The 57,671-nt window shown below is 42.5% G+C and carries 58 protein-coding genes and 1 riboswitch (1 of these 59 running past the window's edge); of the genes, 31 read left to right on the top strand and 27 right to left on the bottom strand.

Annotation, left to right across the window (positions count from 1 at the left end):
* The 3 genes from speG to purM all read right to left on the bottom strand — a co-directional run.
* On the bottom strand, positions 1 to 123 hold the 5' end (the start) of the coding sequence (gene speG / locus IQ209_RS02285; protein ID WP_193848608.1) for a spermidine N1-acetyltransferase. Its footprint begins 441 nt before the window's first position; 123 of the gene's 564 nt are visible here — the first part of the coding sequence; it begins with the start codon at positions 121 to 123; the stop codon falls past the left edge of the window.
* Between the two features lie 201 nt (positions 124 to 324).
* A complete protein-coding gene (gene purN, locus IQ209_RS02280; RefSeq protein ID WP_193848606.1) occupies positions 325 to 963 on the bottom strand; it encodes a phosphoribosylglycinamide formyltransferase in 639 nt (212 codons plus the stop codon).
* A gap of 98 nt (positions 964 to 1,061) precedes the next feature.
* On the bottom strand, positions 1,062 to 2,105 hold the full coding sequence (gene purM, locus IQ209_RS02275) for a phosphoribosylformylglycinamidine cyclo-ligase (protein ID WP_193848604.1): 1,044 nt from the start codon (positions 2,103 to 2,105) through the stop codon (positions 1,062 to 1,064).
* 224 nt (positions 2,106 to 2,329) lie between these two features.
* Here purM and upp point away from each other — a divergent pair, with 224 nt between their 5' ends.
* From upp to hda, 3 genes are all read left to right on the top strand, one after another.
* Positions 2,330 to 2,956, top strand: a complete 627-nt coding sequence (gene upp, locus IQ209_RS02270; protein WP_193848602.1) for a uracil phosphoribosyltransferase — start codon at positions 2,330 to 2,332, stop codon at positions 2,954 to 2,956.
* Positions 2,957 to 3,024: 68 nt separating this feature from the next.
* On the top strand, positions 3,025 to 4,335 hold the full coding sequence (uraA, locus tag IQ209_RS02265) for a uracil permease (protein ID WP_193848599.1): 1,311 nt from the start codon (positions 3,025 to 3,027) through the stop codon (positions 4,333 to 4,335).
* A 533-nt stretch (positions 4,336 to 4,868) separates the two neighbouring features.
* Positions 4,869 to 5,576: a DnaA inactivator Hda gene (gene hda, locus IQ209_RS02260; RefSeq protein WP_193848597.1), complete on the top strand. Its 708-nt coding sequence runs from the start codon at positions 4,869 to 4,871 to the stop codon at positions 5,574 to 5,576.
* Positions 5,577 to 5,673: 97 nt separating this feature from the next.
* On the opposite strand, the gene arsC is transcribed toward hda, so the two are convergent.
* Together arsC and IQ209_RS02250 are read right to left on the bottom strand one after the other, a co-directional pair.
* Positions 5,674 to 6,045 (bottom strand): arsenate reductase (glutaredoxin), encoded by a 372-nt coding sequence (gene arsC / locus IQ209_RS02255; protein ID WP_193848594.1) that lies wholly within the window; start codon positions 6,043 to 6,045, stop codon positions 5,674 to 5,676.
* Positions 6,046 to 6,057: 12 nt separating this feature from the next.
* Complete coding sequence (locus IQ209_RS02250; RefSeq protein ID WP_193848592.1) at positions 6,058 to 7,521, bottom strand: M48 family metallopeptidase; 1,464 nt, start codon at positions 7,519 to 7,521, stop codon at positions 6,058 to 6,060.
* Positions 7,522 to 7,668: 147 nt separating this feature from the next.
* On the opposite strand from IQ209_RS02250, the gene IQ209_RS02245 reads away from it, so the two are divergent.
* Positions 7,669 to 8,736, top strand: coding sequence for an AI-2E family transporter (locus tag IQ209_RS02245; RefSeq protein ID WP_193848591.1), 1,068 nt, complete (start codon positions 7,669 to 7,671; stop codon positions 8,734 to 8,736).
* Between the two features lie 63 nt (positions 8,737 to 8,799).
* Here IQ209_RS02245 and bcp read toward each other — a convergent pair whose 3' ends face one another.
* Positions 8,800 to 9,267, bottom strand: a complete 468-nt coding sequence (gene bcp / locus IQ209_RS02240; RefSeq protein ID WP_193848589.1) for a thioredoxin-dependent thiol peroxidase — start codon at positions 9,265 to 9,267, stop codon at positions 8,800 to 8,802.
* Positions 9,268 to 9,281: 14 nt separating this feature from the next.
* On the bottom strand, positions 9,282 to 9,839 hold the full coding sequence (locus IQ209_RS02235) for a glycine cleavage system transcriptional repressor (protein WP_193848587.1): 558 nt from the start codon (positions 9,837 to 9,839) through the stop codon (positions 9,282 to 9,284).
* 244 nt (positions 9,840 to 10,083) lie between these two features.
* Between IQ209_RS02235 and dapA the strand changes: the two genes are divergently transcribed.
* From dapA to purC, 3 genes are all read left to right on the top strand, one after another.
* On the top strand, positions 10,084 to 10,983 hold the full coding sequence (gene dapA / locus IQ209_RS02230) for a 4-hydroxy-tetrahydrodipicolinate synthase (protein ID WP_193848585.1): 900 nt from the start codon (positions 10,084 to 10,086) through the stop codon (positions 10,981 to 10,983).
* A gap of 17 nt (positions 10,984 to 11,000) precedes the next feature.
* The gene (gene bamC, locus IQ209_RS02225; protein WP_193848583.1) at positions 11,001 to 12,047 is read left to right on the top strand and encodes an outer membrane protein assembly factor BamC; all 1,047 of its coding nucleotides are present in this window, start codon (positions 11,001 to 11,003) and stop codon (positions 12,045 to 12,047) included.
* 93 nt (positions 12,048 to 12,140) lie between these two features.
* A complete protein-coding gene (gene purC, locus IQ209_RS02220; protein WP_193848581.1) occupies positions 12,141 to 12,854 on the top strand; it encodes a phosphoribosylaminoimidazolesuccinocarboxamide synthase in 714 nt (237 codons plus the stop codon).
* 96 nt (positions 12,855 to 12,950) lie between these two features.
* Here the strand turns inward: purC and IQ209_RS02215 are convergent, their stop codons facing one another.
* The gene (locus IQ209_RS02215) at positions 12,951 to 13,304 is read right to left on the bottom strand and encodes a hypothetical protein (protein WP_193848579.1); all 354 of its coding nucleotides are present in this window, start codon (positions 13,302 to 13,304) and stop codon (positions 12,951 to 12,953) included.
* Between the two features lie 349 nt (positions 13,305 to 13,653).
* On the opposite strand from IQ209_RS02215, the gene IQ209_RS02210 reads away from it, so the two are divergent.
* On the top strand, positions 13,654 to 14,106 hold the full coding sequence (locus IQ209_RS02210; RefSeq protein ID WP_193848577.1) for a DUF441 domain-containing protein: 453 nt from the start codon (positions 13,654 to 13,656) through the stop codon (positions 14,104 to 14,106).
* A 69-nt stretch (positions 14,107 to 14,175) separates the two neighbouring features.
* The gene (locus IQ209_RS02205; RefSeq protein ID WP_193848575.1) at positions 14,176 to 16,311 is read left to right on the top strand and encodes a tRNA(Met) cytidine acetyltransferase TmcA; all 2,136 of its coding nucleotides are present in this window, start codon (positions 14,176 to 14,178) and stop codon (positions 16,309 to 16,311) included.
* Here IQ209_RS02205 and IQ209_RS02200 read toward each other — a convergent pair.
* The 5 genes from IQ209_RS02200 to IQ209_RS02180 form a co-directional block, all read right to left on the bottom strand.
* Entirely contained in the window at positions 16,256 to 16,450 is a 195-nt protein-coding gene (locus tag IQ209_RS02200; RefSeq protein WP_189759159.1) for a YpfN family protein, read from the bottom strand. The genes IQ209_RS02205 and IQ209_RS02200 overlap by 56 nt on opposite strands.
* Before the next feature lie 224 nt (positions 16,451 to 16,674).
* The gene (locus IQ209_RS02195) at positions 16,675 to 17,343 is read right to left on the bottom strand and encodes a M15 family metallopeptidase (RefSeq protein ID WP_193848573.1); all 669 of its coding nucleotides are present in this window, start codon (positions 17,341 to 17,343) and stop codon (positions 16,675 to 16,677) included.
* Positions 17,340 to 18,467 (bottom strand): succinyl-diaminopimelate desuccinylase, encoded by a 1,128-nt coding sequence (gene dapE / locus IQ209_RS02190; protein WP_193848571.1) that lies wholly within the window; start codon positions 18,465 to 18,467, stop codon positions 17,340 to 17,342. Before dapE ends, IQ209_RS02195 begins: the two co-directional genes overlap by 4 nt.
* Positions 18,468 to 18,481: 14 nt before the next feature.
* Positions 18,482 to 18,904 carry an ArsC family reductase gene (locus IQ209_RS02185; RefSeq protein WP_193848823.1) on the bottom strand — a complete coding sequence of 141 codons (423 nt, stop codon included), beginning with the start codon at positions 18,902 to 18,904 and terminating at the stop codon, positions 18,482 to 18,484.
* Positions 18,905 to 19,221: 317 nt separating this feature from the next.
* Positions 19,222 to 19,857 (bottom strand): response regulator, encoded by a 636-nt coding sequence (locus IQ209_RS02180; RefSeq protein ID WP_189759156.1) that lies wholly within the window; start codon positions 19,855 to 19,857, stop codon positions 19,222 to 19,224.
* Between the two features lie 542 nt (positions 19,858 to 20,399).
* Between IQ209_RS02180 and maeB the strand changes: the two genes are divergently transcribed.
* The 5 genes from maeB to IQ209_RS02155 all read left to right on the top strand — a co-directional run bounded on the left by maeB (position 20,400) and on the right by IQ209_RS02155 (position 29,310).
* Positions 20,400 to 22,679: an NADP-dependent oxaloacetate-decarboxylating malate dehydrogenase gene (gene maeB, locus IQ209_RS02175; protein ID WP_193848569.1), complete on the top strand. Its 2,280-nt coding sequence runs from the start codon at positions 20,400 to 20,402 to the stop codon at positions 22,677 to 22,679.
* 144 nt (positions 22,680 to 22,823) lie between these two features.
* Positions 22,824 to 23,741: a ChaN family lipoprotein gene (locus IQ209_RS02170; protein ID WP_193848567.1), complete on the top strand. Its 918-nt coding sequence runs from the start codon at positions 22,824 to 22,826 to the stop codon at positions 23,739 to 23,741.
* Positions 23,742 to 23,853: 112 nt separating this feature from the next.
* Positions 23,854 to 24,657, top strand: a complete 804-nt coding sequence (locus IQ209_RS02165) for an energy transducer TonB (protein ID WP_193848565.1) — start codon at positions 23,854 to 23,856, stop codon at positions 24,655 to 24,657.
* A 183-nt stretch (positions 24,658 to 24,840) separates the two neighbouring features.
* Entirely contained in the window at positions 24,841 to 26,910 is a 2,070-nt protein-coding gene (locus IQ209_RS02160; protein WP_228005679.1) for a S9 family peptidase, read from the top strand.
* 126 nt (positions 26,911 to 27,036) lie between these two features.
* Positions 27,037 to 29,310: a TonB-dependent receptor domain-containing protein gene (locus IQ209_RS02155; RefSeq protein ID WP_193848563.1), complete on the top strand. Its 2,274-nt coding sequence runs from the start codon at positions 27,037 to 27,039 to the stop codon at positions 29,308 to 29,310.
* A 74-nt stretch (positions 29,311 to 29,384) separates the two neighbouring features.
* Here IQ209_RS02155 and xseA read toward each other — a convergent pair whose 3' ends face one another.
* Positions 29,385 to 30,752 (bottom strand): exodeoxyribonuclease VII large subunit, encoded by a 1,368-nt coding sequence (xseA, locus tag IQ209_RS02150; protein WP_193848561.1) that lies wholly within the window; start codon positions 30,750 to 30,752, stop codon positions 29,385 to 29,387.
* 173 nt (positions 30,753 to 30,925) lie between these two features.
* Between xseA and guaB the strand changes: the two genes are divergently transcribed.
* The 4 genes from guaB (at position 30,926) to IQ209_RS02125 (ending at position 35,101) form a co-directional block, all read left to right on the top strand.
* The gene (guaB, locus tag IQ209_RS02145) at positions 30,926 to 32,392 is read left to right on the top strand and encodes an IMP dehydrogenase (protein ID WP_193848559.1); all 1,467 of its coding nucleotides are present in this window, start codon (positions 30,926 to 30,928) and stop codon (positions 32,390 to 32,392) included.
* 80 nt (positions 32,393 to 32,472) lie between these two features.
* Positions 32,473 to 34,050 (top strand): glutamine-hydrolyzing GMP synthase, encoded by a 1,578-nt coding sequence (gene guaA, locus IQ209_RS02140; protein ID WP_193848557.1) that lies wholly within the window; start codon positions 32,473 to 32,475, stop codon positions 34,048 to 34,050.
* A 227-nt stretch (positions 34,051 to 34,277) separates the two neighbouring features.
* Positions 34,278 to 34,907: a lysis protein gene (locus IQ209_RS18685; protein ID WP_339378872.1), complete on the top strand. Its 630-nt coding sequence runs from the start codon at positions 34,278 to 34,280 to the stop codon at positions 34,905 to 34,907.
* Positions 34,907 to 35,101 carry a Lar family restriction alleviation protein gene (locus tag IQ209_RS02125; protein WP_228005665.1) on the top strand — a complete coding sequence of 65 codons (195 nt, stop codon included), beginning with the start codon at positions 34,907 to 34,909 and terminating at the stop codon, positions 35,099 to 35,101. The genes IQ209_RS18685 and IQ209_RS02125 overlap by 1 nt, the downstream gene beginning before the upstream one ends.
* Positions 35,102 to 35,133: 32 nt before the next feature.
* On the opposite strand, the gene IQ209_RS02120 is transcribed toward IQ209_RS02125, so the two are convergent.
* Positions 35,134 to 35,520, bottom strand: a complete 387-nt coding sequence (locus IQ209_RS02120; RefSeq protein ID WP_193848549.1) for a hypothetical protein — start codon at positions 35,518 to 35,520, stop codon at positions 35,134 to 35,136.
* 355 nt (positions 35,521 to 35,875) lie between these two features.
* Here IQ209_RS02120 and IQ209_RS02115 point away from each other — a divergent pair, with 355 nt between their 5' ends.
* Together IQ209_RS02115 and IQ209_RS02110 are read left to right on the top strand one after the other, a co-directional pair.
* A complete protein-coding gene (locus IQ209_RS02115; RefSeq protein ID WP_193848547.1) occupies positions 35,876 to 36,136 on the top strand; it encodes a BRO family protein in 261 nt (86 codons plus the stop codon).
* A gap of 162 nt (positions 36,137 to 36,298) precedes the next feature.
* Positions 36,299 to 36,931, top strand: coding sequence for a hypothetical protein (locus IQ209_RS02110; RefSeq protein ID WP_193848545.1), 633 nt, complete (start codon positions 36,299 to 36,301; stop codon positions 36,929 to 36,931).
* Positions 36,932 to 36,935: 4 nt separating this feature from the next.
* On the opposite strand, the gene IQ209_RS02105 is transcribed toward IQ209_RS02110, so the two are convergent.
* Positions 36,936 to 37,310 carry a type II toxin-antitoxin system HigA family antitoxin gene (locus tag IQ209_RS02105; RefSeq protein WP_193848543.1) on the bottom strand — a complete coding sequence of 125 codons (375 nt, stop codon included), beginning with the start codon at positions 37,308 to 37,310 and terminating at the stop codon, positions 36,936 to 36,938.
* Between the two features lie 3 nt (positions 37,311 to 37,313).
* Entirely contained in the window at positions 37,314 to 37,616 is a 303-nt protein-coding gene (locus IQ209_RS02100) for a type II toxin-antitoxin system HigB family toxin (protein WP_193848541.1), read from the bottom strand.
* A gap of 69 nt (positions 37,617 to 37,685) precedes the next feature.
* On the opposite strand from IQ209_RS02100, the gene IQ209_RS02095 reads away from it, so the two are divergent.
* The 7 genes from IQ209_RS02095 (at position 37,686) to IQ209_RS02065 (ending at position 45,267) form a co-directional block, all read left to right on the top strand.
* On the top strand, positions 37,686 to 38,036 hold the full coding sequence (locus IQ209_RS02095) for a DNA circularization N-terminal domain-containing protein (RefSeq protein WP_193848842.1): 351 nt from the start codon (positions 37,686 to 37,688) through the stop codon (positions 38,034 to 38,036).
* Positions 37,931 to 38,572: a tail fiber assembly protein gene (locus IQ209_RS18555; RefSeq protein WP_339378871.1), complete on the top strand. Its 642-nt coding sequence runs from the start codon at positions 37,931 to 37,933 to the stop codon at positions 38,570 to 38,572. The genes IQ209_RS02095 and IQ209_RS18555 overlap by 106 nt, the downstream gene beginning before the upstream one ends.
* Before the next feature lie 602 nt (positions 38,573 to 39,174).
* Positions 39,175 to 39,528: a hypothetical protein gene (locus tag IQ209_RS02085; protein ID WP_193848539.1), complete on the top strand. Its 354-nt coding sequence runs from the start codon at positions 39,175 to 39,177 to the stop codon at positions 39,526 to 39,528.
* A gap of 717 nt (positions 39,529 to 40,245) precedes the next feature.
* On the top strand, positions 40,246 to 41,622 hold the full coding sequence (gene uhpT, locus IQ209_RS02080) for a hexose-6-phosphate:phosphate antiporter (protein WP_193848537.1): 1,377 nt from the start codon (positions 40,246 to 40,248) through the stop codon (positions 41,620 to 41,622).
* A 160-nt stretch (positions 41,623 to 41,782) separates the two neighbouring features.
* A complete protein-coding gene (gene uhpA / locus IQ209_RS02075) occupies positions 41,783 to 42,391 on the top strand; it encodes a transcriptional regulator UhpA (protein WP_193848817.1) in 609 nt (202 codons plus the stop codon).
* Positions 42,391 to 43,929, top strand: coding sequence for a signal transduction histidine-protein kinase/phosphatase UhpB (gene uhpB, locus IQ209_RS02070; RefSeq protein ID WP_193848535.1), 1,539 nt, complete (start codon positions 42,391 to 42,393; stop codon positions 43,927 to 43,929). Before uhpA ends, uhpB begins: the two co-directional genes overlap by 1 nt.
* 9 nt (positions 43,930 to 43,938) lie before the next feature.
* Complete coding sequence (locus IQ209_RS02065; protein WP_193848533.1) at positions 43,939 to 45,267, top strand: MFS transporter; 1,329 nt, start codon at positions 43,939 to 43,941, stop codon at positions 45,265 to 45,267.
* An 18-nt stretch (positions 45,268 to 45,285) separates the two neighbouring features.
* On the opposite strand, the gene IQ209_RS02060 is transcribed toward IQ209_RS02065, so the two are convergent.
* Positions 45,286 to 45,840 carry a GNAT family N-acetyltransferase gene (locus tag IQ209_RS02060; RefSeq protein WP_193848531.1) on the bottom strand — a complete coding sequence of 185 codons (555 nt, stop codon included), beginning with the start codon at positions 45,838 to 45,840 and terminating at the stop codon, positions 45,286 to 45,288.
* A 198-nt stretch (positions 45,841 to 46,038) separates the two neighbouring features.
* On the opposite strand from IQ209_RS02060, the gene rlmA reads away from it, so the two are divergent.
* Entirely contained in the window at positions 46,039 to 46,854 is an 816-nt protein-coding gene (gene rlmA, locus IQ209_RS02055) for a 23S rRNA (guanine(745)-N(1))-methyltransferase (RefSeq protein ID WP_193848528.1), read from the top strand.
* 232 nt (positions 46,855 to 47,086) lie between these two features.
* Here rlmA and mntP read toward each other — a convergent pair whose 3' ends face one another.
* From mntP to pabB, 8 genes are all read right to left on the bottom strand, one after another.
* Complete coding sequence (gene mntP, locus IQ209_RS02050; protein WP_193848526.1) at positions 47,087 to 47,671, bottom strand: manganese efflux pump MntP; 585 nt, start codon at positions 47,669 to 47,671, stop codon at positions 47,087 to 47,089.
* Positions 47,672 to 47,826: 155 nt separating this feature from the next.
* A riboswitch (yybP-ykoY riboswitch) is annotated at positions 47,827 to 47,943 on the bottom strand.
* 153 nt (positions 47,944 to 48,096) lie between these two features.
* Positions 48,097 to 48,555, bottom strand: coding sequence for a DUF986 family protein (locus IQ209_RS02045; RefSeq protein ID WP_193848525.1), 459 nt, complete (start codon positions 48,553 to 48,555; stop codon positions 48,097 to 48,099).
* Between the two features lie 78 nt (positions 48,556 to 48,633).
* The gene (locus IQ209_RS02040) at positions 48,634 to 49,479 is read right to left on the bottom strand and encodes a PTS mannose transporter subunit IID (RefSeq protein WP_370588380.1); all 846 of its coding nucleotides are present in this window, start codon (positions 49,477 to 49,479) and stop codon (positions 48,634 to 48,636) included.
* A 13-nt stretch (positions 49,480 to 49,492) separates the two neighbouring features.
* Positions 49,493 to 50,293, bottom strand: coding sequence for a PTS mannose/fructose/sorbose transporter subunit IIC (locus IQ209_RS02035; RefSeq protein ID WP_193848521.1), 801 nt, complete (start codon positions 50,291 to 50,293; stop codon positions 49,493 to 49,495).
* 83 nt (positions 50,294 to 50,376) lie between these two features.
* The gene (gene manX, locus IQ209_RS02030; RefSeq protein WP_193848519.1) at positions 50,377 to 51,345 is read right to left on the bottom strand and encodes a PTS mannose transporter subunit IIAB; all 969 of its coding nucleotides are present in this window, start codon (positions 51,343 to 51,345) and stop codon (positions 50,377 to 50,379) included.
* Between the two features lie 510 nt (positions 51,346 to 51,855).
* Positions 51,856 to 53,220 (bottom strand): L-serine ammonia-lyase, encoded by a 1,365-nt coding sequence (locus IQ209_RS02025; protein ID WP_193848517.1) that lies wholly within the window; start codon positions 53,218 to 53,220, stop codon positions 51,856 to 51,858.
* Positions 53,221 to 53,389: 169 nt separating this feature from the next.
* Complete coding sequence (locus IQ209_RS02020; RefSeq protein ID WP_193848515.1) at positions 53,390 to 53,959, bottom strand: CoA pyrophosphatase; 570 nt, start codon at positions 53,957 to 53,959, stop codon at positions 53,390 to 53,392.
* A complete protein-coding gene (gene pabB / locus IQ209_RS02015) occupies positions 53,956 to 55,326 on the bottom strand; it encodes an aminodeoxychorismate synthase component 1 (RefSeq protein WP_193848513.1) in 1,371 nt (456 codons plus the stop codon). The genes IQ209_RS02020 and pabB overlap by 4 nt, the downstream gene beginning before the upstream one ends.
* A 149-nt stretch (positions 55,327 to 55,475) precedes the next feature.
* Here pabB and IQ209_RS02010 point away from each other — a divergent pair, with 149 nt between their 5' ends.
* The 3 genes from IQ209_RS02010 (at position 55,476) to pip (ending at position 57,171) form a co-directional block, all read left to right on the top strand.
* Positions 55,476 to 55,658, top strand: coding sequence for a YoaH family protein (locus tag IQ209_RS02010; RefSeq protein ID WP_193848511.1), 183 nt, complete (start codon positions 55,476 to 55,478; stop codon positions 55,656 to 55,658).
* Positions 55,659 to 55,761: 103 nt separating this feature from the next.
* Positions 55,762 to 56,133, top strand: coding sequence for a protein YebF (yebF, locus tag IQ209_RS02005; RefSeq protein ID WP_193848509.1), 372 nt, complete (start codon positions 55,762 to 55,764; stop codon positions 56,131 to 56,133).
* A gap of 84 nt (positions 56,134 to 56,217) precedes the next feature.
* A complete protein-coding gene (gene pip, locus IQ209_RS02000; protein WP_193848507.1) occupies positions 56,218 to 57,171 on the top strand; it encodes a prolyl aminopeptidase in 954 nt (317 codons plus the stop codon).
* 60 nt (positions 57,172 to 57,231) lie between these two features.
* Here pip and IQ209_RS01995 read toward each other — a convergent pair whose 3' ends face one another.
* Positions 57,232 to 57,462, bottom strand: coding sequence for a DNA polymerase III subunit theta (locus IQ209_RS01995; protein ID WP_193848505.1), 231 nt, complete (start codon positions 57,460 to 57,462; stop codon positions 57,232 to 57,234).
* Positions 57,463 to 57,671 lie beyond the last annotated feature (209 nt).

Below are 57,671 nucleotides of genomic sequence, written 5' to 3'. Positions count from 1 at the left end.
ATAAGGCTCTTCAAACCAGTAGCGCATGACACTGGCGTTATTATCGATTTGATGAACAAAAGGAAGATCTTCCCGTTCAAGAGGACGTAAATTTACCGATGGATTTTCTGAACCACTGGACATGGGATACCTCAGTGTTTTGTAGTGAAATCTATAGGGTATAAATATATTTGATATTGAATAATGTTCGAATAAATAATAATTGCCAGATAAATCAATCCAAAATAGTAACTTACAGCAAGGTGTTACTGGAATATAGCAGTTAAAAAAGATTATAACAAAATCTGCTAACACAGAGCTGTAAGTTGAAGTCAGCGGGTTAACTTATTCTGATGCGTAACCTTGTGGCGGCAGAACCTTGCCATCCATAATGGCGTTATTGCCTTCCATAACCAAACGTTGATCTAAAAACCAGCTGATGACCAAAGGATAAATATGGTGTTCCTGAGTTTGTACACGCCCGATGACTTCTGTTTCTTTATCCCCCACAAAAATGGGCACTTTCGCTTGTAAAATAATCGGGCCGCCATCTAATTCTTCAGTAACAAAATGGACGGACGTGCCATGTTCTTTATCACCATTTTCAATGGCCTTTCGATGGGTATGCAAGCCGGGATATTTGGGCAAGAGAGAAGGGTGAATATTGAGCAAGCGCCCATAATAGTGCTGGACAAATTCAGGCGATAATATCCTCATGTAACCGGCTAAGACCACTAAATCGGGAGCGTATTGATCAATGGCTTTGAGTAGGGCGATATCATAATTTGTACGATCCGCATAATCTTTCGGGTTGATAAAATGGGCAGGGATATCTGCTTGTTCAGCACGTTGCAGGCCATAGGCATCGGCATTATTACTGAAAACCGCAGCAACATATCCATTAATTCGGTTTTGCTGGCTGGCGTCAATGATGGATTGAAGATTGCTGCCATTGCCGGAGACTAAAACGACAATTTTTTTCATAACGGGTTTTCACTGAAGAAATTCATTGATTAATATGCGCTTCATTTTTCAAGCTACAGCTTTATTGGCTGTAGCTTGAAATCAATCAGACAAAATATTTATTTTGTAATAACGACAGGTTGCTCATCGGCATGCAGTTCAGCAATTGTTCCGATTTGCCATGCATTTTCGCCTGACGCGGTCAGATACGAAATGGCTTGTTCTGCCTGAGACTGAGGAAGTGCGATTATCATACCGACTCCGCAGTTAAATGTGCGGTACATTTCATGCTCGCTGACATTGCCGGCTTGCTGTAACCAGGTAAAAATCGCTGGCCATTGCCAACTATCAGCATTGATTCTGGCCTGCCTATTTTCTGGCAGAACACGCGGAATATTTTCCCAGAAGCCACCGCCAGTCAGATGTGCAATCGCATGAACATCAACTTTTTCAATCAGCTCCAGGATAGATTTGACGTAAATTTGGGTAGGTGCAAGTAAGTGATCGGCGAGTGGTTTTCCTTCAAGTTCGGTAGTCTCTGGATCTGCCTGACTGACCTCAAGAATTTTACGGATCAAAGAGTAACCATTGGAATGCGGTCCGCTGGATGCAAGTGCAATCAGGGCATCACCGGTTTGAACCTGACTGCCGTCAATAATTTCTGATTTTTCAACAACACCAACGCAAAAACCCGCGACATCATAATCTTCACCGTGATACATGCCGGGCATTTCTGCCGTTTCACCACCGACTAATGCACAGCCTGCTTGTTTGCAGCCTTCTGCGATGCCCGTGATGACACTGGCGGCGGTATCGACATCCAGTTTGCCGGTAGCATAGTAATCAAGGAAGAAAAGAGGTTCGGCGCCTTGTACAACCAGATCATTGACACACATAGCAACCAAATCAATGCCGATAGTGTCATGGCGCTTCAAGTCCATGGCCAGACGCAGTTTGGTTCCAACGCCATCTGTACCGGAAACCAATACCGGTTCACGATATTTCTGTGGCAGGGCACATAATGCACCGAAACCACCTAATCCTCCCATCACTTCGGGGCGACGGGTCTGTTTTACGACACCTTTGATACGATTGACTAAGGTATTACCGGCATCAATATCGACACCAGCATCTTTATAGCTAAGAGAGGTTTTGTTGGTCACTGCGTAGCTCCCAGGTGGTTGCATTTTTATAAATAAAACAGAACGGCGACAATTCTAACAGTCTAAGCAAACGTTTGCGATAGCTTTATATCGGTTTCCTGTTAGATCGGGATCGAAGAAAATAACTCGTTAGTGATAAAAATTGATAGATTGGTGGTGGTTTGATGCGGAAAAGGCGTTATAATCCCGCGATTTTTTTATCTACCGGCTATTAGGAGAAACCCATGAAGATCGTTGAGGTTAAACACCCGCTAGTTAAACATAAACTTGGCCTGATGCGAGATCATGATATAAGCACCAAACGCTTCCGTGAACTGGCCTCAGAGGTGGGTAGTCTTCTGACATATGAAGCAACTGCTGATTTGGAAGTCGAGAAAGTCATTATTGACGGATGGTGTGGTCCGGTAGAGATAGATCAGATTAAAGGGAAAAAGATTACGGTAGTACCTATTCTGCGTGCGGGCTTGGGCATGATGGATGGTGTACTGGAAAATATCCCTAGTGCACGAATCAGTGTTGTTGGTGTCTATCGTGATGAAGAAACACTTGAGCCAGTGCCTTATTTTCAGAAATTAGTCTCCGATATTAATGAACGCATGGCATTGGTTGTCGATCCCATGTTGGCAACCGGTGGCTCCATGATCGCCACCATTGATTTGCTGAAAAAAGCGGGATGCCCTGTCATTAAGGTATTAGTTTTGGTTGCCGCGCCGGAAGGGATTGCTGCACTGGAGAAAGCTCACCCTGATGTTGAACTGTATACCGCTTCGATTGATAACTATCTCAATGAGCACGGGTATATCGTTCCTGGTTTAGGGGATGCAGGTGATAAAATATTTGGCACTAAATAACATTGATAGCCGGCTGGAAAGCCGGTTTTTTTTGGTTTCTAGCAAGATGATATAAGAGGATATCAATAATGACTCGTCGAACAATTGGAGTCGAAGAAAGACCTCCTTTGGCACAAACTATTCCTTTAAGTTTGCAACATCTATTTGCCATGTTTGGTGCAACCGTTTTGGTTCCCATTTTATTTAAAGTGAATCCGGCGACAATTTTGTTGTTCAATGGCATTGGTACATTACTGTATTTGGTGATTTGTAAAGGAAGAATCCCCGCTTACTTAGGTTCCAGCTTTGCTTTTATTTCGCCTGTATTGTTGTTACTGCCTTTGGGATATGAATTGGCATTAGGTGGATTTATTGTCTGCGGTTTGTTGTTTTGTTTAGTTGGCTTGCTTGTAAAAGTTGCAGGAAGGGGATGGATTAATGTGATGTTTCCTCCGGCAGCGATGGGCGCGATTGTTGCCGTGATCGGCCTGGAGTTGGCAGGTGTTGCTGCTGATATGGCAGGATTGCGTCCAGCGGCAGGTACTGAAATTAATATGACTAACCTGACCATATCCATGGTTACGCTGGGTGTGACTATTTTGGGATCGGTGATATTCCGTGGCTTTATGGCGATTATTCCGATTCTGATTGGTGTTTTGGCAGGATATGCGCTGTCATTTTTTATGGGAGTTGTAGATTTAACCCCAGTACGCGAAGCGCCGTGGTTTGCATTGCCGACATTTTATACTCCGCGTTTTGAATGGTTTGCCATTATGACAATTTTACCCGTGGCGCTGGTGGTGGTTGCAGAGCATGTAGGTCACTTGGTGGTAACGGCAAATATCGTACAGAAAGATTTATTGAAAAATCCAGGTTTGCATCGTTCAATGTTTGCCAATGGTTTTTCAACGATGATTTCGGGTTTCTTTGGTTCAACACCTAATACGACTTATGGTGAAAATATTGGTGTTATGGCGCTTACGCGTGTGTACAGCACATGGGTGATTGGTGGTGCTGCGGTAATGGCAATATTGCTGTCCTGCGTTGGTAAATTGGCGGCAGCGATCCAAATGATCCCAATTCCAGTGATGGGCGGTGTTTCCCTGCTACTGTATGGTGTGATTGGTGCATCAGGTATTCGAGTTTTGATTGATTCGAAAGTTGATTATAGTAAGGCACAGAACTTGATCCTGACTTCCATTATTTTGATTATTGGTGTCAGCGGAGCAAAAATTCAGATTGGTGCAGTAGAGTTGAAGGGGATGGCGCTTGCAACTGTGGTGGGGATTGGTTTAAGCCTGTTTTTTAAATTTATCAGTTTTATCCGATCAGAAGAGCCGTATATCAACTCCTCTGTGGAATCAATCAGAAATGATAAGAAGAGTGAAGTGGTAGAGTAAAAAATATTAATGAAATTTACTGGAAAGGGTTTTTCTAAAGCCCTTGCCATTTTAAAAAATTATTTTCTCTATCATTTTACTTTGTCATTTATAACGATAATTTTTTCCTTTACAAATAATATTTGTTGTTAGACTTCATTGAAAATAAGTTAAGATGGATAAATTAACATCTTTAGTAATCCAGTAATTTTTACTATTGGCAATATTGGCTATTAATAGTATGGAATTGTCAAATATAATAATTTTTACGCTAAATAACGTTTCAAAATGATAGGTGTATTCCTTACCCGCGCGGCGCTTACGGGGTAAGGAACGCCAACATCTGATACTCTCAGTATTATGAAAGCCATTTAGGTTAGGTTATTTCTGGCTTGCGAAAGAAATGGATATGGTTTTGTTACTGGTCGTAATCTATCCATTTTATGGGGAAATATGCTTTGATGATAATCTCCTACTTTAAACAAAGCATTCGTTTCATTTATAGCGGCTTTTTGTGGTAAACTTGGCACTGTTCGTTATCCATTCTGTTTGAGGTGCTTCTGAATACACCGTCGCAGCTTTCACTACCATTATATTTGCCCGATGATGAAACTTTTGCCAGTTTCTTTGCAGGTGAGAATATTTCCTTATTAGCTGCAATAAAATTGGCTATAAGTCAGTCACACGGCAGTTATATCTATTTCTGGTCCCGCGATGGCGGGGGTAAGAGCCATTTGCTTCACGCAGCCTGTGCCGAATTGTCCCAACAGGGAGAAGCTGTAGGGTATGTACCACTGGATAAGCGCGCCTATTTTGTCCCTGAAGTCCTTGATGGTATGGAACATTTATCATTAGTGTGCATTGATAATATTGAGTGTATTGCTGGTGATCAGGAATGGGAGATGGCTATTTTCAATCTTTACAACCGTATTGTAGAAATTGGCCGAACTTGTCTTTTAATCACAGGTGATCGTCCTCCACGGCAAATTAACCTGACGTTACCGGATTTGGCATCTCGTCTGGATTGGGGGCAAATTTACAAATTACAACCTCTGTCAGATGATGAGAAGATCCAGGCATTGCAACTACGGGCAAAATTACGGGGTTTTGAATTGCCTGAGGATGTGGGGCGTTTTGTGTTAAAGCGGCTCGATAGGGAAATGCAAACATTGTTCAGGACGTTGGATGAGCTTGATCGGGCTTCCATTGTGGCACAACGCAAACTAACGATCCCGTTTGTTAAGGATATCCTTGAGCTTTGAGTGAATAAAGCAGTAAGGAAATGAGATCAGAATAAAAAAGTGACAGGAATATATTTCCTATCACTTTTTTATTGAAAACATTTTTATTAAAAAATAGTTACAGCAGAATTTCTTTAACCTGTTCAGGGGGACGTCCCAAACGAGCCTTATCATCGACAACAACAATTGGGCGCTCTATCAATTTGGGATTCTCAACCATCGCCTGGAGCAATGCATCTTGGGATAATGTGGCATCGTCCAGGTTCAATGCCTTGTAGAGATCTTCTTTAGTACGCATTAATTGGCGGGCATCTTTGAAACCGAGTTGTTGCAATAGTATGGCAAGCTGTTCTGCTGTAGGGGGAGTATCAAGATAGTGAACGATTTCCGGTGTAATACCGAGCTCTTCAATCAGCTTAAGAGTTTCACGGCTCTTTGAGCAGCGGGGATTGTGGTAAAAAGTCACTTTTCGTGTGTCAAGATGTTGCATGTAAAAAATCCTTCATTTTTTATATTGGTTATAACTTTGTTGCAGTTGGCGCAATTGATCAATACGGGCATCATATCGCTCTTGTTCATAGCTACCCAATTTGGTCAACGCACTGGCTTTGCTAAGTTGTTCTATAGCGGAATCAAAATCACCTTGCAATGCCATGATTTCCGCATAGGCGGCGAGTTCATCATTGTGTTTTCCCTGTGCTCCGGCCGCTTTTCTTAACAGTATCCAGCCATTAAGATCGTCAGGGTGATTGAAAGTATAACGAAACAGAAGTTGTGATGCCTGAGAATACTTTTTATCCATAAAATAGGCATTTGCGAGGTTAATTTGCAATATCGGATTATTTTTCAGTCTCTTGAGTGCATCCTGCAAGCGAGCGATGGCGTTGGTAGGCTGTTTTTGCCCGATGTCAATATCAGTCATTGTATCAATAAACCAAATGTTATCCGGTTGTTTATCTAGCAATGGAGAGAGTATTGCCCTGGCCTCGGCATACTTCTTATCTTCAGAAAGCAAAATAGCGCGTCCATAGGCAGCAGCCCGCTGTTCTTTGGTGGTTCCCTGGCTATATTTCTTTAGCCATTGATCAATGTAAGGACGTTGATCAGTTGAATACAGGGTTAGAATACGGACACGGGCGAACAGAAAATCCTGGGATTCTGAAATGGCTTTCGTTGGATATTGATTGGCCCGATTACGGGCGTCAGCCAGACGGCTGGCAGGTAATGGGTGAGTATATAGCATTTCAGGTAGCTTGGAACTATAGCGAGATTGATCTACCAATATTTGCATAAAATCAGGCATACCATGTGGATCAAATCCCGCTCGACTGAGCGTTTGCATTCCAATACGATCAGCTTCTTGCTCATTCGATTGGGTAAAACTGATCATGCCTTGTTGGACGCCTGCCAGTGTGCCGCTGAGTGCGGCCATGCCGGCTTGTGGATTAGCTATCATAAGCAAAATAGAACCCAATGTGCTGGTCCATGCTAGCGGGCTGGTACGTTTTTGTTCTTCTATCCATCGTGCTAAATGTCGCTGCGTAACATGGGAAATCTCATGAGCCATGACAGATGCCAGTTCACTTTCATTGTTGCTATAGCGAAACAGGCCCGAGTGAAGAACAACATTACCACCGAAAAATGCGAGGGCATTAATGTTGGGGTTATCTACCAGATAAAAATGGAAAGGCGTTTTAACTGAATCGGCATGAGTGACTAATTTTTGGCCTAATTGGTTAATGTATTGAGTTAGCAGTGGATCATAAATCAGAGGAGCCTGGGCCCTTATCGAGCGCATATATAAATCGCCCATAGCCATTTCCTGATTGATGCTGAGGGTTGCTCCCGCTGTGGTGCCGATATCAGGTAGTGAATCTTCAGCTGATGCAGGGAGTACAGGAGGATTCCCCAATAACAACAGGCTGATAAAAATAGTTATCAAAGATTTTCTGGGTGTTTTTCTCATAAAGCGATTCTCATAAAATAGTGTGCTCCGATTTAGCTATCAATTTCATGAATACTTTTATGAACAAAAGAGTACCTTAAAACCATTAATCATAATAAATTTTAGTGAAAAATACTTATTAAGTATTATTACAAAGGAGTTGTATTTATGTTGGATATGATCATGCAATGGTATCGTCGACGTTTCGCTGATCCACAAGTTGTTGCATTATCAGTCATTTTATTGGTTGGTTTTGGGATCATCTACTTTTTTAATGGAATTCTGGCACCTGTCCTTGCAGCTATTGTGTTGGCTTATTTGTTGGAGTGGCCTACGACACAATTAGGCAAGTTGGGATGTAGCCGTACATTCTCTGTTGCCATTGTATTAACCCTATTTATGGGAATCAGTGCATTGATGATCTTGATTGTAGCTCCAACCGTCTGGCAGCAAGGTTTAAACTTATTCTCCGATCTTCCCAATATGATTAATCGGTTTAATGAGTACGCGCTTACTTTTCCCTCCCGTTATCCTGCGCTGGTTGATGCCGGCATTATCGATATGGTTGCTGATAATCTGCGTAGCAAACTCTCTTTGGCGGGAGAATCCGTTTTTAAGTTTTCGGTGGCATCTCTGATTGGATTATTGACGCTGGCGATTTATCTGATCCTTGTTCCTTTAATGGTGTTCTTTCTATTGAAAGACAAAGACCAAATAGTGGCGGCATTGCGGCGAGTATTGCCACGTAATCGTAGTTTGGCGGGGAAAGTGTGGCGTGAAATGAACCAGCAGATTACCAATTATATCCGCGGTAAAGTGACCGAAATGGTTATACTGACTATCTGCACGTATGTTGTATTTGCCTTCTTTGGATTGCATTATGCGCTATTGCTTGCTGTTTTGGTCGGTTTGTCTGTGCTTGCTCCTTATATCGGCACCGTACTTGTTACCATTCCAGTTATTGTTGTGGCGCTGTTTCAATGGGGGATTGGGGCTGATTTCTGGGGGCTGTTTGTCGCATATCTGGTAGTACAGGGATTAGATGGTAACCTGCTTGTGCCGATCTTATTTTCGGAAGCTGTCAATCTTCATCCGCTTGCTATTATCCTTTCTGTCATTATTTTTGGTGGATTATGGGGGTTCTGGGGTGTTTTCTTTGCTATTCCACTTGCCACATTAATCAAAGCTGTTATTCATGCCTGGCCGGAAGACAAATTGGAAGATACGACGCAATAAAATACAAGTAAAACTAAATAAGTTGCCGCTTTATTGATTGAACGGCAACTTAGAAACTTACGATTAATGTTGTTTCAGGTAATCCAGCACAACTTGATGATGATCACTGGTTTTGAATTTATTAAAAACGTGTTCAATCTCACCTTGTGGGTTAATTAAAAAACTGATGCGGTGAATACCGTCATAGATTTTTCCCATGAACTGCTTTTCTCCCCAAACACCAAACTGTTCGGCAATTTGGTGGTCAATATCAGAAAGCAGCGTGAAATTCAGCATTTCTTTTTCTACAAAGCGGGATAGCTTTTCAGGTGCATCTGGGCTGATACCCAAGACTTCAACATTGGCGTTTTTTAGCTCATCCATAGCATCACGTAAGCCACATGCTTGGGTTGTGCAGCCTGGTGTCATGGCCTTGGGGTAAAAATAGACTAAAACACGTTGACCTTTGAAGTCAGATAAATTAATGGGTTCGCCATCTTGGTCAGGAAGGCTGAATTGTGGGGCCTTGTCTCCGGCTTTCAATGGACTCATCACTTACTCTCCGTTTAATCGTTTTGATTTAAATGATCTTGTACGCTAATACTGCCTTGTGCATTTAATTCTGTACATAGATGATGAAAATTTTCTTTAAATATCGTGCCATTATCATCAACTGGGTTGTGACCAATGATTTGGATTTGCAGACGGGCAGGGTGATTTCCTTCGGCTGGGTGAGTTTTTGATACCAGTTCCGCGATATTAAGATCTTGGGCTGTGAACAAACTGGTAAAACGCTCAACAATTCCCGGCGAATCAATTACGTCCACCTTAACGGTGATGGTAGAAGGAAATTTTTTCTGAACACCGCAACGGGTACGTTTCATCACTATGAGTAATTCAAGTTCTGCGCCTTTTTGTGGCAAGGTGGATTCGATCAAAGTAATGGCGTTCCAGCTACCAGATAGCAACATGATAAAAGTAAATTCTTCGCCAAACATCGCTAAACGGCTGTCTTCAATATTACAGCCACATGTGCTGACAAGGCGGGTAATGGTATTGACGATGCCGGGACGATCGGTACCTAGGGCAGTGATCACTAAAAAATGCTGTTCTGATGTTGGCAAAGCGATTTTCCTTTAATTTTAGTTGGTGTTTGCTGTGTATATTGTGTTTTAACATAAAAAATGATCAGGAGAAGGTCAATCGCCTTTGTTAAGGGAGCAAAATTATAATTTATGTTTAATCAGCTACACTTGATATTAACAAAATTCATTGAAATCGCGTGGTTAAAGAGTTTTCTTCTGCATAGCAAGAAAGTACCATGAACCTCTCATTTGCAGTTTTAGGTTTAACTAAGGGGAAATGGCAATGGTAAGCAATCATTCTGGTTTTACAGGCAGTATAGTTGCATTGATAACTCCGATGAACTCAGCTGGTCAGATTGATAAGGCCAGTTTGAAAAAATTGGTTAATTATCATATCGCCAGTGGCACATCTGCGATTGTGTCTGTTGGAACAACAGGCGAGTGTGCAACACTTAACCACGACGAACACGTTGATGTTGTGCTGACAACACTGGAAATGGCTGATGGACGTATTCCGGTGATTGCCGGAACAGGAGCAAATGCCACAGCAGAAGCTATCTCTCTGACCAACCGTTTCGAAAACACGGGGGTTGTGGGTTGCCTGTCAGTCACACCTTATTATAATAGACCCTCACAGGAAGGTTTATATTTGCACTATAAGGCAATCGCTGAGAATACTGACTTACCACAAATTCTGTATAATGTGCCATCTCGTACCGGATGTGATTTATTGCCACCGACTGTTGCTCGCTTAGCGAAATTGAAAAATATTGTTGCGCTTAAGGAAGCGACAGGGAACTTAAGTCGTGTTAGTCAGATCCAAGAATTGGTTAGTGATGAAGATTTCATTCTTCTGAGTGGTGATGATGCAAATTTTGTCGATTTCATGCAGCTTGGTGGTAAAGGGGTTATTTCTGTTACGGCAAATGTTGCGGCAGCGGAAATGGCGCAGGTGTGTGAATTGGTTGAGCAAGGTGAATTTTTGCAAGCTCGTAAACTGAACAGCCAACTGATGGAATTGCATCATCAATTATTTGTTGAACCTAGCCCGACACCAGTTAAGTGGGCTTGCCGTCAATTGGGGTTGATTGCCGATGATACATTGCGTTTGCCAATGGTTCCGCTAACGCAGGAAGGGCAAATTCCAGTTGGTAGTGCCTTGAAAATAGCTGGATTACTGTAAAATTTTAGGGAATTTTAATGGCAACATTATTGCAAAAATCGAAGGTCATGAAGATTGCTGGACTGTCATTGGTCGTTTTTTTAGCTGCCTGCTCCAGCGATCAGCACTATAAACGTCAGATAAGCGGGGATCAATCCTATCTAGAAACGCCTCCATTGAAATTATTGAACGTCCCTGCGGGAATGACATTACCGCTACAAAATGGTGAGTATAATCTTCCGACAACCACTACAACGGGGGCTGTGGGTAAAGATTTGGATATACGTCCTCCATTGCAAACTCTTGCATTGTTGACGGGTTCCCGCGTTGAAAATAGTGCTAACAGCAGTAAGTTGTTGCTTGAAAATACTCCTGAATACAGTGAATTATGGTCTCAGGTAAACAATCTGTTGGCGGAAAAAGGATATAAGATCAGCCAGAAAGATGATGCTGCACAAACCTTGACGACAGATTGGGTTACATGGCAACGGGCGGATGAAAATGTTCCTTATCAGGGGCGTTACCGTATTTCAGTGACCAAACAGGATTACCAAATAGCATTATCTGTTGCGAACGAAGGTTTGAAACAGGGAGCAAAGGAAATTACCGATCCGATACAAATCCAGCGTTACAACATCGTGATGCTCAATAAATTGGCGAGTGACTTAAGCCAGCAACAAGAAGCAGCGAGCCTGAGCAGTGCTAAAAATTCAGGTCCACTATCGGTACAAAGCGGTAGTGATAATACTGGATTGCCGCAAATTATCGTGCGTGCACCATACAACATAGTCTGGAACAGATTGCCATACGCGTTGGAAAGCATCGGTATGAAAGTCACGGATCGTACTCGTTCTACCGGAGCGATAGCGGTGACTTATGAAGAACGTAGTTCTTCTGACTGGAAAGCGCTGGGAGTAGAAGCACCTTCCATCCACGGAGGAAATTATAAGTTACAGGTAGGTGATTTGGATAACCGAAGCAGCCTGCAATTTATCAGCGACAAAGGTAAGCCGCTGACTCAATTTGAAAATGATCAAATGGTGGCTGCGCTGGAAGTCGCGTTTAGCCAATCCAAGGATAAGTAATAGATAAAAGGGGCCGGTGGCCCCTTTTATCTTTTGGATGCGTTTTTTGTTTAATTAGTTACGTTTAAAGACGTTATATTTCTGGAGTGTAAGATGCAGAAAAAAGCTGAGTTGTATCGTGGAAAAGCAAAAACAGTGTATACCACTGATAATCCTGATTTACTTGTGCTGGAATTCCGTAATGATACATCAGCATTGGATGGTGAACGCATTGAACAGTTCGATCGTAAGGGAATGGTGAATAATAAATTCAATCATTTCATTATGAGTAAACTGGAAGAAGCGGGCATTCCGACGCAAATGGAACAACTGTTGTCAGATAATGAATCCTTGGTAAAAAAACTTGATATGGTGCCTGTTGAGTGTGTTATTCGTAACCGTGCCGCAGGTTCCCTTGTTAAGCGTTTGGGGGTGGAAGAGGGAATGGTGCTTAATCCGCCACTGTTTGACCTGTTTCTGAAAGATGATGCCAAACATGATCCTATGGTTAATGAATCCTACTGTGAGACATTCGGTTGGGTGAGCAAAGCGCACTTAGCTGAGATGAAACGTCTGAGCTACAAGGCCAATGAAGTATTAAGCAAACTGTTTGATGATGCGGGCTTGATTCTGGTGGATTTTAAGTTGGAATTTGGTTTGTTCAAGGGCAAGGTCATATTGGGAGATGAATTTTCACCGGATGGCAGCCGCTTATGGGATAAGCAGACGATGGATAAAATGGATAAAGATCGTTTTCGCCAAAGCCTTGGTGGCTTGATCGAAGCGTATGAGGAAGTTGCACGCCGTATTGGCGTTATTTTGGACTAATTACGCAAACGATTACTTAAAAAATATAATGTAAAATAGGCAGGATGCTCTGATAATCAAAAGGGCATCCTGTCCCTGTCTTGCACGTTGAATAAATTAAAGTAGGGATTTGGTTATTTGCTTCCAGCCCTTTTGGTGCATACAGTCGTAATAAAATTCACTTCTGGAACCCTCGTTAACATCCGTCACATAGCTTTCGATCATGGGGACATTTTGACTGTAGTAACCGTTTTTTCCACATTGCTCTTTATCGAAACAAGGTTGCTGCACCATTTTCAGTGTTGATCTTTGGGCGACTTCATTTCTGATAGGAAATTGTTGTAATGCTGATAATCTGCATTCAACTTTTGCTTCACTGAAAGGAACAGGATTACTTGTTGCAGGGACCCATTGAGTGGTGCAACCCGCTAAAGAGAGACAGATTATCATGGAAGACGTTAATTTTTTCATATTCATACCACTTATACGAACGCATATTCGCTGCAAGGCACTTCTTACAACTTTTCTGCATTTGCCTTGGCAAAAAGGCGTTGGTGTTTAAAAGGTTAACTATCAAGAAACAGGGGTTATATCTTGGTTTATATGGCTAATTATTTATCAATGTGATTGTTTAAAGTAAGAATGTTAACAAACTACCCGTTGTTGCGCTATTACCCAATTTTGGGATGGCTCTTTGTGAATATTTTTGCTTAAGTGCAAAAATTTTAAGTTATCATCTTTTCCCTGCCAGAATTTATGTTGCCTGGTTTAAAAATAGTCAAACAGTGTTTTATCGGAGTTTATAGGAAATAAAAAACTCATGAGTCATATCGATCCTACTCTACTTATTTTACTCGTGCTTGCGGGGCTTGGCATCATCAGCCATAACATGACAGTGACACTTGCCATGTTATTTCTATTGGTAGTTCGTATCACGCCATTGAATCAGTTTTTCCCTTGGGTGGAAAAGTACGGCTTGACGATAGGTATCCTGATTCTGACTGTAGGAGTCATGGCTCCTATCGCAAGCGGGAAAATCTCCGCACAGGAAATTTTTAGCTCTTTCTTAAATTGGAAATCACTGTTGGCTATTGTTGTTGGTGTCCTTGTGTCATGGTTGGGAAGCCGTGGCGTGACTTTAATGTCTGGTCAGCCTTCTACCGTGGCTGGATTATTGGTCGGCACTGTATTGGGCGTGGCTCTATTTAAGGGTGTTCCGGTAGGCCCTTTGATTGCCGCTGGCATTTTATCACTTATGATTGGTAAATCATGACCATGCGAGTAGTTTTAACCATCAGATATTTCACCTGTTATACAGTTCACTTTATGGATAGTTCTTACTATGTATAGCGTATGGACCATGTTACAGGCACAGATGCAACAACAGGGACAGCGCCGTTTAGTTGTTTTGAGTGGTGATCCGCAATGGAGTGAATGGATTATCAATCAGCTAACGAAACAGTTTCAAGGGGACTGGTTAACGGTTTCAGCCCATGTGTCGGGTGCTATTGAACCAACAAAAGCTGTCAGCTTACTTGGCCGTGAATTCTTGCATGGTGTTTTTGATGCGACTCAAGGCGTTAATGCAGAAGCATTGGCGATATTGGCTGGCACACTAAAAGCGGGAAGCTGGTTGGTTATGCGCGTACCAGCCTGGTCACAATGGCCCGAACAGCCCGATGAAGATAGTTTGCGCTGGAATGAATCGTCAGGCGTTATTTCGACGCCTAATTTTATTCGTCATATTCAGCAGCAAATCCTCGCCTTTCCTGAAGTATTATTATGGCGTCAGGAAATACCTTTGCAGCTATCTCAGATATCACCATTGCCTGCAACCGGAGCGTGGCAGATGCCTGATGGCAAGCCTACGGTAAGCCAGCAATCTATTCTTACGGAATTGTTACAGGCCATACGAGGCGTTTGGGTGATTACCGCACCACGGGGACGGGGAAAATCGGCTCTGGCAGGAATGTTAGTGCGATATTGGCAGGGAAAATGCTGGTTATGTGCTCCTGCCAAAATAACCACAGAAGTTATTCGACGTTACTCCGCTATCTCAGATTCTGCTGAACAGAAGTCTTTGGAACAAGAAACGCCTTTTTGGTCAGTAGACAATGTGTTGAAATATTGCCGAGCGAAAAAAGGTCAACCGAAAAATAAAAGCGATGCTGATTGGTTATTGATTGACGAAGCAGCCGCGATCCCAACGCCACAATTAGCAGAATTAATCCGCCATTTTCCACGAGTATTGTTGACTTCAACAGTCCAGGGTTATGAGGGAACAGGACGCGGTTTTTTATTGAAACTTTGTGCTGAATTGCCTGATTGCCATATTCGTGAGTTGAAAACCCCTATGCGTTGGGCTGAAAATGATCCATTGGAAGCGTGGCTGGATAGCGCTCTGTTATTCGATGATAAACCGCTCGTTTATGACACACCATTAACCGCAGAAGAATTGCATTTTCACCCGATATGTCAGCTTGAATGGTTACAACACTCCACATTATTACGCCAATTTTATGGCTTATTAACCAGTGCACATTACCGTACATCTCCCCTTGATCTGCGGCGATTAATGGATGGTAGCGGAATGACATTCTTGGCTGCCCTTTCTGATTCTCCAGAACATAAGCAGCAATTGATTGGCGCATTGTGGATGGTGAACGAAGGTGGTTTGTCACAGACATTAGCGCATGAGATCTGGGCAGGGCGTCGGCGGCCAAGAGGCAATTTAGTGGCTCAATCCTTGGCAGCACATAGCGGTTTTCCGCAGGCTGCAACTTTGCGATCACAGCGAATCAGCCGTATTGCCGTACAAGCTCAATATCGCCGCCGTGGTATCGCACAACATTTGATAATTCAACAATGTCAGGAAGCCAGTAAACAAAAGCTGGATTTCATCTCTGTTAGTTTTGGTTATACCGCTGAACTGTGGGCTCTTTGGCAAAAATGTGGTTTTCGCTTGGTGAGAATGGGAACTCACCGAGAAGCGAGTAGTGGTTGTTATACCGCGATGGCTGTTTTGCCTTTGAGTGAGCAGGGAGAACGATTTGCCCAATCTGCACAACAACGATTAGCCAGAGATGCCAGAGGATTGGGAGCGTTACTCGGCTTTGCCTTGCCAGTTGAGCATGATAGTGATGAATGGCTCAATGACAGTGATTGGCAGGAATTGGCAGGGTTTGCATTTGCTCATCGTCCTCTGTCAGCGTCTTATTTTGCATTACAGAGATTACTGTTGAAGAGCAATTTGCCCTTGCCTGCGTTGAGAAAACATCTGCAACAGCGGCTAAGTATCGAACAATGTGTTAGTGATTCATCGCTGAGTGGCCGTAAAGCCCTATTAAGACACTGGCGTGAAGAGACTGCCGATGCATTGGCAAGCATCGATAAAATACTTGCCAAGCACTGGAAAGACCGGGTTATTTCTTGCGATCCCGCTGCGGCCAATCATCCTCATCATCCCATTGAGCATTAAGATCTCGGTGCGGGGGCAATTCGGGTTTGTTATCTAAGAAAGATTTCTTATCGACGCGGCTTAGTGCTTTTACTGCATTAACAATAATGCCGACGAGCACTAACAGAACAATCCACCAATAATCTATCAACCATTGCATGGTATTTTCCTCAGAATGTTTAGAGCCTCTTCCATAAGGCTCAGGAGCCTAATGAATTATTTTTATACCAATCCAACTTTAAGTCGCAGCTTACAAATCAATGTGATTGCTTATATCTCCCCGCTGTGCGGGGAGATATAAGACGCATCTTGAAAGGTGATTGGTATATCTGCTAATTATTTTCATAACCAGCTGTTCTGCTATTTTCCTGATTTATCGTTTTCTTAATCTATTATCCTGATGTATTTTTCAAATATATAGGATAGGTTGGTTTTTAACCAGTTTATGCCAGCAATATCACGATCTTCCCAAGCATTTAATAGAACTTGTTCATCGAATAAATTTTCGGCTCCATGGGATAATGGCCAATAGCTGATATGCCACGGTTCATAAGCTACACCTGCATCATGGCGCGTAAAGGGACGGTAGAAATCATACTGAGCCATGTTTTCTGTCAGCCAGTGGGTTAATGGCTCAAAGTATCCGCCATTTTCATACTCCCACGGTTCTAGCTGCAATTTTTTACCTTCTGGGAGCAGAAAGGGATCGTAAATATCCAGTTCCGTACCCCAATGATGGCGGCTGGCTCCTGGCAAGGCTGACCAACGAAGAATGGCTTTACAGCGTTCTCCTTCATCCATTTTCGAGACATCAAGGGGTTGGCTATTCTCATCTAATACTGGACGCTGACCACGGAATTTTTCATTCCAGATAGTTTGTTGGCGTGTGAAATCGCGGAACGAACTGGCAGGTTGTAGCTTAAAACCTGCTTTGGTAGCTTCTTTTTGCATGGCAAGAAACGCTTTGGTGGCATTAAACTGCAAACGGTGATTGCCGGTCAGAGTGACCAGGTGATCAGTGGAGAGGCCGGTCAAAGCTTCAGGGGTCATCATTGGATTAATTGCTCCATGATACGTTGATAAATCAGGCTCAAATTTTGTAAATCAGTTACTTTGACACATTCATTGGTTTTATGGATGGTGGCATTGATTGGCCCCAATTCCACGACCTGAGCTCCCATCCTGGCAATAAAACGTCCATCTGATGTACCGCCACCGGTTGATAGCTCGGGTTTATAGCCACAATAGTACTCAATGGATCCCACTACAGTGTCAACAAGAGCTCCCTTGCAGGTGAGGAAAGGCTGGCCTGATAACCACCAGTCAATCTCATATGTTAGATGATGCTTTTTCAGCATATCTTCAACCTGTTGGCGGATCTCGTTATCTGTCAGTTCAGTGCTGAAACGGAAATTAAATTGCACCCACAGTTTACCAGGAATAATGTTATTACTGCCGGTTCCAGCCTGAATATTGGCGACTTGCATACTTGTGGCAGGGAAAAATGCATTGCCGTTGTCCCATTGAGTATTGACGAGTTCTTGCAGAAAAGGCATTGAACGATGGATAGGATTATCTGCTAACTGTGGATAAGCAACATGCCCTTGGGTGCCAAAGATAGTTAAGCTGGCAGTTAGCGATCCCCGTCGTCCGTTTTTAATCGTATCCCCAAGGCATTTCTGGCTAGATGGTTCACCCACCAGGCAATAATCTAAACGTTCATGGCGGGACATTAATGTTTCAACAACCTTAATTGTACCATTGGTGGCTTTGGCCTCTTCGTCGGAGGTGATCAAAAAAGCCAGACGACCTTTATGCGCAGGATTTTTTGCGACAAAACGTTCAGCGGCAACCACCATTGCCGCCAGAGAGCCTTTCATATCTGCGGCGCCACGGCCATACAGCATTCCATCACGGATAGAAGGTTCGAAGGGCGGGGTTTGCCATTGTGAGATATCGCCAGCAGGGACAACATCGGTGTGTCCAGCAAGAGCAAAAGTCACTCCGGTGCCACGATAAGCCCAAAAGTTTTGGGTATCGCCAAAAGGCATTCGTTCTATTGTGAAACCGATGTCTTGCAGGCGCTGGATAAGCAGTTCCTGACAACCTTGATCATCTGGGCTGACAGAAGAACGCTTGATTAACTGCTGAGCAAGGTCAATTACCGGACAAGTCATGATGCTCTCCTCATCTAGTCATGCGAGAAAAATTGTTGATATTGTTCTGCCTTGAAACCGAGTAAGTACTTTTCTGTTCCTGCGCTTTTTGAATTTTCTGAGCCTGAAACCAATAAAGGGCGTTTTATGATTGAAGGGTGTTCCAGCATGAGTGCCTTGGCAGCGTCAGCATTGTTAATCGTGGCTTTTTGCTCATCGGGCAATTTGCGCCATGTTGTGCCACGGGTATTCAGGAGCGATTCCCAGCCAACTTGCTCAATAAATGATTGAAGTAATTCAGGGGATAGACCATCAACCCGATAATCATGGAATTGATAAGGTATTTTTTGATCGTCTAACCAACGACGCGCTTTTTTTATGGTATCGCAGTTTTTGATACCGTAGAGAATGGCTATTTTGTGAGAAAGGGTATCTGGATGAAAAGGGGTATTTGACATGATGAGAGCCTTGATTTTGTCTTGTTCAACATATCCGACATAATGCGGGAAATTGGCTATTTTATCCAGATAACGCGTTTTTACGCATACTTTCTGTCTGCTTTTTCCTGGCATTGACGTCACGTATGTTTAAATTATCGACAAAAACAGATTGCCTTCATTTCAAGTAATAAACCTATATATAATATCATTATTTATTATATGCAACATTAATTTGTTCCTAATTAATTTATAATTCTTGATAACTCACAATTTCCCCATTGGTAAAAATGAGGGAAATTGTGTTTCGTCTTCGGGCGTTAAGCAACAAGCCAATGTTAAATGAACTCTGTTTTTCTGTGTTTTAGATAGATGATAGTGGCTTCGAGACGGGAACGTGATTTAAGTTTTTTCAATAAGTTACGGGTGTGGACTTTCACCGTTTCTTCTGAAATAAAAAGGAAATCAGCAATTTCTTTATTTGTCATCCCTTCTGCAATTTCTTTTAAAACATCTAATTCACGTTTGGTTAATTTTGATAACGGATCAACATAAAGATGGCGAGTGGATAAATATTGATGGACTTTTTCACTGAACACCGCATGACCATCTATAGCTTTTTTTATGTTGTTCAATAGAGAGGTAAGCTCGATATCTTTTAATAAATAACCATTCGCACCGGCATCAACGGCATCGTAAATATCACTTCTGTGATCTGAATCGGAAAGTACCAGGATATAGGAATCCAGCCCTTTGCGGCGGAGAGATTTAATCGTATCAATCCCTGAAAGACCATTGATTTTTAAATCTATCAGAATAATGTCAGGCTTTATTTGGCAAGCGATATTAATTGCGTCTTCGCCATTGCCAGTTTCGGCAGTCACAATGAGTTCTCGTTCTAATTCAATCAACCCTTTTAAGCCGTGACGAATGATAGGATGATCATCAACTATCATGACTGAATGATTATGCATATTCTTTCTCCCATATAGAAATGCAGATTTATGTTTAATAAAACATAAAAGACAGGTTTCTGCTTTATGTTAAATCGCTGTGTGATTTTTATGGAATATATTGAATCATCGTTAATGAGATTCTGGGAATATATCCTGATATAAAAATAGAAATGGCGCAAACAGGTTTAACCACTCAGATGAAATGAAATTCACTTTCATAAGAAAATGTGTTTCCTTAATTGCTAGTAATTTTCCAAATAAATTTGGATGAATATTTTATAGATTAAGTTTTGTTTTTGTAAACTTATTTTAAATGTTAATTTAAAAATCCATCTTTAATTAATTTATCAGGTTATTAATTTGAGATGAAATACCCCTATGTGGGTATCATTAAGATAATATCTATATAATATTGATTAACGTAAAGTCATCATTTGTTTGTTTTTGCACCTTGATTTTAAAGATTATGAACAAAATGCTGCTGACATCATGATTTAACCTTCCGTAACTATTATACTGAAACGGTTTTCACTAAGACATGACGCGTAAAGGATCTGATGATGGATGAAAAATTAAAACAAAGCGCTCTTGATTTTCATGAGTTCCCACAACCTGGAAAAATTACGGTGACACCAACCAAGCCACTGGCAACGCAACGTGATTTGGCATTGGCATACTCACCGGGTGTTGCTGCACCTTGTCTTGAAATAGCAGAAGATCCTTTGGCGGCTTATAAATATACTGCACGTGGCAATCTTGTTGCGGTTATCTCTAACGGCAGCGCTGTTTTAGGGCTGGGTAATATCGGTGCATTAGCCGGTAAACCTGTTATGGAAGGGAAGGGTGTTTTATTTAAAAAATTCTCGGGTATTGATGTTTTTGACATCGAAGTGGATGAATCCAACCCTGATAAATTGATTGATATTATCGCAGCGCTGGAACCCACTTTTGGTGGAATCAACCTCGAAGATATTAAAGCACCGGAGTGTTTCTACATTGAGCAGAAACTCCGTGAGCGCATGAAAATTCCTGTATTCCACGATGATCAACATGGTACAGCCATTATCTGTACCGCAGCTGTGCTGAATGGATTGCGGGTAGTTAATAAAGACATTGGCAAAGTGCGCATGGTGGTATCGGGGGCTGGAGCTGCTTCAATTGCTTGTATGAACCTGCTGGTAGCATTGGGTTTAAAACGTGAAAATATTGTCGTCTGTGACTCAAAAGGGGTTATTTATCGTGGCCGCGAAGAGAACATGGAAAAGACCAAGGCGGATTATGCTATTGAAGATAATGGCAGCCGTACATTGGCAGATGTGATCCCTGATGCTGATATTTTCCTGGGTTGTTCCGGGCCAGGCGTATTGACACAAGACATGGTGAAAACCATGGCAAAAAATCCGCTCATTATGGCATTAGCCAATCCAGAGCCAGAAATTTTGCCACCATTGGCAAAAGCAGTACGTCCTGATGCCATTATTTGTACTGGCCGTTCTGATTTCCCTAATCAGGTGAATAACGTTCTTTGCTTCCCGTTCATTTTCCGTGGCGCATTGGATGTTGGGGCCACAACCATTAATGAAGAAATGAAACTTGCCTGTGTGCATGCCATTGCTGATCTTGCACTGGCAGAGCAAAGTCAGGAAGTTGCTTCTGCCTATGGCGATCAAGACCTGTTCTTTGGCCCCGATTACATCATTCCAAAACCGTTTGATCCTCGCTTGATTGTAAAAATTGCACCGGCGGTAGCGAAAGCGGCGATGGAATCTGGTGTGGCAACCCGACCTATTACCGATTTCGGGGCATATATTGAGAAACTCAATGAGTTTGTCTATAAGACCAACTTATTTATGAAACCCATTTTTTCCCAGGCCAAAAAAGAGAAGAAACGAATTGTATTGGCAGAAGGGGAAGATGTTCGTGTACTGCATGCGACTCAAGAACTTGTCTCCCTTGGGCTGGCATTCCCTGTCCTGATTGGCCGCCCTGGCGTTATTGAAATGCGGATTAAAAAGCAGGGGCTGCATATTGAAGCGGGTAAAGATTTTGAAGTGGTGAACAATGAAAATGATCCACGTTTCAAAGAATATTGGCAAGAATATTATCAAATGATGAAACGCCGTGGTGTTTCGCAAGAGCAAGCACGTCGGGCAGTGATTGGTAATCCAACGCTGATAGGCGCAATCATGGTACACCGTGGTGAAGCAGATGGCCTGATTTGTGGCACTGTTGGCAGTTACAGTGAACATTATCAGGTCGTGAAAGATGTCTTTGGTTTCCGCCAGGGAGTGCATACCGCAGGTGCCATGAACGCCTTGATGTTACCGATGGGGAATACGTTCATTGCCGATACTTATGTTAATGAAAATCCAAGCCCAGAAGAGTTGGCAGAAATCACGCTGATGGCGGCTGAAACTGTTCGCCGTTTTGGTATTGAACCTAAAGTAGCCTTGCTATCACGCTCAAGTTTTGGCTCTTCTGATTGTGATTCTGCGCAAAAAATGCGTAAGACACTGGCATTGGTTCAGCAAATGGCACCATCGCTTGAAATTGATGGTGAAATGCATGGTGATGCTGCGCTGGTGGAAAGTATCCGCCGCGATATCATGCCGGACAGCCCGTTGAAAGGCTCAGCAAACCTGTTAATTATGCCGAATATGGAAGCGGCTCGTATCAGCTATAACTTGCTGCGTGTGACTAGTTCAGAAGGGGTAACTGTTGGCCCAGTTTTGATGGGGGTTGCGAAGCCTGTTCATATCCTGACACCGATTGCTTCTGTACGTCGTATCGTGAATATGGTGGCGTTGGCGGCTGTTGAAGCACAAACAGACCCACTATAAAAATAACGCCCCATTCTCACCGTGAATTTGGGATAAATCGGTGAACTACCCTGTTAGGATTATGCCTGGCAGGGTTTTTTAATTTGTAAATAATTCTCATTATCTATAATATGCGGGCAATTTTTCTTCTAATGACTAACAGTTATGCAAATTTCTACCCGTATAAAATCGACTTTTTTAACCGCTTCTCTCCTGCTTGGCGGTTGTTTTCTTACAGGTTGTACTGCAACGCTAAACAGCGCGCAAAATAGCTCTCAGGCAGCGCTGCAAACTCTCCCTGGCGAGTTGATGCGAGTTGGTGTGGTGCTTGATATGACAACAGGCAAAGCGATCACGCCAGATCAACTGCTGGAGCAATTGGCAAATTACCCTCGTGTCATTGTTGGTGAAAAACATGACAATCCTTACCATCACCAAATCGAGTTATGGTTAGTTCAACAACTTGGGCAACAGCGTCCCCAAGGTTCCGTATTACTGGAAATGATTAACCCAAACCAGCAAGAAAAAGTGAATAAGGTGAAAAGCTGGTTGCAAGGTAATCCGATTGTCAGGGAAGAGCGGGTCCAGAATCTATTGGCATGGCAACAGGGCTGGCCGTGGAAATGGTATGGTGATTTAGTTATGGAACTGATGAGAGCACCTTATCCTCTGTTGGCCGCAAATTTGGATCGCAGCGAAATTGAACAAGCGTATAAAAATCATAATGCAGAAGATAAAAATTCCTTGGTTTCTGATGAAGTTAAAAAGCTGATTGAGGCCACAATTAAAAATTCCCACGGCGGAAATATAGCGCCACAACTTCTTTCTGGTATGACCAAGATTCAGCAAATGCGGGATCAACGGATGGCAGAACAATTGATGAAGGCTCCATCACCTGCCTTACTGGTTGCCGGAGGATATCATGCGGTAAAAGCTATGGGGATCCCTCAACATGTCAAAAAAATAGCGCCAAATGAAAAAATAGCTGTTTTTGTCATCGCGGAAGAAGGGATTTCCTTAGACAGTGAATATGCTGATTTTGTCTGGTTTACCCCCAAAGTCAGTGAAAATATAACCAAATAAGAGTAAGTATCACAAGGAAGTGACTCATTAACAAATAAAAATAGTTTTCATTTATATATTGAATTGATTATCATTCATCTTCATTTATTATTGACATAATGTGCTATAAGAGATGTTGACGTACACCACGTATCAAAATGCTCACTCTGGTCATGTGACAAAATCCTTTCTCGCTGCGATCACACTTCATGCCTTGTTCGTAGGATGGCTGGTCTACAAACCAAAGGATGTGGATCTTGAGGAGCTTTTTCCTCCGCCGGCGGTGATGGTGGAACTGTCAATGCAGACAGAAGCGCTACAAAAAATACAAAAACAGCCCATTGGCATTGAGCAGCAGCTCTCTGTTGCCAGTAAGCAGCAGGAGAGCAAAGTTGACGAAATTAACATGCCAAAATTGGATGTAAATGAAAACGCCCTGCTTTTGGTGGATAAGCAGAAGAAGAAAAAGAAAGAACAAGATGCACCGAAGAAAACTCAGCCTGTTAAGCGAGTGAAAGCAAAAGAGCAAGAAAGTGAAAAATCCCAAAGTAGTGCTGCGCCAACAACCAGTAATGCGACGGCCGATAATGTGACTGCACGTACTGCTGCATCCTATGAAAGCAATTCTGATGCTATTGCCGATGCCAAAGCCGTTTGGCAGGCAGAGGTCGCCGGACACTTAAACCGTTATAAAAAATATCCAGAAGATGCCCAGAGAAGAAGACGAACAGGGCGGCCGATGGTGAAATTTACGGTTAACCCATTGGGTGTCGTAATTAACAGTGAACTCACTCGACGCTCAGGAACTAACTCACTGGACAGGGAAGCAAGGATGGTGTTGGAAAGGGCACAGCCTTTACCTAAGCCACCGGGGATCGTTTTAACTAATGGCAGTGTTACGGTTGAACTGCCGATAGATTTTTATTTATCTCAATAAAAATACAGGGTTGATGGCATGTCACAACATAAGGCGGCGTTTTTACCAGATACGAAAAGGTCGAATAAAAAAAAGAGAGTTTGCAGTAATACGATGTGCAGTAGGGTTGTGCGCGGTAAAAGAGTCATGCTTGGCTTGTTACTCAGTGGTAGTTTATTGAGTCACAGTTTTGCTACTACTGCAATGGAGGAAAATATGGTGCCACCTATGGCCGCAAAACAGCCGCATAAAATGGATCTCCACGGGGATATGCGTGTTGATAACTATTATTGGTTGCGTGATGACAACCGTCAGGATAAAAACGTCATTGAGTACTTAACGGCTGAGAACCAATATGCCGAAGAGAGGCTGAAATCAGGCCAGGAATTGCGCGAAACCCTCTATAAAGAAATGGCTGATAGAATGAGCAAAGAGGATCAGTCCGTTCCTTATACCTATAATGGGTATATTTATCGTACTGTTTATGAGGCAGGAAAAGATTTTCCAATCTATCAGCGCAAGCCAGTTGATAATTCAACTGATTGGCAGGTCATGGTTGATGGTAATGAGCGGGCAAAAGACCATAAGTTTTATCAACTTGGTGGCTTTGCAGTTTCATTGGATAATAAGCGTATCGCGGTGGCAGAGGATACCCAAGGGCGCCGTAACTACAAGATCTCATTTAAAAATTTCAGTGATACCGATTGGCAGAATAACGTCGTAGAAAATACTTCTGGCAACATTGTATGGGCAAATGATGGCGAGACGCTGTTTTATGTGCGCAGGGATCCACAAACGTTGCTGCCTTATCAGTTATTCCGTCACCAATATGGCACGGATAGCCAACAAGATAAAAAGATCTATCAAGAGGAAGATGAACGCTTCTATCTGTCGATTGTAGAAAGTACTTCACTTGATTATATTTTGATTTCGAGTACCAGTTACACGAGTTCAGAATATCGACTGATTGATGCTAACCACCCACAATCAGAGCCGCAGGTTTTTTCTGCTCGTCAAGCTGAACGTGAATATGATCTAGACCATTTTCGTGGGCAGTTCTATATCCGCTCTAATCACGAAAACCCATTATTTGGCTTGTATCGGGCAGATAGCATTAATTCCCCTTGGGAAACCGTGATTGCCCCACAGGAAAATACCGATCTGGAAAATTTTGCCCTGTTCAACGATTGGTTGGTTGTGCAGGAACGCACTAAAGGATTGTCGTCGATCCGCCAGATTGACTGGAAAACCCAACAGGAAAAACGGGTTCAATTCGATGATCCGGCCTATATGGCATCATTGGGTTATAACCCAGAACCCGATACCCATGTTTTACGCTATAGCTATTCATCGATGACAACACCAAGTTCAGTATTCCAATGGAATATGCAAACGGGTGAGCGTGAATTGTTGAAGCAACAGACAGTAAAAGGATTCAACAAAGAAAACTATCAAAGCCAGCGCATCTGGGTGAAAGCTCGTGATGGCGTGGAAGTTCCTGTTTCTCTGGTATACCGCAAATCTTTGTTTAAAAAAGGTGAGAATCCGATCCTGATTTATGGTTATGGTTCTTACGGTATCAGCATGGATCCTTATTTTAGTTCTGCCTTGCTGAGTTTGCTGGATCGAGGCTTTGTCTATGCCTTGGTGCATGTCCGCGGCGGTGGTGATTTGGGCAAAAATTGGTACTTGCAGGGGAAACTCAAAAATAAGCTAAACAGTTTTCACGATTTTATAGATGCGACCAAAACCTTGATTGCTGATGGATATGGTAATAGCAAGCGCGTTTATGCTGAAGGTGGCAGCGCGGGGGGATTATTAATGGGGACGGTCATTAATCAGGCGCCAGAATTATACCGTGGTGTGATTGCAAAAGTGCCTTTTGTGGATGTTTTGACAACCATGCTTGATCCCTCTATTCCATTAACAACGGGTGAATATGAAGAGTGGGGTAATCCAAATAATAAAGAAGATTATTTCCGTATGAAATCCTATAGCCCTTATGACAATATTCAATATCAACGCTATCCTCATTTATTAATTACGACAGGTTTGCATGATTCCCAAGTGCAATATTGGGAGCCGGCAAAATGGGTAGCGAAATTAAGGGAAATGAAACAAGGCGACAGTTTGTTATTATTAGAGACTAATATGGATACGGGGCATGGTGGAAAACCAGGACGTTTTAATCGTCTGAATGATATTGCCTTTGATTATAGTTTCTTATTAATGTTAGATAACGCTAAAACCTATTTCCCAGAATTAAACGATTAATAGAAAATAGCTAATTATTACTCAGGATGCTGATAATTTTATCAGCGTCTTGAGTGTTTTATTACACAAATTTGTGAAGCAATGTGAGCGGTAATAAATATTCTTCAATATTAGGATAATATATTAATGAAAACTGTGGCAAAAATAGCGGGAGCCAGCGCAATGCTGATTGGGCTTCAGGGTATCGCTTATGCTGAAAATGGCAATGATGATAAAAAAGAGAAGGTCATACGATTCAGTAGCCTGAAAGTTTCAGGCTCTCAGGATAATCATAATTCTCCTCAGATTGAGGCCATGGAAAAACCAGGGGCTTATAGCTCTGTGGGGGAAGATAATAAATTAGAATCCGTAGATAGCCTATTGCGTAGTTTGCCAGGCACTTATACTCAGATGGATGCAAGCCAAGGGCAAGGGGTTGTGAGTGTTAATATCCGTGGCTTAAGTGGCTTTGGCCGCGTTAATATGATGGTGGATGGTGTTAGTCAGACCTTTTATGGTTCTTCCCCCAGTGAATTTTCGCATGGTGGACAACCTTATAGTCAGTTTGGGGCATTAGTTGATCCCAATTTTATTGTTCGTGTCGACGTTTCTCGTGGACAAGCTGATGACGCTGACTCCATTAATGCCTTGGTTGGAAGTGCTAATTTCCGTACCATTGGTGTTGATGATGTTATATTCGAAGGTAATAATCTGGGTGTTCGTACTAAATGGTCATATGGTAATAATGGTATCGGTCGAAGTGGTATGATGGCTGTTGCAGGAAAAACACAGGCGTTCAGCCCAGAAGGTTCTTTAGGCGTGCTATTCGCTGTCAGTGGGCATAATATTGAAGCTCATTATCGAAATGCGGATGGTATCAGTAGTGAAGAGTTTGGTACAAACAAAACATTTAAACAAAAGCCAAATTCTCAATTGATGAAACTCAATATTAAACCCAATGATTTTCATGATCTGGAATTAAGCAGTCGTCTTTACCATAATAAATTTAACAGCCGTCATATTGATAATAATGATTATTATTTGAAGTATCACTATACGCCATTTACTGAATTGGTTGATACCAAAGTTATGCTGAGTACCAGCAATGGCCAACAAAATTTTCAAAATCATTCAGTGGGGGTATTGGGTAAGAGTGAAGCAAAAAGTCAATCCGATGCTATCAATATCAGCAATACCAGCCGACTCAATTATGGTGGCACTGATTTTGCGTTCACGCTGGGTAGCAAATGGATGAGAACTGAATATCGTAAAAAAATAGATACAAGTTCGGAGGATGAAAAAACAGATGGAGAGATACAAGAACACAATACCTTTGCGCCAAGTGGTAAACAAGATATTACCAGTATTTACAGTAGATTAAAAATTGAACGGGGCATTTATACCGCTAATCTGGGGTTAAATTATTTGGATTATAGTATTAAAGGATTCAAACCAGCCTGCGATCAACGTGTAAATTGTTTCCCACAATGGGAGGCACAATTAAACTTAAAAGAGCGTGGATTTAATCCAAGTATTTTATTATCAGCAGAAATCATCCCTGAATTTGAGCCATTTGTAAGCTATACTCACTCAATGAGAGCACCAAATATTCAGGAAATTTTTTATACTAATGAAAGTGGCGGTTCTATTAATCCATTCTTGAAAGGAGAAAAAGCGGATACTTATCAAATTGGATTTAATAGCTATCGCCCGAATTTAATTGTGGAAGGGGATTCGTTCCGTTTCAAGGCTACAATGTTTCATACTAAAATAAAAAATTACATCCTCAGTGAATCTTATTTACTTTGTGTGGGAGGTAGAATTTGTAAAAATGATGAGTCGTTGACAGATGAAGATTGGGCTGGTATCAACCCTAACTTTAATTTTTATATTCATAGTAATAGCCTGACACCAGTAACCATGCGTGGTTATGAACTTTCGATGAATTATGATGCTGGCATATTCTACAGCTCATTAGCATATAGTCAGCAAAAAACAGAGCAACCAACTTCAATTTCATCGGTCATTTTTGGTGCAAGTCCTGCATCTCAATTGCCGGAGCGCTATGCTACTCTGGATATGGGAGTGCGTTTGTTTGATGAAAAAATGCGTATTGGCGCTATTGCAAAATATACAGGGAAATCTTATCGTCAGGAGTCTTCAATGGAATTGAATGAGGACGGTGTGATGCTAGCACACATGAAAAAAGATGATAAAATACCGACTATTATTGATTTATATACCGATTATCAAATTAATAAAAATATTTTAGTTAAATTTTCCGTTCAGAATTTAACTAACCGAAACTATTCTGACGCATTGAACCGTATGAATTCATCAGCGTTTATAGCGGAGCAAGACACAAAAACTCAAACCGCCCGCGGCAGAACCTACGTCATGGGTGCAGAAATTCGCTTCTAATTTCTCTAATGGAAAATAGCATTTAAATAGCCATATAAAGATAGCGGTAAAAATTCACCGCTATCTTATTAAATCTATTTTAATTTCTTTCTCTTACTAACTTTTGTAACCTGTGTTACCTGACTCTCAACCCAGCCATCCTGCAACCGCGTTTTCAGCATATCCCCTGCTTTTACTTGCTTAACCTGCCTTAGCAACTTTCCATCAGGAGCTTCGCTAATACTATAACCACGACTTAACGTTGCCAGTGGGCTAACAGCCTCCATGCGCGAACAGGAAATGGCAAATCTTTCCCGATAACGCCCTAACTGGCGTTCAATAGCCTGTTTTAAACGAAAATCAACTTGTTGAATGGATTGACTGTAGCGCTGAATTTCCCACTCAGGATGGATTTGTAACAATCGCTGATTCAGTTTCTCATATGAAACTGAGCGCTGTTTTAGGCAACGTAAAAAACTATCAATCAACTTTTGCCGTAACTCAGCTAAATAATTCTGCTGACGCACCAATTGCAAATCAGGACGTTGCTGCTGGAGGCGATGCTGCAATACATTAACTCTCTGTTGTTTTTGAGCAAAGAAATAATCCATTGCCATTTCTAGACGTTGTTGCAGGGATTGTATTTGTCGCAATAACTCTATTTGATTGCGGCTAACTAACTCTGCTGCCGCAGAAGGCGTCGGTGCGCGTAAATCAGCGACAAAATCCGCAATAGTGACATCGGTTTCATGACCGACAGCACTAACAATGGGAATATGGCTTTGGAATATTGCCCGTGCTACTTGTTCATCATTGAAACACCACAAGTCTTCCAAAGATCCGCCGCCGCGGCCGACAATCAAAACATCACACTCTTGTCGTGCATTTGCCAGTTCGATTGCCCGAATAATCTGTAATGGCGCTTCGGCTCCCTGGACAGCTGTAGGATAAATGACGATTGGCAAGGAAGGATCACGGCGTTTCAGGATATGCAGAATATCATGCAGTGCTGCGCCACTACTGGAAGTGATGACACCGAGTCGTTTGGCTGGAGAGGGCAATGATTTTTTGTGAATTTGATCGAAAAAGCCTTCGGTGAAAAGCTTTTGCTTAAGCATTTCAAACTGTTGTTGCAGCAAACCCTCTCCGGCAGGTTGGATACTTTCTACAATCAGTTGATAGTCACCCCTGGGTTCATACAATGTGATTTGTGCCCGAACCAATACTTGCTGACCATTTTGTGGATGAAATGTTGCCCTCAAATTGTGACTGCGAAACATAGCAGCACGAACTTGTGCCCGTTCATCTTTTAATGTGAAGTACCAATGCCCTGACGATGGCTGGGAAAAATTGGATATTTCGGCGGATAACCAAATTCTGCCCATTTCCAGCTCAAGTAACTGACGAACAGTCTGATTTAAACGGCTAACGGAAAAAATTCCGGTATTGATTGGTAGTGACATGTGAGCTAGATCAAATTTTAAAACAATGACTTAATTGGCTGATATTAATCCCATCATATTACTAATCAAGAATTTTTTTCAAAAAATGCTGGAGGCAACCGATTTCGGCCTGTATAATGCCGCGGCAATATTTTATCCCTCTTATTGCTCCATAGCCTGGTGAGATATTGCCCATGTTACGAATTAAAAAAGAAGCATTAACTTTCGACGATGTATTGTTGGTTCCTGCCCACTCAACAGTCTTGCCTAACACAGCAGATTTGTCCACTCAATTAACTTCCACTATTCGCCTGAACATACCGATGCTTTCTGCCGCTATGGATACTGTGACGGAATCTTCACTGGCAATCGCACTGGCACAAGAAGGGGGCATCGGCTTCATTCATAAAAATATGTCAATTGAACGCCAAGCGGAAGAAGTCAGCCGCGTGAAGAAACATGAAAGCGGTGTGGTAACTGATCCTGTCACTGTCACGCCACAGACGACTCTGCGCGAAGTTCATGAACTGGCCAACCGTAATGGTTTTGCAGGTTACCCAGTGGTAACAGGAAAAAACGAACTAGTAGGTATCATTACTGGTCGTGATGTGCGCTTTGTGACTGATCTGGATCAGCCTGTAACTGCGGTGATGACGCCTAAAGAACGTTTGGTGACGGTAAAAGAAGGCGAAGCCCGTGAAGTGGTTTTGCAGAAAATGCACGAACAACGTGTTGAAAAAGCGCTGGTTGTTGATGATCACTTCCACTTGCTTGGCATGATTACGGTGAAAGATTTCCAGAAAGCAGAACGTAAACCAAACGCATGTAAAGACGAACAAGGTCGCCTGCGTGTTGGTGCTGCGGTTGGTGCAGGTCCTGGCAACGAAGAACGCGTTGATGCATTGGTTGCTGCGGGAGTCGATGTACTGCTTATTGACTCTTCCCACGGTCATTCGGAAGGCGTATTGCAGCGTATTCGTGAAACTCGCGCTAAGTATCCGGATTTGCAAATCATCGGCGGTAACGTTGCGACAGGTGAAGGTGCTAAGGCACTGGTAGAAGCAGGTGTAAACGCAGTTAAGGTGGGTATCGGTCCTGGTTCTATTTGTACAACCCGTATCGTGACGGGTGTTGGTGTTCCTCAAATCACGGCTATCGCAGATGCAGTTGAAGCACTGAATAGCACTGGCATTCCGGTTATTGCTGACGGTGGTATCCGTTTCTCTGGTGACATTGCTAAAGCAATTGCAGCGGGGGCATCATGTGTGATGGTTGGCTCCATGCTGGCAGGAACAGAAGAATCTCCGGGTGAAATCGAACTTTACCAAGGCCGTTCGTTCAAATCTTATCGCGGCATGGGTTCTTTGGGCGCGATGTCCAAAGGTTCTTCTGATCGTTACTTCCAATCTGATAATGCGGCTGACAAACTGGTTCCTGAAGGCATCGAAGGTCGCGTATCTTACAAGGGCCTGCTGAAAACCATCGTTCACCAGCAAATGGGCGGTTTGCGTTCCTGTATGGGACTGACCGGTTGCGCAACTATTGATGAACTAAGAACTAAAGCCGAATTCGTTCGTATCAGTGGTGCAGGTATTCAGGAAAGCCACGTTCATGACGTGACGATCACCAAAGAATCACCAAACTATCGTTTAGGTCTGTAATTTTATTTAGAGTGGCCCATCTTTGGGCCACTGACTTTTTTATTTTTTTAATTGCCACCTGTTTTGGGAATTCACCTCAAATGACGACTAATATCCATCAGCATCGCATTCTGATCCTTGATTTTGGCTCGCAGTATACCCAGCTTATTGCTCGCCGCATTCGTGAAATTGGTGTTTATTGTGAACTTTGGACATGGAATGTCACTGAAGAACAAATCCGTGAATTTAATCCGAATGGTATTATCCTTTCTGGTGGGCCAGAAAGTACGACTGAGAACAATAGCCCGCGTGCACCGGAGTATGTTTTCAATGCAGGCGTACCTGTACTGGGTATCTGCTACGGTATGCAAACCATGTCTATGCAATTGGGCGGTCAAGTTTCTAACTCTGATGAGCGCGAATTTGGTTATGCACAGGTTGAAATCAAGAATAATTGCGAACTATTCCGCGATATTCAAGATGCCCTGAATGAAACGGGCAAACCTCTGCTGGATGTATGGATGAGTCATGGTGATAAAGTGACGGCGATCCCTGCTGACTTTACAACCATTGCCAGCACAGATACTTGCCCGTTTGCTATCATGGCCAACGATGAAAAACGCTTTTATGGCGTGCAGTTCCACCCGGAAGTCACCCATACTCACCAAGGTCTGAATATCCTGAAACGCTTTGTTTTGGATATTTGTCAATGTGAAGTTTTGTGGACTCCGGCTTCTATCATCGGTGATATCGTAGAACGTCTGCGTACACAGATTGGTGATGACCATGTTATCCTGGCATTGTCTGGCGGCGTGGATTCTTCTGTGACTGCACTGCTGTTAAACCGTGCGATTGGTAAGCGTCTGACTTGCGTTTTCGTCGATAATGGCTTGCTGCGTTTGAACGAAGCGGATCAAGTGATGGAGATGTTTGCAGGTAAATTTGACCTGAACATCGTACATGTTAAAGCGGAAGAGCGCTTCCTGTCTGCACTGGCAGGCATTGATGAGCCAGAAGCTAAACGCAAAACCATCGGTCACGTATTTATTGATGTGTTTGATGAAGAAGCATCGAAACAAATTCAGGTTAAGTGGTTGGCACAGGGCACGATTTACCCAGATGTTATCGAGTCAGCCGCATCTGCAACTGGCAACGCCCATGTAATTAAATCTCACCACAATGTTGGTGGCTTACCAGAAGATATGAAGCTGGGTCTGGTTGAACCGCTGAAAGAGTTGTTCAAAGACGAAGTACGCCGTATCGGTCTGGAATTGGGCCTGCCATATGACATGCTGTATCGTCATCCATTCCCAGGTCCAGGCCTTGGTGTTCGCGTATTGGGCGAAGTGAAGAAAGAATATTGTGACTTGCTACGCCGTGCTGATGCTATCTTTATTGAAGAACTGCATAAAGCGGATCTGTACCATAAAGTCAGCCAGGCATTTACCGTATTCCTGCCAGTTCGTTCTGTTGGTGTTATGGGAGATGGCCGTAAATACGACTGGGTTGTTTCTCTGCGTGCGGTAGAAACTATTGACTTTATGACCGCTCATTGGGCGCATCTGCCATATGACTTCTTGGGTCGTGTCTCGAACAGAATCATTAATGAAGTTGATGGTATTTCGCGGGTAGTCTATGACATTAGCGGTAAACCACCAGCGACGATTGAATGGGAATGATTTAAAGCTTCCCCAGGCCTCACCAAATCATCATGATTTTCTAATTACAGCCCTGATTTCAGGGCTTTTTTGTCTAAAAAGTTCATTTCATCTCCTTCTGAATCAACCGCACATAGTGCACCAGCACTGATTTAGTGCTGAATTTCATGTGGTTGAGTGGTTTAAATTGGGGTACGTATTTATCGAGGATTGCGGTAACTGCGGTATCATCGTATTTGGGTAGATGTTTGAGTTCGGACAGGCATTCCCTCGCCACCGTCCTCCTTGCGTTCTCGAATTCGCTAGTCATCGGTGATGAACACGTCAATATCAGCTTCTGGGAAGCTCATTTCTTGCAAGGCTGTAATTATTTTATCTGTCACAAAATCAGCCAGCATTTCACCTGGGACGGTGTAGAATGGAATTGTAAATTCTTCCGCTGCGGCTCTGGTTATTTCAATGGTTACTTTTGGTATCCAATATGGTTGGTGACACAATACCATAACAAGGCCGAAGAATACCCTAACTTAAAGTTAGGGTATGACGAACAGGTCGCCATTAACACTACCCAGCAAGAGAGAATCCAGCATCTCGCAGAATGGGATACCAAGCAATTACAGGAACTCGCCAATGCTAAATCTAAACTTGATGAGCTTAGCGATACTCTCCGCGCTAACACTAAGCGCGTGTACATCAAAGCCGAGTGTTCCGTGTCTGAAACAGCTTTCCCCTCCGGCGTGGATGGTTCAAGACCCGCCAGACTGGCGAAAGACGCTGAACAGGATTATGTACGTCTCCTCGGAGAACTCGAAACCCTTGAAGCCCAGTTTCTCGGATTGAGAGAGTGGGCGAAGACTGAATGTGGGAGAAAGCAGTAATGGCAGGCAAACTCAAACCGTGCCCATTTTGCGGTAGTGGGGATACGGAAATAAACTCATATTTGGATGACACGTGGTTTTTTGTGCAATGTATTGACTGTAATGCTGCTGGGCCAGAATCAGATACTACAGAGGAAGCTGTGATTGCGTGGAACCAGAGAGCAGAGAACACCTCGCCACCTCAGAGCAAATGATCTAGGGTGGCGTGCATATTAGGTAACTGAAGTCATAAAGGGCTGGATGGGAAGTAGCGAAAATAGTCTAGATAAGCATCAATTTGGTCATGAACATTACGAGTTCTTTGAACGATAGAGGCAAAATTCAATCTTCCACTAGTATCAGTAGATAAAGGACCAATTACATTCCGTTGATAATAATTCATATCTATATCAAATGGGTGCGGTAATAGACTGATTCGGTCATTAGATAGAGTGAATCCTAGATCAGTTAATATTTGCTGAGTATTTTGAATCCCTAGACGGTTAGCTGCTGTCATGAAAACAAGTAGCACTGCAGCCCCTTGTATTTCCAGTGACATAATTCCGTTTTCTTGCTGATATGGATGAATTAAAGGTCTAATAATATCAAAATAATCGCGATGTACTTGGGACATAGAGTAGCCTCCGTAAAAATAAAGACCTTAGTAATACTTAAACCCATTTCCATCCAACAACAAGCGAATAATGCTTAACAATTAGTTACCATCTGAAACTAAAGCAAATATCCTTATACCCATTCCTTGAATGGCTACAGAAATAACCCATGCTGCCACCCGTTCCCATCGTGTACCCAACGCACACGGGCTGGTGGCATTTTATTTTCAACTGCGCATTCACAGCGCCATTCTTTCAACGTCGAATCCAATCACTTTGATATGAGCCTTCGAGGAAGTCAGCTATAGCTGGCGAGCTTCGACGGGCTGATTTCCTATGTGAACGAGGGTTCATTTCAAATGTAGGTAATACGCGATGAGTACAGCATTAACTTTCAAAGAACATGAAATCATTTCATTTGACAATAAGGATGGGAAGATTTGGTTTACGGGTGAGCATCTGGCCGAATTGCTGGGCTATAAAGACAGTAAGAAAGTGGCAAACCTTTACAGCAGGCACAAAGATGAGTTCACCGAGAGTATGAGCACCACTGCCAAAGTGAGGACCACGGATAAATCAACAGGTTACGACAATTTTTTGCATGATATCAGATTGTACTCTCTTCGTGGTGCATAACGTAGGGCTGGTATCAAGTAAGCAAAACCACGTTATTATAAGGTGTTTTATTATCCTTTATGGGTTGTTAGTTACTTTGTTCTACAGCAAAAAGTGATGTTAAGGAAATTTTGAAGTTATTGGCTTCTTTATTTTCATTTTCGTAAAAAGAGAGGTTAGGAGATGCTAAAGAAAATTGTCATCGCTTTTTTTCTGTTCTCTGCAACCGCCAATGCTGCAAGTTTTGATTGCGCCAAGGCAGCGAGCAAGGTTGAAAAGCTAAGGCAGTTGATACCCAACTCTAAAGAATCGTTAGCTATCGTTACTATTGAAGAAAAGAACCCACGATCACCCAAGCCCAAGAGCAGTGGCAGGATAATTTATGTAACTCAAAATGGTTTTCGTGGAAAAGAAGATATTATACGGCAAAGATACACTAAAGATCCCAAAACGACTCTTTCTAACATGAAAATCGTAGGTTACAACCACGAGAAAGGGATTGTTTACTTCTCTGTTCCGGCTTGGGCCGTCAGTCATGCTATACATGCTTTCACAATTCCTTTTGATAATCAGTACATGAATATAAAGGAAAAATTCATTACAGACGGTGATTTAACATTTGTTAACATGTCTAACTTAGTAGGTAAGCCAGAAAATAATAAATACATAGGTAGTTTAGTTGTTGAACAAAGCGAAATAAGAGAAGGTGAGGGGCGTGTATACAACGAGTATCTAATATCGCCAGCAGGTAAAAGGATCTGTGAGTTGAACACTGACGTTGAAGATTGGAAGCTATACCTGCCATGTAAAAAATAGCCCCTTAGGGGGCTATTTTGGTTGGTTTTATCAAAACATCTGCGGGAATACCGAACATGCAATTCAGGTTGCGGATCATGGGTAATGTCAGGTTACGCTTACGGTTCAAAACCTCATAAACGCGGTTCGATTTGCCGATAGCAGGCTCTAAATCTTTAACCGTCAGACCGGATTGCTCCATTCTGAACTTGATAGCCTCAATGGGGTCTGGCGGGTCTATTGGATAATGCTCGGATTCATAGGATTCAATCAGCAACACCATAACCTCCATAAAATCAAATTCAGGTGTGCCAATTTCTGGCTGATTATCAAACATAGGAGCGATGGCTGCTAATGCTGCTTGATAGTCTTGTTCGGTTCTAATGGGTTTAATGTTCATTATTTACTCCGGCTCTACAGTGTTGGCATCTATGGCATCGTACTGTTTGTGCGTACCGATAAATTTAACGTATACCCATCCAGCGGGGTAAAAGATGGAGACGATTAATCGATAATCATTTCCCTTAATGTTAAATACCACTCGATTATTTTTCAGAATGCTTGCATTGCGGTATTGAGCCTTGATGTCAGCAGGCGTCTTCCACGAGGCTTTTTTGGCCTCATCAAACCAAGCTTTTAATGGCTGTTCCGTATCTGGGTGCTTTTCCCAGAACGCTTTCAGTGATGCAACGGATATTATTTTCATAATTCAATGGTAGTCCCACTATGGGACTTTTGCAAGTAACAGTAAGAGTTTTACCAAAAGAGGGTTTATATGGCTTTTATTAAAGATGCCATCTCTTCCCTGCTGGGAACCGGCAGCGGTTCGTCCTGGAAATGGGCGGAACATTTGCGTCCGGCATCGTTCCGGGGTGTACCGTTTGCCGTCATATCCGGTGAGAGCGTATTTGGTCGTCGTCAGGCGGTGCATGAATACCCGTACCGTGATACAGCATGGATTGAGGATCTAGGACGCGCAACCCGCCGAATTACCCTGCGGGGTTTATCATTCAGGATAGCGTGGTTTATAACGCGCCAGATGTCATTACCCAGCGTAAAAATTTGGTTGCTGCCTGTGAAATGGGGTCAACAGGCACGCTGGTACATCCGACGCTGGGTGAACTGACGGTCAGTGTGACAGAAAGCGGGCTGCGCATGACGGAGAGTGCAGAATCCGGTCGGGTGTTTGAATTCACATTAACGGTGATTGAATCTGGCCTGAAATTTTTTGCGGTCACCAACAGCACCAAATCTGCGACCGCGGTCGGTCAGAATTGGCTGCGAACCTACACCACGATGTTAGCAAAATACGTCTCAATGGTGCGGGGTGAAATTCGCTCCGTGGTGCAGGGAATACGAATACGAATTATTAGACAGACTGCGGATCAATGGATAGGCATGGTGACCCGTTCGGTGGATGATGTCCCGCCGCCGCCCCCTCCGACACCTGAGGAGCTACAGCAACAGGCTGAGTATGAAAAACGGCAATTGTTGGATACAGCCAGAGTCAAAATTGATATTTATCAGGACGCCGTCGATTTAGACATGGCCACCGATGCCGAAAAATCCGCATTAACCGCCTGGCGCAAATACCGGGTGCTGCTCAATCGGGTGGATTGCGCTACCGCACCCGATATCCAGTGGCCGGAACAACCGAAATGAGTACAGGGGGCTGCGAGCTCCTCATGCTGAACCCTGTGACATCCCCGAAGGCTGTCGCTTAGATGTCCGTGTCCAGATGCCGGAAGATTCGGTGTGGAATGTGGGGCAGGGGGGACTGGTGACTGAACGGGCTGTTTTGGTATAAAATAATTATCGACTATAGATTTCGTCCTACAAAGGCACTTCTTTCTGGTGACGGTATATGAAGTTTATTATTTATATATTTCTTTTAAAATCAAGTAAATAAACATCAAGTAAATAATTGAATGGGAATGATTTAAAGCTTCCCCAAGCCTCACCAAATCATCATGATTTTCTAATTACAGCCCTGATTTCAGGGCTTTTTTGTCTTTATATCTCACTAAATCACATCATATACTCTAGTGTTTTTCCAATCGCGTTGGGCACTTTCTTGAAGACACAAGAGAAGACAATAAAACTGATCCGCCAACAAAGTGGTTTATATCTGAAACTGATTACGGTGTTCAATTAAAGGTGGTTTTTATTTATTATCCGGAAAAAGGGGTAGCCATAAGAACGGCCTATGCACCTAACGAAGATGAATTGAGAATTTACAGAAAATACGGTCTAGGAACAGAGAAATGAGCAAATATACTGATAAGCGAACAAACCTGATAGCTTCTACTGATGAAGCATGGGATAACGGTGAGCTTGGTCGCAGTGAAGCTCACGTCAAAGTGTCTGATGATATAACAGATGAACTGATTAATGAGGCATTGGATTTGCCACCAATTTCAATCAGGTTGAATAAATCTCTGATTGAAGACCTGAAAATGATAGCTGACCTTAATGGTTTGGGCTATCAGCCGTTAATCAGGCAAGTTTTAAATCGTTTTGCCAATAGTGAGAAAAAACGGATACTAACAGAAGCTCACAACAAGATGATGAAAAGTGAAAAAAGAAAATCAGCAAATAAGCGCCACAAGGCAGCTTGACTGAAGCAATAACTAATCTAACCCGCTTCGGCGGGTTTTTCTATTTTAATGCCGTTTAACTGCGTTTTTTACATCTAAAAACGAGGTGCTCTATGTTTGGAATGCCGGAACTACCCAAAAAGATGCGCTGTGGCGCTATGCGTTGATCACACGGCTGAGCCCTCGATATCGTGGCCTGTGCATTGGCTAATAAACTCGCCCGGATAGTTTGGGCTATCACGACACAACACACGGTATTTGAAGCCTGAATCTGGCATGTTGTGAACAAATTTAAAACGTTACTCAACAGGTTTTGCGAAGACTGCTAATTGATGACATGAACGGGCCTATCGGCCTGATGATAAACCTAAAAAGGAAAATGGTTCTTTGAAGCCGAGTGCATTTTAAGGTTCATCAGGCGCAGGCATTCTTGCCTACATTGACGCCAGATAGATTTAAGCAAGTCAATCATTCACTCTTCATTGAGCAAAGAGTGTGATTTCTTTCACGCTTTATGCTCGAATAGGATAAAACTAGGAAATATTCTTGGTTCAACTAAGACCATAGCTCAAGCCAATCTTCCTTTAGTTTTCTAAACTGGCCAGATAATAACTATATCTGCGAAACTATATTTACGAAAACTATAACTACGAAAACTTTTGCTTTCTTGCGATTTGCCTTTTTTATTTTCACCTGCTTCAAAAAGGCTCTTTTCTCGTGGTTATCTAAGGATTTCAAATGCTTAAGATTCTAGAACAAATTCGTAAGCCAACACTGGATCTGCCAGTGGAAGTACGACGTAAAATGTGGTTCAAACCCTTTATGCAGTCGTATTTGGTGGTTTTTATTGGCTATATGGCTATGTATTTGGTACGTAAAAACTTTAACATAGCCCAAAACGATATGATCTCGACTTATGGTCTGTCGATGACGCAGCTTGGGTTGATAGGATTAGGTTTTTCTATTACTTATGGGATTGGTAAAACCGCTGTTGCTTATTATGCCGATGGCAAAAATACCAAACAATTCCTGCCATTTATGCTGATCCTGTCTGGTATTGCCATGTTAGGGTTTAGCATGAGTATGGGAAATTCCGGCATCAGCATTTTCCTGATGGTGGCATTTTATGCATTGAGTGGCTTTTTCCAAAGTATTGGTGGACCTGCCAGTTATTCCACTATTACGAAATGGACTCCCCGTAACAAACGTGGAACCTACCTGGGTTTGTGGAATATGTCACATAATGTAGGGGGTGCTGGTGCTGCTGGGGTTGCACTCTTTGGTGCCAATTATTTCTTTGATGGTCATGTAATAGGGATGTTTGTTTTCCCTTCGATTATCGCCCTGATCATTGGTTTTATTGGATTGCGTTATGGTAGCGATTCTCCAGAAAGTTATGGTTTGGGTAAGGTAGAAGAGTTATTTGATGAACCTGTCAGCGAAGAAGATATCGCGGCAGAAGAAAATCAGATGACTAAACGTGAGATCTTTGTTGAATATGTATTAAAAAACAAAGTCATTTGGCTGCTTTGTTTTGCCAATATCTTCCTTTATATCGTGCGTATTGGTATTGACCAATGGTCAACCGTGTATGCCTATCAGGAATTGGGACAATCAAAAGAAACCGCCATCACGGGTTTTACCATGTTCGAAATAGGAGCGCTGGTTGGCACATTAATGTGGGGGTATTTGTCAGATTTGGCGAATGGACGTCGTGCCCTGGTTGCCTGTGTCTCGTTAGGGTTGATTATTGTCTGCCTTGAATTCTATCAACATGCAACCAGTGAATACATGTACTTGGGCTCCCTGTTTGTGCTTGGTTTTCTGGTATTTGGTCCACAGTTGTTGATTGGTGTGGCTGCTGTTGGCTTTGTACCGAAAAAAGCGATCAGTGTGGCTGATGGTGTTAAAGGAACATTTGCTTATTTAATCGGTGACAGCTTTGCCAAGCTTGGGTTGGGGATGATTGCTGATGGCGTGCCTGTCTTTGGTTTAACGGGTTGGAAAGGGACATTTGTTGCTCTGGATACCTCAGCATTTGTATGCCTTACCTTGCTTGCTTTTGTGGCTATTGCGGAAGAGAGAAAGATTCGAAAAGCGAAGAAAGCACATTAAGCCAAATTAAAAATTTACTGATGCTGCTGTATATCCGCAGTAGCATCTTTCCATCACTTTTTGCCTTAATATCCCCCTATTTTCTATCTATGACGTACTATTGCGAAGCAATATTAATAAGGGTAGTTTAGTCCGATGCTTAATTCGATAATAAATGATGATGATTAAAGTAGCATTAGTTGATGATCATGTTGTTGTACGTTCAGGATTCGCTCAGTTGCTGAACTTAGAGCCTGATATTGAAGTCGTGGGGGAGTTCAGTTCATGTGCTGAAGCCAGACAAGGATTACCGGGATTGGGTGCAACGGTTTGTATTCTTGATATTTCAATGAAAGATGAAAGCGGGCTTTCACTGCTGAAAGATCTCCCCTCAGGCATTACCTGTATTATGCTGAGTGTTCATGATTCTGCCACAATGGTAGAAAATGCCTTGAAAGCAGGTGCGCGTGGTTATCTCAGTAAACGTTGCAGCCCAGATGAACTGATTCAAGCGGTGCGAACTACCGCCAATAATGGTTGTTATCTTACACCGGATATTGTACTTAATTTAACGTCATCAAAGAGCAATCCGTCTTCATTGGAATACCTGACCAGACGAGAACGACAAGTTGGAGAGATGTTGGCGAGTGGTATGGATGTTAAAGCCATCGCGGCTGAATTAGGTTTAAGCCATAAAACCGTACATGTCCATCGTGCCAATGCGATGAGTAAATTAGGGGTAACGAATAACGTTGGTTTGGCGAATTATTTTGCCACTAGTGATCTTTAATGCGTCAATATCTGATTAATTCATTTTGCGGCGGGTTACTGTTTTCTTGTTGGTGGTTCTGCTTATGGGTCATCGCCTACTATTTTGTCAATGACTCTGAACTGGCGATCCTATTTTTTCCTTTTGCTTTGCGCCTTGGCATTACTCTCCATACTCCCAAGCGTTATTGGACGACTATTTACGGCGCAGAGTGGGGGCTTACCCTCTGTTTGACGCTCCTAATGGGGCAGCTACAATGGCTGACCGTATTAACTGCCAGCATGACCAGTTTTCCTCTTGTTTGGTTTGCCAGTCGCTACTATTGTGGCAGTCAATGGCAGCGATTTGCAGTTATGGCCGGTATCATTCTGACAACATCCATGATTAATGTGGCGGCGATCAGTAATCATAATTCTGCTTTGAGTATTGCCTTTTTGGTGAGTTTAACCGGTGGTGTCATGTTAGTTCCTTTGTGCTATTTAGTATGGCACTACCTGTTCCAAAATATTTGGTTTCCCCTGACTGCTAATCTTGTATCACATCGTATTCAGTTTCATTTGAAACACATTATTCTTTATAGTTCATTGTTTATAATGAATATTTTCCTTCAAGTTGGTTTGCCGAATGAGTTACGTTATTTTGCCCCATTTTGTTTGGCCATTCCTATTATCTTGCTGGCTTTTCGCTACGGCTGGCAAGGCGCTGTGGTTGGCACTTTGCTAAACAGTATTGCTTTGATTGCCGCACGCAATGGTGTCTCGAATAATAGTGTTTCGAATATCGAGATAACGGATCTTTTGTTATCATTGCTGGCTCAAACGTTAACGGGGATCATGCTGGGGATGGCGGTGCAGCGTCAGCGTGACCTTAATGCACAGTTAAAGCGCCAACTTCATTGTAATCACAGCTTGTCTCGTCAATTGGTGAAAGCAGAAGAGTCGGTAAGGCGGGAAATTGCCCGTGAACTGCATGATGAAATTGGTCAGAACATTACCGCTATTCGTACGCAGGCCAATATTATCCAGCGGGTAGAAGTGGCACCGATTAGCGCTAATTGCGCGAAAACGATCGAATCGTTATCCCTCAATGTCTATGATACAACTAAAGGCTTACTTAGTCGGCTACGGCCTAAAATTCTTGATGACCTCGGTTTGAAAGAGGCTATTGAGCAATTATTGCGGGATATGGAATTTGAGTCCTATGGCATATTGGTAGAAGTTTATTGGGAAACGGGTTTAGCTATGGCAATTGAGCAGCTAAGTGACACCACCCAAATTACGTTATATCGTCTTTGCCAGGAAGCGCTGAACAATGCCATGAAATATTCTCAAGCGGATCGTATTGAATTACATTTTTCCATCAACGGGATGATCCATTTATTGGTCAGGGATAATGGTATTGGTTGTAAATCTGAGGATCATATGAAAGGGTTTGGCTTACGTGGTATGCGGGAGCGTGTGCAGGCACTGGGTGGAACATTCTCGATTCACAGTGAAAAACGACAAGGTGATTCGACATCTTCGGGGACGGATTTGTCTATCATCTTGCCTAAACTTTAAGATACGGTCATGACAGCGTCTTCCCAATCCAGGCAGATACATGACGAGCCGCTATCTGCTGAAGAGATCCGGCAACAGTATCGCTACTGGCGGTTGCATATCATGCTGAGTCTCTATGTGGGATATGCGCTATTTTACTTTACCCGTAAAAGTTTCAATTATGCGATGCCTGCCATGATAACCGATCTTGGCCTTGATAAAGGAGACATTGGCCTGATTGGAACTCTGTTTTATATCACTTATGGTTGTTCCAAATTTCTTTCCGGTATTATCTCTGATCGTTCCAATCCGCGTTATTTCATGGGAATCGGGTTAATTGCGACAGGGATCATTAATATCTTTTTTGGTCTGTCCAGCTCGATTGTGATGTTTACCTTTTTGTGGATATTAAATGCGTGGTTTCAGGGCTGGGGTTCGCCGCCCTGTGCCAAATTGCTCACCAGTTGGTATTCTCGCTCAGAGCGTGGTTTTTGGTGGTCTCTATGGAATACATCACACCATATAGGCAGTGCTTTGGTTGCGTTGTTTATCGGTTTCTTAACATTACATTTTAGCTGGCGAGAAGGGTTTATTGTGCCGGGCTGTTTAGGTATTTTGGCTGGGATATTTTTATGTTGGCGGTTACGTGACAAGCCTGCAACAATGGGGTTACCGACCATTGGCCAATTTCGTAATGATTATTTAGAAAAGGTACAAGAAAATCAAGGGCAAGGGCTAACCACCAAAGAAATACTGAGAACCTATGTTTTTGGCAATAAATATATTTGGTTGCTTTCACTGAGTTACGTTTTGGTCTATCTCGTCCGTACGGTTATTAACGATTGGGGAAACCTCTATCTGACAGAATATCATCATTATGATTTAGTGAGTGCGAATGCTGTATTATCACTTTTTGAAGTGGGGGGATTCATGGGTTCGCTGGTGGCGGGCTGGGGATCGGATCGCGTGTTTGGCGGTAATCGTGGGCCGATGAATTTGATATTTGCGATGGGTATTTTCTTATCGGTGGCTGCCTTATGGTTGATGCCTATGACTGATTTGATTTTTCAATCCATTGGCTTTTTCGCCATCGGTTTTTTTGTTTTTGGTCCACAATTGTTGATTGGTATGGCTGCGGCGGAATGTTCCCATAAAGATTCAGCGGGGGCGGCGACGGGGTTTGTCGGCCTTTTTGCTTATACTGGTGCTGCATTGGCTGGCTATCCTTTTGCCATTATTTTAAAATATTATCATTGGAAGGGGTTATTTATTACTATTTCTGTTTGTGCAGTAATGATAGGTTTATTATTACTGCCATTCCTGCAAGCCCAGTTTCCCAGGCAGAAAATGCAGGATTAATGGGTGGGTTATAACTTATTAAGAAGGTGCATGTCGATTACACCATTCTTCCCTGGTTATTTCCCAGAACTCACAAGCATATTTTCCTGAAACATACTCTTTTTCTTCCACTTTTATCAGCCTTTCACCTTGTGCTAATGAGATTTTTTTCGAACCGTGGTTAATACTGGCTTTTTGTGTTCTAAGAACGGATTTCCCCAGTACGTGAAACCAATAATCAGTCACTTTCTCACAGGCTTCGCGCATCAATCCTTGGCCTTGATGCTCCAGGGAAAGCCAGAATCCTCGGTTATTATCTTGCCGGTCATGTAACCCGATCACTCCGATGAGTTCATCGGGATGTTTTTTTATCCGAATAGACCATAGCCAGGCTTTTTCTGATTGTATGGCGGGAAAAGCCACCTTTTTAACAAAGTATTCTGCACCATCATTAGGATAAGGCCAGGGGACTGCGCTACTATCTAAATATTTGACAACATCCCAATGAGGAAATTTTTGCTGAATTTGAATAGCGTCGTCATAAGCGAGTTTTTTTAATAGAAGCCGTTTGGTCTCTAGATTATCGTATGGCATATCACCCCTCCTACTTGTAATAAAAATGTTATTCAATGGTAAAAATAAATAGGGTATTGAGAGTAGTCAATATAATTTCTTTAATGCAGTCAGATAGTGGAGTGTCACGTTTAAATTTCAAAAGCATGGAGTTCAAAAACGTATATATCAAAAATATGGTATATTACACCCCTGATTTTCCCTATCCGTCGGAATGTTATGTCTTATCAATGTCCTTTATGTCACACACCTTTACTGTTTGCTAACCATCAATGGCGTTGCGAAAACAATCACCAGTTTGATTGTGCAAAAGAAGGGTACGTTAATTTACTGCCCGTTCAGCATAAACGCTCAAAAGAGCCTGGGGATAGTGTGGAGATGATGCAAGCGAGAAGGGCATTTTTGCACTCAGGCCATTATCAGGCCCTGCAACAAAAAACGGTTGAGTTGCTTGATGAATATTTACCAGAAGACGCTGAAACGTTGCTGGATATTGGTTGTGGTGAAGGTTATTACACCGCTGCGGTTCAAGAACAGCTGAATCTTCAGCGGAAATTTGCAGTGTTTGGATTGGATGTGGCTAAAGTCGCAATTCGTTATGGTGCCAGGCGTTATCCCGATGTTAATTTCTGTGTAGCGTCCAGCCATCGGCTACCATTTGCGAACAGTTCATTGGATAGTATTTTACGGATCTATGCCCCTTGCAAGGCAACAGAATTGGCTCGAGTGGTGAAAATAGGGGGTATTGTCCTGACGGTAACGCCAGGGCCTCGTCACTTGTATCAATTGAAAGAACTTATTTATCAGGAAGTGCATTTACATTCTGAAAATCAGGAACAATGGGAAGAATTTGAATTAATTTCAACCGAAACGCTGGCCTATACCATGTCATTAAAGGGTGAACAAGCGCATAATTTATTGCAGATGACCCCTTTTGCCTGGCGGGCATCAGAAGAAGTTAAAACGCATTTGATATCGAGAGAACAGTTTGCTTGTGAAGCAGATTTTACGTTAAAAATATATCGACGTATTTGATAATAAAATAATTGCTGTCATCTTATAAACCCTATAAGTATGATGACAAGGGAACAAATCTCAGGAATATAACGTACTATACCAATCTAACTTCAAGATACGTGTGATTTCTCCCCGCTTTGCGGGGAGAAATAAGATTTCATATCGTGTTGTAAATTGCAACTTGAAGTTTAATGCGTATATATATCCGGAGTAAATTGAGTTAATAAAATGACAACGTTAAATAATAACCTTATTCCGCATACCAGAATAATTTAAGGTGCTCGAATAATATATTGAAGCCAATGGAAATTAAGACCAATCCTCCAACCAACTCGGCTCTTTTACCCAATAACGGACCAATATAATGACCAATTAACATGCCTAATGTGGCCATAATCATGGTCATCAGGCCAATTGTCATGGCTGTGTGGAGAATATCAACTTGTAAGAAGGCAAGGCCGACACCTATTGCCATAGCATCCAGACTGGTTGCAATTGCAGTGAGAACCAATGCCGCTGAACTATGGCGTTGAGGAGTAGTTTGATAAGAAGTTTCAGGTTCACGTTTGAAGCTATCAATTATCATGCGGCAGCCAAGGATCAGGAGCAAGAAAAAGGCAATCCAATGATCCCATTCCATAATATATTGGCTGGCATACAGGCCCAATGACCAACCGATTAAAGGCGTACAGGCTTCAACCAAACCAAAGATGATACCTGTACGGATGGCCTCACGAAAATGAGGTCGGTGAAGAGCGGCCCCTTTTCCTACAGCAGCGGCAAAAGCATCCATGGAAAGAGCAAGCGCGAGAATAAGTGTTGCATAGAGATTCATTAAAATAGCCTCGGTTGGGTGATTCCATACACACACAACACACCCCCAACCAACGGCGCTGTTATGTGTCTATGGTCTTGCCAACCGATTTATTCCCGTATCTTTCAAGCTGCGGCTTTGTCAATTGTCACTTGAAATATACCGGGAATATAAGAACCTGAATATTATTAGGTTCTTTAGGTATTCGTACCACGTTTTATTTTAAACGAGTATGTTGATACGAATTTTCCAGAGATTTTCTGGAACAGGCTACTCCCCAATGACTGCGACGGACAATATCATATTAAGAATAAAAGGCAAAAAATATTTTGCCATAATTTTAAATTTTAAAATGATAATGATTATCGTTATCTATATCTGTTTTAGGAGGGAAATAAGACCAATATGAATTATTGATCTTATTTAGTCGAATCTGCCAAGTGTAATCATCTGTTGTTAACCAGAAATTGATAAATTTTTTCTAAGTCATCCAGCTTTGTGACAGATACATATATTTTGTTTTTCCCTAAATCCATCATCAGAATGCCGTCTTCAGATAAATTCATTGCGTTAATGCTTTCATAAGAAAAGAAACGGTTGGCATAATAAAAACCCTGTTTTTTGAATATTAGTTTTGGTGAGCGAATATAACCTAAATATAATGTCACCAGGATGATAAATGTTAATAAATAGGTCGTGAACTGACTGCCATGTGATGTGACATTATTGTAAATAATAATAGCAATCAAAATGATAAATATCAGCGCATCAAGCCGCTGTTTTCTTTTGAGTTTGATATTTAACAGCGTTTTTCCTTTGAGCTGATTGATAATAAATTCATCATAAATCGCAAAAGCGAGCATTAATACAATTAAAACGATTAGAATAATATCATTCAAACTCATTTTTAATCCCTATTTTCTCACAAAGAAAGGGGAGGCAAAACCTCCCCCGAATATTCAAGTCATGCAGGAATATCAGTTTTAACCGAGGAAACCAAAACGGAAACCGACGATCCCCAGCACGAAAAAGCCGATGATAATCCATAACGGATTGACTTTCTTCCGCAGTAGCCACATACAGCCAAATGTTAACAACAATGGCATGAGGCCAGGCATTAACTGGTCAAGGATGGTTTGAACTGTCGTCACTTTCATCTCACCCGTGATTGGATCAGGCACTTCAGAAACCACGAGCGGAATATTCACTTTGGTCCATTTGTTGACGAGGGCACCCATGACAAATAAGCCGAGAATTGACGCGCCTTCCGTCATTTTCTGCAAGAAGCCACCCCCCATATCTTTAACGATATCCAATCCTTTTTTGTAGCCATAAGCGACACCCAAATAACGGGTAAGTAATCGCACAAAATTAAACAGGATGAAAAACAGAACAGGACCTAACAGACTGCCACTCATGGCAATACCTGCCCCCAGAGCGGCAAATACCGGACGAACAGTGCCCCAGAAAATAGGATCACCTACCCCCGCTAAAGGTCCCATCAAACCCACTTTGATACCGTTGATAGCCCCGTCATCAATGTCAGCGCCATTGGCCCGCTGCTCCTCCATTGCCATGGTGACACCAAGAATAGGCGCTGCAACATAAGGATGGGTATTAAAAAATTCCATATGCCGTTTGAGAGCTTGCTTCCTTTCTTCGGTATTCTCCGGGTACAGACGACGAATGGCAGGTATCATTGAGAAGCAGAAACCGAGCGCCTGCATACGTTCAAAGTTCCACGACCCTTGAAATAGGTTAGAACGGAGGAATACACCACGAATATCGCTTTGTGTCAGCTTTTTCTGACCCATATTTGTTTCTGACATGTTGTTCATCCTCTTAATCTAATTCGTTATCAAGGTCGTTTGGGGTATTGCCAGCAGGGGTGGCTGCCTGTGATTGATTGTATTTTGGGCTAAGCTGGATATACAGGATTGCCATAACAATACCAATCACACCTAATGCCACAAGGTTGAAGTTAGTGAAGGCCGCTGTGACGAAACCAAGGTAGAAAAACGGCATCAGATAACCTGCGCGCATCATGTTAATCACCATTGCATAACCGACAACCACGATCATACCACCGGCGATATTCAGACCGCTGGTGACCACTTGTGGAATGGAATTCAACATATACTGAACTTCAGAAGTTCCTACAGATACCGCAACAATCAGGGCAGGGATGGCAATTCGCATAGCCTGGAGTAGCAAAGCTGAAACGTGAATGACACTAATTGCGCGAAGATTGCCGTTTTCTGCTGCTTTGTCGGCTGCGTGTTGGAAACCCACAGTCAAGGTGCGAACAATGATAGTCAGAACCTGGCCCGCTGCTGCCAGTGGAATAGCCAGTGCGATACCGGCACCGACATCTTGTCCACCGGCGATAACCAGGATGGTTGAAATGATGGAAGCCAATGCTGCATCGGGGGCGACTGCTGCACCGATATTCATCCAGCCAAGGGCAATCATTTCCAGTGTACCGCCGATGATAATGCCGGTTTTCATATCGCCAAGCACTAAACCGACTAATGTACAAGCAACTAATGGACGGTGGAATTGAAATTCATCAAGAATTGACTCCATACCTGCGATACAGGCAACGATGAATATCAACACAAGTTGAACAACGGTAATTTCCATTGTTTTTCTCCTGTAACCAAATGTAATTTGGTAAGAATTTTGTTATTAAGTAATGGTTAATAAAATGACATCTGTTCTTATGGTTAAACTTTTTTCAGCAGATCCATCATGTTCAAACGAGTATCACTGGCAACTTTACGGGCTTCAAGTTCTATGCCACGCGAGTTCAGTTTTTCAAAGGCTTCAATGTCAGTCTTATCAACGGAAATTGCGTTGTTGATCTGGGTTTTTCCTTGACGGAAAGCCATGCCACCGATGTTGATGGATTCGATAGCGACGCCACCTTCGACAATACGCAGAACATCTGTTGGATTGGTGAAGAGCAACATAACGCGTTCGTTAGCATATTTGGGGTTGTTATAAACCCGAACGCACTTGGCAACGTCTATGACATGTGCGCTAACACCGGGAGGTGCAACTTGTTTCAACAGGGTAGAGCGAACCGTATCTTGGGCAACTTCATCACTGACGACAATGATACGCTTGACGTTAGTTTCCTTAGTCCAACGGGTAGCAACTTGGCCGTGGATAAGGCGATCATCAATACGCGCGAGGGCAATCTTCATATGGCCGCCCGCAGAGGTTGATGAGGCTGAAATGGCTGAAACAGGCGCAGCGGGTTTCACGGGTTCAGGTTTGGCAGGCTCTTCATCTTGTTTTGCTTTAAGGGCTCGAATGCCTTCTTTGCCGGTTTCCAATGCAACAGCAACCAGCTCTTCCATGGTTGGATCATCGTCACGACACATGAAAGCTTCAACCAGCATCGGAACATTGACACCGGTAACGATCTCATAGTTGTCTTTATCAATCACAATACGGTTTGCGGCATTGAATGGACTGCCGCCCCAGGTATCGACGAAAAACAGTACGCCTTGTTCTGTATCAAGCGATTCCAGCTTTTGGTTGTATTTCTCGAATAACGTATCAGCATTTTCACCGGGCACAAAGTCGATATAAGAAACATTTTCTTGTTCCCCAATCAACATCTCTGTGGTACGAAGCAGCTGTTCCGCCGCAGCCCCGTGTGTGCCAATCATAATGGCTATACTCACTTGTTTTCCCCTTTCTATAACAATTGAACTCAGACTACTGCAAGCTCACACTCAATATTTCTAATGTATTTAACTTCCTATCAATCAACAGGATGGTCGTGAACATAAAACTGTCATGGTTTTATATTTTGTTACATAAGTAAATATATAGTTAGAATATCATTTGCAGCCTTCAAGAAAATTGCTATCAGTCAGAAAAATTAAGATAGGCTATTTTGATAGGTTAAAACGGAATTTTATTCTGTAAAAAAGTATAAATTTATTTTAAAATTCCATAAATTGCATATAATATAGTGTTTATTTTTGTTTCCGGTAACATTTTCTTAATTTTCTTATAAAAAAATTGTGATGTTTTTACCGTAAAATGGAAAATAATGTACTTTAGTAACTCGTTTCAGCCAAAAAAATATCCCTACCGAATGGCAGGGATACTATTTCAGCTAAAATCTAAATGTAGAAAAAACAGGCAATAACATTGCTCGCTGTGTAATAAATGAGCAATATTTTATATTAGTCACATTGAACTTTTATCGCCAAACCACCGCGTGAAGTTTCACGGTATTTTGCGTTCATATCTTTGCCCGTTTCATACATGGTCTCAATAACTTTATCGAGAGAAACACGAGGTTCACTGGTACGGCGAAGTGCCATACGGGCAGCATTGATCGCTTTAACGGAAGCAATAGCATTACGTTCAATGCAAGGAACTTGCACCTGGCCTGCAACGGGGTCACAAGTCAGACCAAGGTTATGCTCCATGCCAATCTCTGCTGCAATGCAAACCTGTTCAGGGCTTGCGCCAAATAATTCGGCAATGCCAGCTGCTGCCATAGAACAAGCAACCCCAACCTCACCCTGGCAGCCAACTTCCGCACCAGAAATAGAGGCATTCATCTTATATAAGATACCAATTGCACCTGAAGCTAGGAAATAGCGGGTGTATAGTTCCGCTGTCACAGGCTCAATGCAATGGTTGTAATAGGCCAAAACAGCAGGGACAATACCACATGCCCCATTGGTTGGAGCGGTAACAACACGGCCACCCGCTGCATTTTCTTCATTGACGGCCAATGCAAACATATTGATTAAATCAACAACATTCATCGGGTCATTAGACAATTTGTTTGATGATGTCAGCATACGCTGCAATGCGGCGGCACGACGAGGAACACGCAATGGGCCAGGCAAAACACCTTCTGTATTCAGGCCACGCTTAATACAAGCTTGCATCGTTGCCCAGACATCGGCGAAATACTCAGCAATTTCTTCTTTGCTGTGTAAATCCAATTCATTTTTCATCATCAAGCCAGAAACAGACAAACCGGTTTTATTACAGTTCATCAACAGCTCAGCCGCAGAGTTGTAAGGGTAAGAAACCGGTTTGGAATCTTGGGATGGCTTGCCAAAATGTTCTTCATCAATAATAAAACCACCACCGATGGAGTAGTAGGTTTTGCTGTAAATTTTTTCGTCACCTGCGAACGCATGAATTTGCATGCCGTTTTCGTGCAGTGATAAGTTATCGCTACGGAAGTTCATACCGCCATTGCGAGGAAAATCGACTTCGTGTAAACCATTTGCCAGCGGCAAACGTTCAGTTTGCTCAACATCACGAATAAAACCTGGAATTGAATCAATATCAACAGTTGCGGGCATGTTACCTGCCAGGCCCATGATGATAGCGATATCCGTATGGTGACCTTTCCCGGTTAATGAAAGTGAGCCGTATACATCAACAGCTACACGCGTGATAGAGGACATTACCCCCTGGTTTACAAGATCATCGACAAATTGTTTGCCTGCTTTCATAGGACCAACAGTATGAGAGCTGGATGGGCCAATACCCACCTTAAACATGTCGAAAACGCTAATCACGCCAGACTCCTTTAAAGAAGAAAGAGATATAGTTATTTATATAAAGCGCGCTACTTTACTGTTATTTGGTAGTGTTGATAAAGGAGTTTACAGTTTTTTTTTAATTATAATAGCAATTGATATGATTATGGATAAGTAATGCACAGTTTTATGGCGTTCTGTGGTCAATTCAGAACGTTTTTTGCACTTGCTGTGCTAAACGATAAATAATGGCTGCGGTCAATCCCCAAATCATATGCTTTTGGTGCCAATAAAAATAGACTCGGCGTTGTTGATTACGGCGTTTTATATCCAGATACCGATAATGGGGAAGAGAAAGTGCATCAAGCAGCGGGATTTCAAAAATGTTTGCGACTTCTGCTGGGTTGGTGCGAAAAGAGATGGGTTCGGCAATAAGCCCAATTACCGGAGTGACACGATAACCCCCAATGCTATCCAAGGGGGCTAATTGCCCCAGTATTTGCACTTTATTTTGTGGCAGGCTGACTTCTTCTTCTGCCTCACGCAAGGCAGTGGCAATCAGGGAAGTGTCTTGCGGATCTGCCGCTCCGCCCGGAAAAGCAATTTGTCCGGCGTGGGAGCGGAGGCTTGCGGAGCGTTGAGTGAGTAACAGCGTTGGTTCTGGCTTGCATATAATCGGTAATAATACCGCCGCATTCCGTTGGTTGCTGGCTAAATGTGCTGGCCGTGCAGGAAGCTGCAATTGAAACCGATGAATGAAGTCAGAGAGCGATGTCATGATAGAGCGAGTTCCCCTAATTGAGGTAAGATCCGTCCAAGTTTATCAAATGTTTCCTGATATTCTTTTTCAGCGATGCTATCTGCGATGATACCACCACCTGCCCAACAGTAAATTTTTCCTTTTTCTGTCAGTAAGGTACGAATAGTAATATTACTGTCCATTGTACCGCAGAAACTAATATAGCCAACAGCACCACAATATCCATGTCTGCGATGTGGTTCCAACTCTTCAATGATTTCCATGGCACGGATTTTAGGAGCACCGGTAATTGAGCCGCCAGGAAAACAGGCACGCAGTAAATCTGTGGCATGATATGTGTCAGGCAAGGTTGCTGTGATGGTGCTGACCAGATGGTGTACGGCCGGAAAAGGTTCAACAACAAATAATTCAGGGACTTTGACCGAGCCTGGCGTGGCAACTCGCCCAATATCATTTCTCAACAAGTCAACAATCATCAGGTTTTCCGCACGATCTTTGCGTGAGTTTGCTAATTTTTCTGCTTGTAATTGATCCTCTTCGGGGTCTTGCAATCGGGGCCGCGTTCCCTTTATTGGGCGTGTCTGAATGTGGTGATCTTTCAAAAGGATAAAACGTTCAGGTGAAACGCTGATAATGCAGTGTTCAGGTAAGCGGATAAAGGCAGAAAAGGGAGCTTGGTTACTTTCATTGAGCTGGATAAATGCCTGCCATTCATCTCCCTTATAAGTAGCATGGAACCGTTGGGATAAATTGACTTGATAGCAATCCCCTTCGCGCAGGTAGCGGTGGATATGAGCAATTTTTTCGTGGTATTGCTGTGCTGTCATATTGGATTGCCACGGACTTGTCAGGGAAAATCCTTCTTTCCTGTGTTCTCGCAGAGACTCTAACCATGTTAGCCGTTCGTCAATATTGTGGTAGCTTAGTAACGTCACTTTCTGTAACTGATGATCAATAATTAATCCCCAATCGTAGATCCCCATAGCCATATCAGGAAAGCTCAGTTCATGAGTGGTTAATTCAGGTAACTTTTCGATACGTCGTCCGAGATCGTATCCCCATATCCCTAATGCTCCTCCTTGAAAAGGGAGGTCTGGATCAAATTGAGCCTCAATACCCCAGGCGTGAAGATGGTTTTTTAATAGCTGGAAGGGATCTTCTTTGGAAAGAGAAACCTGACCATTGCAATTAATTTCGGTAGAGGCTCCTTGGGTGACAAGGGTTGTCACAGGTTCAGCGACGATAATATCAAATCGATTATGCGGATGTTCGGCGGTTCCAGAATGTAACAGCATGGCCCAGGGTAATGCAGAAAGGGGGGCGAAATAGTGAATGGCGAGATCAGGAGAATACGGTAATTGTCGTTTTTGTAATGCAATTTTCATGACGGAATCAATATTGGTGTTTAGCAATCCACAAGGAATAACATGTTAATCTACGGAGATTATCATACAATCTCGCTCCTGACTTGAGATAAAACAGGCTATAATCGCCGTTTGCCATTAAGTGCTATGTTTTGTTTGAGGTTATAACGATGTTTTCAGGTATGCCAGCATTATCCCATGAAGAGCAGCAAGCGGCCGTAGAGAGGATCCATCAGCTTATTTCCGAAGGAATGGGCAGCGGAGAAGCCATTGCTATTGTTGCTCAGGAATTACGCGAAAAGCACCAGAACCATGAGCAGATCCCTGTTTTATTTGAAGATGATGAAAACTAGTCGCAACGCATTTTTAACAAAACTCACATAATTACTTTCTACTACATGTTAATTTATCGCAACTTTTAATCCATACTGTTTGAGTGGTAAGTAGGAGGGTAACATGAAAGAAAGGCAATTTATTCGTCGTATTGGTTTATTGAGTGCAGGTGTTCTGTTTTCTGTTTCGTTTATTGCAACCGCTGCTGATAATGAGCATGTGGCGAAATTTATTTCTTGTAAAAATTTAACCAAAGATCAAGTAGCGGCACAGGTTAAGCAAGATTTTTTACAAAATCGTATTAATCACTGGGATGAAGACAGAAAGCAATTAGGCACTGCAAAACCGATTGCGTGGGTAAATGTCAATGATATTACGGGTGATAAGGACGCATTGCAGGTTCCTCTGATCGTCCGAGGTACGAAAAAAGATAAAAGTTACAACGTCATAATTGATTGTCATCAAGAAACTATCAGTTATAGTGAAATAAAGTGAATAATTTGTCATGCTATCTTTTCTTTAAATATGTACGGGATACTGGGAAAGTATCCCGTTTTGTTTAAACAGTGAGAGGGCTTTATGACGGAACAACGGAAACTCTATCCCGCTTATGATGCATATCAAACAGGATATCTGGATACGGGAGATGGACACCAGATTTATTGGGAATTGTGCGGTAACCCAAAAGGTAAACCCGCTGTATTCATACATGGTGGTCCTGGTGGTGGGATAGCAAACTATCATCGTCAGTTATTCGATCCTGAACGCTATCATATTATGTTATTTGATCAGCGTGGCTGTGGGCGTTCTAAGCCCCATGCTAGCCTGGAAAATAATACAACATGGCATTTGATAGAGGATCTTGAACGGCTGCGTAATCTAATGGGCGTTGAGAAGTGGCTGGTTTTTGGTGGCTCATGGGGATCAACACTGTCTTTGGCCTATGCTGAAAAACACCCGAATAGCGTGTCAGAATTAGTGCTAAGAGGGATTTTCTTGCTCCGTCCACAAGAGTTGCACTGGTATTATCAAGAAGGCGCTTCTCGTTTTTTCCCGGAAAAATGGGAACGTACCTTGTCGATCCTGTCAGAAGAAGAGCGTAAAGATGTCATCGCCGCCTATAACAAACGGCTGACCAGTGAAGATTTGCAAGTACAGTTGGAAGCTGCACGTTTATGGAGCCTTTGGGAAGGAGAAACGGTAACGTTGCTGCCTTCTGCAAGTTCAGCTTCTTTTGCTGAAGATAATTTTGCCTTGGCGTTTGCTCGTATTGAAAACCATTACTTTATCAATAATGGTTTTATGGATGAAACTCAGCAATTACTGGATCATATTGATGTGATCAGACATATCCCCGCGGTGATTATCCATGGTCGCTATGATATGGCATGTCAGATACGAAATGCGTGGGATTTGGCAAAAGCGTGGCCGGAAGCGGAATTGCACATTGTGGAAGGTGCTGGTCATTCTTTTGATGAAGCCGGTATTTTACACCAACTCATCAAGGCAACTGATAAATTTGTTGGAAAATAGATTAGCTGGAATAAGATAACCACCACTTTGCGGATGGTTATCTTTTCTCATTACATTCCCTCAGCGGCTTTTAGGCTCATAAGGCAGGCGTGACAGTAATCTTGATTGCTGGCGGTAGTGCTGTAAGCGTTGTTGGAAATATTCCCGCAGATGTGCTGGTTGTGATTGTTCAACAGTGTCAGGAATAACAGGCATGTTATAACGTTCTTTGAAAGAAACACCGGATGCTGCTAAATCAACATTGACCTTATCCATCTCATCTTTAGATAATTTTGCTAAGTTATGTTCCATTTTGGCCTCTCTGAAAACTCATTTTTAATTTCTCTAACAGAAAATTAATAGACTCTTTTTTGTTTAGCAAGTTGTTTGAAAAGGGCAAAAATGCACCTTATAAACATAAATAATATCAATTCTCATTTTTATTAAAAATGTTTTTTTTGAATAAAAAATTAATTAAATAAAACTGATTCTTATTTTCTGATATTTAATGAGATTTATTC

The sequence above is a fragment of the Xenorhabdus sp. BG5 genome, from assembly GCF_015163665.1.
Classification (GTDB): Bacteria; Pseudomonadota; Gammaproteobacteria; order Enterobacterales; family Enterobacteriaceae; genus Xenorhabdus.
Note: the sequence above shows the minus strand (reverse complement) of the source record. Positions and strands in the feature narration are given on the sequence as shown.

Bases quoted from the DNA above. Each gene is read 5' to 3' on its own strand.
- purN (WP_193848606.1), bottom strand. From the start codon at position 963: ATGAAAAAAATTGTCGTTTTAGTCTCCGGCAATGGCAGCAATCTTCAA.
- upp (WP_193848602.1), top strand. From the start codon at position 2,330: ATGAAGATCGTTGAGGTTAAACACCCGCTAGTTAAACATAAACTTGGC.
- uraA (WP_193848599.1), top strand. From the start codon at position 3,025: ATGACTCGTCGAACAATTGGAGTCGAAGAAAGACCTCCTTTGGCACAA.
- arsC (WP_193848594.1), bottom strand. From the start codon at position 6,045: ATGCAACATCTTGACACACGAAAAGTGACTTTTTACCACAATCCCCGC.
- IQ209_RS02250 (WP_193848592.1), bottom strand. From the start codon at position 7,521: ATGAGAAAAACACCCAGAAAATCTTTGATAACTATTTTTATCAGCCTG.
- IQ209_RS02245 (WP_193848591.1), top strand. From the start codon at position 7,669: ATGTTGGATATGATCATGCAATGGTATCGTCGACGTTTCGCTGATCCA.
- bcp (WP_193848589.1), bottom strand. From the start codon at position 9,267: ATGAGTCCATTGAAAGCCGGAGACAAGGCCCCACAATTCAGCCTTCCT.
- dapA (WP_193848585.1), top strand. From the start codon at position 10,084: ATGGTAAGCAATCATTCTGGTTTTACAGGCAGTATAGTTGCATTGATA.
- bamC (WP_193848583.1), top strand. From the start codon at position 11,001: ATGGCAACATTATTGCAAAAATCGAAGGTCATGAAGATTGCTGGACTG.
- purC (WP_193848581.1), top strand. From the start codon at position 12,141: ATGCAGAAAAAAGCTGAGTTGTATCGTGGAAAAGCAAAAACAGTGTAT.
- IQ209_RS02215 (WP_193848579.1), bottom strand. From the start codon at position 13,304: ATGAAAAAATTAACGTCTTCCATGATAATCTGTCTCTCTTTAGCGGGT.
- IQ209_RS02210 (WP_193848577.1), top strand. From the start codon at position 13,654: ATGAGTCATATCGATCCTACTCTACTTATTTTACTCGTGCTTGCGGGG.
- IQ209_RS02205 (WP_193848575.1), top strand. From the start codon at position 14,176: ATGTATAGCGTATGGACCATGTTACAGGCACAGATGCAACAACAGGGA.
- IQ209_RS02200 (WP_189759159.1), bottom strand. From the start codon at position 16,450: ATGCAATGGTTGATAGATTATTGGTGGATTGTTCTGTTAGTGCTCGTC.
- IQ209_RS02195 (WP_193848573.1), bottom strand. From the start codon at position 17,343: ATGATGACCCCTGAAGCTTTGACCGGCCTCTCCACTGATCACCTGGTC.
- dapE (WP_193848571.1), bottom strand. From the start codon at position 18,467: ATGACTTGTCCGGTAATTGACCTTGCTCAGCAGTTAATCAAGCGTTCT.
- IQ209_RS02185 (WP_193848823.1), bottom strand. From the start codon at position 18,904: ATGTCAAATACCCCTTTTCATCCAGATACCCTTTCTCACAAAATAGCC.
- IQ209_RS02180 (WP_189759156.1), bottom strand. From the start codon at position 19,857: ATGCATAATCATTCAGTCATGATAGTTGATGATCATCCTATCATTCGT.
- maeB (WP_193848569.1), top strand. From the start codon at position 20,400: ATGGATGAAAAATTAAAACAAAGCGCTCTTGATTTTCATGAGTTCCCA.
- IQ209_RS02170 (WP_193848567.1), top strand. From the start codon at position 22,824: ATGCAAATTTCTACCCGTATAAAATCGACTTTTTTAACCGCTTCTCTC.
- IQ209_RS02165 (WP_193848565.1), top strand. From the start codon at position 23,854: ATGTTGACGTACACCACGTATCAAAATGCTCACTCTGGTCATGTGACA.
- IQ209_RS02160 (WP_228005679.1), top strand. From the start codon at position 24,841: ATGGAGGAAAATATGGTGCCACCTATGGCCGCAAAACAGCCGCATAAA.
- IQ209_RS02155 (WP_193848563.1), top strand. From the start codon at position 27,037: ATGAAAACTGTGGCAAAAATAGCGGGAGCCAGCGCAATGCTGATTGGG.
- xseA (WP_193848561.1), bottom strand. From the start codon at position 30,752: ATGTCACTACCAATCAATACCGGAATTTTTTCCGTTAGCCGTTTAAAT.
- guaB (WP_193848559.1), top strand. From the start codon at position 30,926: ATGTTACGAATTAAAAAAGAAGCATTAACTTTCGACGATGTATTGTTG.
- guaA (WP_193848557.1), top strand. From the start codon at position 32,473: ATGACGACTAATATCCATCAGCATCGCATTCTGATCCTTGATTTTGGC.
- IQ209_RS02125 (WP_228005665.1), top strand. From the start codon at position 34,907: ATGGCAGGCAAACTCAAACCGTGCCCATTTTGCGGTAGTGGGGATACG.
- IQ209_RS02120 (WP_193848549.1), bottom strand. From the start codon at position 35,520: ATGTCCCAAGTACATCGCGATTATTTTGATATTATTAGACCTTTAATT.
- IQ209_RS02115 (WP_193848547.1), top strand. From the start codon at position 35,876: ATGAGTACAGCATTAACTTTCAAAGAACATGAAATCATTTCATTTGAC.
- IQ209_RS02110 (WP_193848545.1), top strand. From the start codon at position 36,299: ATGCTAAAGAAAATTGTCATCGCTTTTTTTCTGTTCTCTGCAACCGCC.
- IQ209_RS02105 (WP_193848543.1), bottom strand. From the start codon at position 37,310: ATGAACATTAAACCCATTAGAACCGAACAAGACTATCAAGCAGCATTA.
- IQ209_RS02100 (WP_193848541.1), bottom strand. From the start codon at position 37,616: ATGAAAATAATATCCGTTGCATCACTGAAAGCGTTCTGGGAAAAGCAC.
- IQ209_RS02095 (WP_193848842.1), top strand. From the start codon at position 37,686: ATGGCTTTTATTAAAGATGCCATCTCTTCCCTGCTGGGAACCGGCAGC.
- IQ209_RS02085 (WP_193848539.1), top strand. From the start codon at position 39,175: ATGAGCAAATATACTGATAAGCGAACAAACCTGATAGCTTCTACTGAT.
- uhpT (WP_193848537.1), top strand. From the start codon at position 40,246: ATGCTTAAGATTCTAGAACAAATTCGTAAGCCAACACTGGATCTGCCA.
- uhpA (WP_193848817.1), top strand. From the start codon at position 41,783: ATGATTAAAGTAGCATTAGTTGATGATCATGTTGTTGTACGTTCAGGA.
- uhpB (WP_193848535.1), top strand. From the start codon at position 42,391: ATGCGTCAATATCTGATTAATTCATTTTGCGGCGGGTTACTGTTTTCT.
- IQ209_RS02065 (WP_193848533.1), top strand. From the start codon at position 43,939: ATGACAGCGTCTTCCCAATCCAGGCAGATACATGACGAGCCGCTATCT.
- IQ209_RS02060 (WP_193848531.1), bottom strand. From the start codon at position 45,840: ATGCCATACGATAATCTAGAGACCAAACGGCTTCTATTAAAAAAACTC.
- rlmA (WP_193848528.1), top strand. From the start codon at position 46,039: ATGTCTTATCAATGTCCTTTATGTCACACACCTTTACTGTTTGCTAAC.
- mntP (WP_193848526.1), bottom strand. From the start codon at position 47,671: ATGAATCTCTATGCAACACTTATTCTCGCGCTTGCTCTTTCCATGGAT.
- IQ209_RS02045 (WP_193848525.1), bottom strand. From the start codon at position 48,555: ATGAGTTTGAATGATATTATTCTAATCGTTTTAATTGTATTAATGCTC.
- IQ209_RS02040 (WP_370588380.1), bottom strand. From the start codon at position 49,479: ATGTCAGAAACAAATATGGGTCAGAAAAAGCTGACACAAAGCGATATT.
- IQ209_RS02035 (WP_193848521.1), bottom strand. From the start codon at position 50,293: ATGGAAATTACCGTTGTTCAACTTGTGTTGATATTCATCGTTGCCTGT.
- IQ209_RS02020 (WP_193848515.1), bottom strand. From the start codon at position 53,959: ATGACATCGCTCTCTGACTTCATTCATCGGTTTCAATTGCAGCTTCCT.
- pabB (WP_193848513.1), bottom strand. From the start codon at position 55,326: ATGAAAATTGCATTACAAAAACGACAATTACCGTATTCTCCTGATCTC.
- IQ209_RS02010 (WP_193848511.1), top strand. From the start codon at position 55,476: ATGTTTTCAGGTATGCCAGCATTATCCCATGAAGAGCAGCAAGCGGCC.
- yebF (WP_193848509.1), top strand. From the start codon at position 55,762: ATGAAAGAAAGGCAATTTATTCGTCGTATTGGTTTATTGAGTGCAGGT.
- pip (WP_193848507.1), top strand. From the start codon at position 56,218: ATGACGGAACAACGGAAACTCTATCCCGCTTATGATGCATATCAAACA.
- IQ209_RS01995 (WP_193848505.1), bottom strand. From the start codon at position 57,462: ATGGAACATAACTTAGCAAAATTATCTAAAGATGAGATGGATAAGGTC.